Here is a 57,671-nt window from a genome sequence, read left to right as displayed (position 1 = left end):
GTCCAAAGCCGGCGTGAAACACGTGCATGCACATTTTGGCACCAATTCTACAACCGTGGCGATGCTGGCAAGTATGTTGGGCGGGGTACAGTACAGCTTCACAGTGCATGGGCCGGAAGAATTCGATAAGCCTGCAGCCATTCACCTGTCGGAAAAAATAAAACGAGCAAAATTTGTAGTAGCAATTACTTCTTTTTGCCGCAGCCAACTGTTTCGCCAGGTAAACACTGATCAGTGGTCCAAGATTCATATAGTCCATTGTGGTCTGGACAAATTATTTTTACAGCAGGTCGCAGTTAAAAGTCAGCCGGCCGAAAATACTGCTTGCCCAGAAGAAAATGTATTTGTCTGTGTCGGTCGGTTATGTGAGCAAAAAGGGCAGTTACTTTTGATCGAGGCTGTACGCGACGTGTGTCAGTCCGGACATAAAATGAAGTTGATACTGGCCGGCGATGGCCCTATGCGCCTAGAGATTGAACAGAAAATTTCAGAATACGGACTTCAGGACGTTGTAGAAATAACCGGGTGGATTGGTGGCGAAGATGTAAAACGTTACCTGTCTTGTAGTAAAGCCATGGTGCTTCCCAGCTTTGCTGAGGGTTTACCGGTTGTCATTATGGAGGCATTGGCAATGGGCCGACCGGTGATTACCACTTACATTGCCGGTATCCCGGAGCTGGTGGAGGATGGTAAGGAAGGGTGGATGATCCCGGCCGGTTCCCGCACACATCTGGCGGATGCTCTACATAAGGCCATCGAAGCCAGCCCGGAAACCTGCCGCCAGATGGGTCTTTCGGGCCAACAAAAAGTTGCGGTACGCCATGATGCTGAACAGGAATCTCAGCGCCTGGCCCAACACTTTGCGGGGGCACTCGCATGAACATCGCCAGTTGGCTGCCAGACCTTCTTATTGTGATAGTGAGCGTGCTATCCACGCTGCTAGCACTGTGCCTGCTCGGACTCTCATGCCTATTCCTTGCTGAGTGCTATTTCGGACAACGGCAAGCGCGCAAAGAAGAAAGCTCTTACGCATTACAGACAAGCGATGATTTTCTCATCCTGATGCCCGCCCACAATGAAGCAGCAATCATCGAAACCACTTTAAATGATCTAACACCTGTATTGGGTGATCTTTCCCGCGTGGTGGTGGTCGCTGACAACTGTAGTGATGGCACAGCAGAGATGGCCCGCCGTCTTGGCGCCAAGGTTCTGGAGCGAGCCAATGATAACCTGAAAGGCAAGGGTTATGCGCTTGCTTATGGATTAGAGTATATATTTGAGCAGCCGCAGAAAATTGTCATCGTGTTGGATGCGGATTGCTCGGTTGACGGAAATGGTCTCGACCGTCTCGCAGGTGTCGCGCTAGAACAAAACACCCCGGTACAAGCAAATTACGCTTTGGATGCGCCGAGTAAAGAGGGAGTCGGTGTCAGAGTTGCCCTGTTTGCCTGGCGTGTAAAAAATTTCTTACGCCCGATGGGGTTGAAGTATTTTGGGCAGCCCTGTCAGCTAATGGGAACCGGTATGGCGTTTCCAAAGGGTCTGCTGAGGAATGTTCAGATTGCTTCAGGAAATATTGTGGAAGACATCCAGATGGGACTGGACCTGGGGGCTGTCGGTCATCCTCCTCAGTTCGAGCCCACGGTTACCGTACGTAGTTCGTTACCTGGTACCGACAGTGCCGCAGAAACCCAGAGAACCCGTTGGGAACACGGACACTTATCGACCATATTGGAAGGCGTGCCCAAAGCACTGAAACAGGCTGTGCGGAAAAAAAATATACGACTGATGAGTGTGGCGATGGACCTGACCATCCCGCCACTCACTTTTTTTGCCATTTTGTTAATGGTTCAAATTATTTATACCGCTGGTTTGATGCTGTTGGGGAGTCAATTGCCGTTCATTCTGGCTATGGTGACTCTGAGTATATTTTTTGTTGCTATCTGGATATGTTGGGCTGCGGTAGGGCGGATTTATCTTAGGTTAACGGATGTTTGGGAGGTGGCCCGTTTTGTTTTTGGAAAACTATCTATTTACATCAAATTCTTCCAGCGCAAACGGCCTCAGACTTGGGTGCGAACGGAGCGATAGTGTCACTCCAATGAGATAAAACACTTTGCAGTAAATGGATTACTGCAAGAGATCAGGGAAGATTCTCAATGACTACTGGCGAAAGCAGTGTCGTCATCGACGACATGGATGTAAAGGAAGAAGCGGGTGCAGCAACTAATCAGGTTTCTGAAGATGATCATCCCCAGTATCTACCGCAGCCGGCAGATCTCGGTTTTTGTCTGCTGCATGACATGGATCAGAACCAGGTGTTGATGTGGCTACGTCGCCAGTGCTCGGCCGGATCATATGGCTATGTAGTAACGCCAAATATTGACCATGTGCAACGTCTTTACACGCTTTCGCAGCAGAGCTCGTTGGTAAAATTATACCGCGGTGCGGCTCTTTCGCTCTGCGATAGCCGTATATTACAGAAGCTTCTCGCCGTTACTGGTCATAAAGCGCCGGCAGTTGTCACAGGGAGCGGCCTGACCGCGCAGATGTTCGAAAGTTTTCTAACGCCCCGGGATAACATCGTAATTATCGGAGGCAGCGATAGGCTGATTTCTCGCCTGCGAGAAATGTATCCACAGCTCCAGATAGCGCATCGAAATCCAACCATGGGCTTTATCAACAAGCCGGATGAAATTGAGTCGCTGGTAGCTTTTTGTCACGATGCGCGTAGTGATTTTATTTTCTTGGCCGTTGGTTCACCGCAGCAGGAATTACTTGCCGAACGCCTGGGGAATGTTTTAGAGCGCGGAACTGCTCTATGTATAGGCGCATCATTGCATTTTATCGTGGGTGAGGAACAGCGCGCTCCCGCTTGGATGCAAAATTTGAGCTGTGAATGGTTATATCGTTTGCTGGTAAACCCAAGGCGACTGGCAGGTCGGTATTTTTCCAATTTCTGCCATCTTTGGCCACTGGCAAAACGGCTGCGACAAGTGAGCCGTGCTGATCAAGCCGCAGTGTGAATATATCGGCGAGTGGTAAATAGACATGGGAAATACTGTAGCATATCTGGCACTACTAGGTTGGCCGATAGTTAGTCTAGCGCTCTATAGTAAATATACCACACTAACAGCTACTTTCTGGACGATCGTTGGTGGGTATCTCTTATTGCCGGTAAAGGTTGGTATAGATCTACCTTTAATCCCCGCATTGGATAAAGGAACTATACCTTCGCTTTCAGCAATGCTCTGGTGCTTTGTCATCAAGAAAATCTGGGTGCCTCTCGTGCCCAGTACTTGGCGCGAAAAAATCCTATTTTGTGCGATAATCTTTTTGATGGTGATGACTTCAACAACTAATAGCGAACCAGTTTTTAATGGCGAAAAAATGGTGCAAGGTCTCCGCCTATATGACGGTATTGCGTTTGCACTAGACGGCTATTTAAATCTCTTGCCATTTTTAGTTGGTACAGCAATTGTCCGTACAAAGGTTGACTTGTACCAGTTGGTCCGTATGTTGGTTATAGCCGGTCTGCTTTATACGCCGTTGATTTTGCTTGAAATACGTATCAGCCCACAACTGCACACCTGGATATATGGCTTTTTTCCCCACCAGTTTGCCCAAATGATGCGATTCGATGGGTTTAGGCCAGTAGTATTTATTGGACATGGGCTGTTAGTTGCCATACTAATGGTCATCGTCTGTTCCATGGCGGCCTGCCTGGCGCAAATGCGCTTGTCAGTTGCCCGTGTTCCAGCAATGCTGATATTAATTTATCTGCTGGTGGTCTTAGTATTATGCAAATCTGTTGGGGCATGGTTGATTGGGCTGGTGGCAGTGTCAGCTACTCTTCTTTTATCCGCAGGATGCAAACAGAAAGCTGCGATCCTGCTCGTTCTGGCAGTAATCTGCTATCCGCTGATATCCATGCTTGGTTGGTTTCCGACTGAATCTGTATTGGACGCAGCTGCGTTTTTTGGACAAGAGCGTTCAGACTCGCTGGCGTTTCGCTTCCATCATGAAGAGCAATTACTACTACGCGCCAAAGAAAAAATGTGGCTGGGGTGGGGTGGCTGGGGCAGAAGTCGCCTGCACAATTCTGTTTCTGACAGTTATTGGGTGATTGTAATTGGATCGGCTGGAATGCTCGGTTATCTCGCGAAAACGGGCTTGTTTCTATCAGTGCTGATTCGGGCTGGTAGGACAATCAGGTTGAGCTTGGATCGACAGGAACAGCGTATGGTGGCCAGTGTTTCGCTGTTAATTGCGTTAATGATGGTTGACCAGATTCCCAATAGCTCCATGAATCACCTTATCTGGTTTTTATGTGGCGCATTGCATGGAGCAATCTCCTTGCGCCGACGCGATTCGGTAATGCACCAAAGACTAGATGAGAATATGACGAATCCGATCATGCGAACCGCAAAAACACTCGTAGATACCAGATATCCAGTTTCCAATGGAATACCTAAAATAGACGATTCTGTTCAAGCTATCGTCCATCCAATCACGGGTGGCCGCAACAATGCACTTTGGGGTAAATGAGGCTGCATGGGACAGTTTGCTGTGCTTGCGCAGCCCGGGACTGAGCTTGTGTACAGTTTGCTTGCCATACACATGATAGGGGCCACGTGTGTCCCTATTGACCCATCTTTTCCGAATCAGCGAATCAAGTTAATTGTTGATGAGATAAATGCTTCAGCAATTATTTTTTCAGATGAACATAGTGAAATAGCTAACAAATCTCTAAATCTACCCGCAGAAAAGCTGAGCGATTTCAGTAAACTACGCTGATTGGGTAACCCTTTTGCTGAAAGTTTCGAACCGGAATTGGTTAGTATCGAAGACCACTTACATATCTTCTTTACTTCCGGAACTACAGGGCGTGCCAAAGGCGTTGTTTCTACACACCGGAACCTTGCCCGTGGCATGTCATCATCTGCCTTTTGCATGGGCTCGACGCTGGCCAGGGAATCCTTTCTGTAGCAGGCCCATCGTTCAGTATTAGCACCTTCGAGTTGTTGAGCCTGCTTGCATGTGGAGGGCATACAAGAATCGCGCGAAGATCAGAGCTACTGAATATCGAAAAGCTATATGATTTTGCCCGCCAAGTAACCGCCTGGCACTTTGTACCGAAATTTCTTCCGCGATTAGTTGATTATATTGAACAAGAGCTCGATCGCACCAATGATCTGTAACCAGTTTCGTGGACAGTATTTGCTGTTCATGAGAGAGGTCCCGAATGGGCCAAACCAAAAAACGTAGCTACGATCGTTACACATTGGCCTACAAGCTTCACGCCGTTAAGTTGGCCAATCATACTGACTTTAGGTCAAAGACTTACCCACATTTAGTAGACACCTTATATAGCTAGGTTTCGGCCTAACACGGAGGTGTACCATGGCGAAGAAAAGCACTCAGGCGTATACGGAAGAGTTTCGTAGGGACGCGGTCAAGCGGACCGAAAAGCCCAGTGCTACCACTGCCTCAGTAGCTCGAGAGCTGGGTGTGAGTGCTCAGCAGACCAACAACTGGCGGAGACAATTTAACCGCCTGTCAGAGAAGCAGTTCAATAGTGTGGATGGCGTTGACTACTCGAAACAAGATAGTGCTGAAGACCGTTGCCTGAAGAAGGAGCTGCATGAAGCACCTCAGAAGGTCCAGTTTCTAAAAAAGGCAGCTGCGTACTTTGCGAACCAGCAAGAGTAAAGTACGCACTGATACGTGAGCATGTAGGGTTGTACCCGATCTGCTTGATGTGTCGGTGCCTGGAGGTATCAGCTTCAGGCTACTACCGTTGGATCGGCCGAGAGGAGAGTCCTCGGGCGATCCGCAGGAAGCGTGTTACGGCGCGGGTTAAGGATACCTTCGAGAGCTCTAAAGCCCGCTATGGCGCTCCCAAGAGCGCTCCTGAGCTGAAGGAAGCTAGGATACCTTGCTCTACTAACTATATCGCTGGAATCATACATAAAGAGCCTATCCGAGCGAGAAACGGTAAGGGCTTTCGCTACCGTAGGCCTGTCGAGGTTAGAGTCGACGTTGCTGCGAACCTAATGAAGCGATGCTTTCAGGTAGACCGTCCTAATCGTCGCTGGACCAGCGACCTCACCTAAATCTGGGTGGTTGACCGATGGTTGTATCTCGCTGTGGTAATGGATTTGTATTCACGCCGTATTGTCGGCTGGGCGTTGGACGTCCAGATGACGGAGGAACTTACACAGCGGGCATTGAAGTTGGCCCTGCGGCAAAGGAAGTCAAAGCCGGGCTTGATTGCGCATTCAGACCGGGGCGTTCAGAGCCGATCCCAAGCGTATCAGGACCTACTGATGAAAAATGGCTTTCGAGCCGGCATGAGCCGCCAGGCAAACTGCTGGGACAACGCAGCGATGGAGTCTTTTTTCAGTCGCCTTAAGGTGGAGCTCGTGTATGCAAGTAGCTTTGGAAGTATCGATGAGATGAAATCCGAGGTGTTCGGGTACATCGACGTTTTTTACAACAGAGTACGTAGACACTCTCCACCGGACACAAAAGTCCAGTGGAGTATGAGCGCAAATGCGCGTAATTTGAGTGTCTACTTTTTGTGGGTAAGACTAGTTTCTAGTCTGCTCCTAATATGCCTTTTTTACTTAATAAATTGACCAGCTATAAAATTGAATGCGTACCCTGCAAGTGCTCCGGGAATAATAAATAACATATATATGCACTCCCTATAAGGACAGAGCAATTCGGAACGAAATTTCATGTAAAGATGTATGGGTATAATGGCTAACGGATAAATGCCTAGAAAGCCTATGGCTCCGATCAATCCGAATTGGAAAAAAACTACTGGTAATCCGAGAGTTAATAGGGTAGCGCTTACCAGTAATGCAGGAATCATCTTTCTTGGCTTTCCTTCTGCTTGGAAATATATGCCTGCAGATCTATATCGATCAGCAATTAATGAAATGGATAGCAGTGACAAAAAAAGGCCGGCATCGTGATATCGCGCATCATAAAGTATCTTAATAATCATGTTGCCTGTAACTATTAAGAATCCGCTGAGGCCAATAATAAAAAAATCAAGTGGTAATCTAAAGCGGTAGTAAACAGCAAGATAATTATCAGACGCTCTTACCGACTGACTAAAAGATGGAAACATTACTTTATGTAATATGCTGTTAATTGCCCCTCGAATCGACCCAATAATGAAAATTGCAATTGAATAAATACCCAGCTGTTCGGCAGAAATATTTGCTGCCAAAATGACTCGATCACCATTTAGAACCCAAAAACCGAGTATTGAGCTGGCAAATACCCACTTCCCAAAATGGAAAATATCAATGGCGTATTTTTTATTCCAGCGAAATTTATTCATATTTCCGGGGAGAAGGATAAATTCTAGAATTAGCTTAATCACTTCTTGAACTATTGCCCCGACTACCAGCGCCCATATCGTTGGCGATATCAAGGCGCAACTAATCATGGCCAACAAAGCAATCGCTTGGGATGCAATTTCGATAGAAATTTTTTTCCCAAGGTCGAGATTTCGGTCTGCGATCGGTGATTTAGTTGATCGAAAACCACTAATTACAAGATTTAAAGCCAATATTGTAAGAATTATTGGAAGTTGAGGGTGGGCTAAAGCGCTAGTCGGATTGAGAGTATTTCCGAAAAACGATAAAGATAAGGCTAATCCACAAACAATCGCGGCAAGTGAAATGCCTCTAAGAATCTGTAATGTCCAGGCTGTATCCAAAAATAAAGGCTTAGTGCCAAATCGACTTTGAATAATACTTTTCTGGATTCCCATGTCTGAAAACATCTGTACTCCAATAATGAGTACATTTGCAATTGCCATCACGCCGAACATGTCGGGTGCCAATAACCTTGTCATTAATAGGTTGCTGGCTAACCTTAGAATCTGGCCGGCTATATACCCACCAAAAGCCCAGACTGATGCGATGCGTATTTTTTTACCGCTAAAACTGGCCTTTGATGTATTGTTGAGCTCGCTTGTTACTAAGCTCATAACATGGATTGTTCGGAAAGCGTAACTTCAAACATTGCGGCATGATGAAGTTTCCTTACCAATAATTTAATGCGCGCATGGCAGCGTATTGGAAATGTTATATTCATCCGTGAATTAATCCTTCTTAAAGCGCTATTTTATCTCTGTTTAACTTTAGATGTAAATAATGATCAGTCATGACTCTAAGAAGCATAAATTACACTCAAGCGCTTTTACTGTATAACAACACTTGGGTCTTGGTTGAACCAAAATATAAGGGTTTTACAAACCGGTTTTTGAAAATAAAAGGGAGAGCACTTGATGATTTCGCGATCCTCTATCATATCCCTACCATAAATTTGTCTGTACCAAAATCAAGTGCCAGAAAATTTACAGAAGGAATGGCGTACTTCCGGCGATCCTTCGAGCTAAGAAACCTCTATGAAAATCAGTAAACATCTTCTTTTCAAGGGCATGCATCCAATTAAGCTTAAACTGAGCCACTTGATGGGGTTCAATTTTCTAAAACAGTTACTAGAAGAGTTGATTCAACAAAGTTTCCTTGTCGATCGCTAACCCAAAACTGTATTTTGTCTGTTCCTGAAAAACCAAGGTTGGGGCGATATACCAGCGTACCATCTTGATTACTAAATATGACGCCATGGCGAGGTTGTACAAGTCCATCAATTACAAGAATATCCCCATCCGGGTCCGTGTCATTCTTCAACACATCTATAACTACATCAAGCTCAAACCCCGTGTGTGCTTCATCGTCAACAACTTCTGGTGGGGCACTGTTCAAATTCAAGTTACCAACAAAGGTCGCATCGCTCCATGGGGAACCTGTCCTGTTGATAGCATCAACCACATCCGGGCCGAGACGGGTGGTCAGCCCCATTTTGTGAATGCGCCCAGTGGCTCTTTCGCTAAAGTACTGTTCGATAATGGTATAGGCTTCACCGTCGCTCGCTTCGTAGTAGCCCTCTTCTTGAAGGTGGCCAATCATATCCATTGCGGGCGTTCCCAGTTCATCTACCCCAGCAGGCAGGACATTTGAACCGATACTGTCTTGCTTACTACCACTGTAACTAACTCCTGCGCCGTGCAGGGTGGAAGGTGATAAGTATTCGAAGGGCTGGTTGTCATTTAGCTGTATATCGAAGCGCCCTGTAGAAAGCTCAGTACTGCTCAGAAATAGATCAGCCGTATCGCGCCCTACGTAGTCTGTCGTTGCTTCCTGGATATCATTGTCGATAAGTACATATTGGTCTTTGCCTTCCCATTCAGTTTCGGTATGGGTTTTGGTGAGGTGAATTCCTTCCGAAAATCGATGTATCTTACTGTTTCGAATTACCATATCACTGGAATTCTGACCGAGCTCAATACCAAACTGAGAATCTCGAAACGGCTCAGGCGTATTGCCAATAAGATCAAAATTTTCAAATAAATAGTGCGCGGTGTACTCTGCGGCTGCACCTGCCTCTACTTCCCATGCGGTAAAGTTGGACAGTACCGTGTATATATCGTGCTGCTGCATTGGGTTGGCTTTTACAACCCATAATCCGACTTGACAGGCGAACGCTTCGTTACCGTCGAAAGTGCGGATTGGGACGTCGTCCGGAGCTGCCAAAGAGCCATAGCCCAACGCTTCCGGCAGCATGTACTGCTGAGCCGGGAACCTGATCATTCCCTGCCCTCTGTGCAGGTACACAAAACCGTGATTCACGCTAGCGGCGATGTTGTCAAAACTGCGGACCATGCGACTTTGAAACCAGAACCCCTCACCAGTGCGGGCGATATCATAAGTTGCTACGTCGATACCATTTTTGGGGTTAAACTGATGCGTACCCTTTGCTTTCACAGCAATATTACGAATCCAGTCTCCGGTCTCATTTCCAGTCTCTGCCACAAAACCTGCACCAAAGGTATCGAAGCTCGAATTTTCATAAAAATTTGCATGACTGTCGTGGTGAACAAATCCCCAGCCCGGTGATCCTACGACCGAATTACCAATGGCAATTGCAGGATTTCTTGGGTTATTCAGGCCGGTCCTATGGAAATGGAAGGAATAGCGTCCCTGCACGTTACTAGTGGCGGTGACATTGTCCAGGTCATGGACGCTGAAACTGGGTAGTGATTTGTCGGTGCGACCCAATTGATTAAACGCTGCATAACGTACATCGACCTGATCGCTGTGCATAAACATCACATGTCCACGCTGGTGCACCGGTATACCAGCCGCGTTTACCGATTCAAATTGAATATTGCGGGTCAAGTTGACAATGTTGGTGTGAAGATCGTCGCGGGGAGTAAAGTGGTCGTACTCAAGTGGAAATGACAGGGTCACCAAGTTGCCGTTGATCTCTTTGATCGTGCGGAGTTCGTCCTGAGTGCCAAAATACAATTCCTCTCTAGCAACAGGATCCCAGTTCCAACCGGTATAGTAGGTTCCTGCAATCAACAATTCGTCACCGGCGTGCCAATTTTCCGGTGTTTCTGCTAGTACGAGAATCTCATCACCGCGCGCGGGATCCTCTGCTACTTTAAGGTGGCTGGTTTTCTTTGCGCCGTGTATTTCAGTGCCCCCATGGGCAATAAGCCCCCGGCTTAACAGTTGAGGGTCCCACTGTGTATCGATAGGACCACGGTCACTGAAAGCGATGACTACCTTACTTGTGTTCTCAATTGGTGCACTTTCGTTACCAATAATCAGTCGTCCACGTGGGTCAACAAATATGGTATCAGCGAGAAGATAACTTGGTGTGGACGGTGAGAAATTCAACGCGCCATCGATACGTAGGGTTTTCAAATCTGCATCGCTAACGGATGCGTAAGTGACAGTAATTCCTTCGGGTATCACAACGCGTGCATCAGTGCCGGGCACCTGTGCGTTATGCCAGATTGTATTGTCACACCACTCACCGTTACCAGTTGCAACATGGGTGGCGTCTTGGTGTTGAACCAAATTTAGCGCAGCCATATGCTCAGACATCATAGTACCGCTGTGATCTGGCATTTCTCCAGTAGTCATTTCAGGCAGAGGAATACTGGTGTCTGCAGTATTTGCGTGTTGCGTATTGCAGGTAATTTCAAATGGTACCGGATCCGGGCCGGGTTCAGGCTCTGGTGAGGGGGTAGGAGTGGTTTCCGGGGGTGGAGTAGGGTTATCACTATCGCTGCCACCGCCCGCACTACAGGCAATTAAACTAGCGCAGAGTAGGGATAGAAAAAAAAACTTGTGATACATGTAGGTCACTTCGGATTTGCGAATTCAGTGTTGTGTTGCTAGCCGGGAAAACTGACCGGCAGCTATACGACCGGGATTGTTGAGGACAAGATCCCAAGCTGACGATTCGCCGAGAATTTTTTCTGCAGCGCGTCGACCATCGCCCAAAATTGGCGGGCGGCGAACTGGATGGTGCGTGTCGGTCGCCATGACAGTTACCAACTCGGTTTTCAACAACTTCTCCGCGCAGCGCTGCACTGGCTCTCCGAAGGCTCCGGTAACAGAACCAGCAGTAATTTGAAATAGGCACCCCAGCCGCGCCAATGAAAATATCCGATTAAAATCCCGCAGAATACCTTTATTTCGCTCAGGATGGGCAATTAGTGGACGGATGTTGTTTTTTATTAGCCACGTCACAAAATGCTCGGCTTCTGGTGGCACCGTATGGTACGGGAGCTCCAAGAGAAGAACTCGCATGCCCTCCCAGGTCCCAAGAAACGGAATTCTTCTATCGCGAATCATGACGGGAATTTCACCTCCAATTCGCACTTCTGCTGCAAATCCAATTCGTAAAGGAATTCGTGCCACTGACAATGCATCACGCAAATCTAGAAATGCACGCTCAATGGAGGAGTAGTCATTCTGGTAGCGCCCTACATGTATATGGGGCGTCATAACAGCATGGGTTACGCCCTGAGCTACCGACATTTGTGCTAGTGTCAGCGCCTGTTGAAGATCTTTTGCTCCGTCGTCGACTCCAGGTAGCAGGTGGCAGTGGAGGTCGATCATGCAATCTCGAGCGCTTCCTGCTGGCATTTTACGTTTTTACCTTGAACTGAGTTGACAAAGTCATCGTTATCGATTTCCTGACCGTAGCCATATTGTCCGCCGTAATATCCGTAATACTCTTCTGAGCGGGCCGCCTTGGAGTTGATGTCCACCTGGTTCAGAATGACGCCGTCTATCTGGATACCCACTTGCGAGAGGCGATCAATACCTCGTTGAATGACTTTCTTACGTGTAGAGCCTGATTTGACGACATAAAGCGTCGAGTCGGCGATGCGTGAGATCATGAGCGCGTCGCTGACTGCATTGACGGGGGCTGTATCAATAATGATCCGGTCGTAATGCTTGGCGAGCAATTTCACACTGTTTGTAAAGCGCAATGAATTCAACACCTGCTGTGCATCCGGCGGTATCGGTCCTGATGCGATTACATCCAGTCCGCTCGCTTTGTCGCGATAGACACAGTCTTTTTCACTGTGGGTTCCAGCGATTAAATTGGTCAGCCCGGGGCGCCCCTGTGGTAGATCAAACTCTTTACCCACGGAAGGACGACGCAAATCTGCATCTATCAGCAATACCCTTTCTCCTTGAGCAAGGGCAAAGGCAAGACTGATAGAAAGGGTGGTTTTACCCTCGCTTGGCACCGATGAAGTAATTGAGATGATTTTCGCGGGTGCATCCAGATGAGAAAGGACCAGACTAGTCCGGAGTGTTTTTATCGCCTCACTGAATTGATATTGCTTTCGATCAAAGTAAGATCTTGCCTTGATCCTGGTGTTGGATTTTCGGTTTCCAGTTAGCGGGATCAAACCAAACATTTTTTGTCTGAGCAGTAATTCCACATCGTCCGGGTTTCGGATGTTATCTTGTAGTAGCTCAAGTAGAAGTACGCCGAAACAGGCAAACAGTAAGCCCGCCACGGCAGCGGCAGCGGTAACCAGAGCAATTCTATTGTCGAGAGGCTTAATCGGAGCTGCGGCAGGGTCTGCCAGACGTGCACTGTTAGAATCGAAACCTGTGCCCTGAGAAGTCTCGCGTGCACGGGTCAAAAACGTATTGTAAAGCTCGCGATTAATTTCTACCTGACGTTCCAGCTCAGAGTATTCGATTTCCTGTTGAGATATTGCCTGAAACTCACTCTTAACACGATCGACTTCAGTCTCTAATCCGGCGACTCTGGCTTGGGCAGCCTCGTATTGACCGACAATAACCTGCGATACCTCGCCAATTTCAATAAATAGACGGTTATCCAGCCCATCCAGTTCATTATTAGCAGCGATCATAAGTGGGTGTTTAGGGCCGTAGCGCAATTGCAGGTCGGAAATCTGACGCTGAATATTGGCCTGCTGCTGACGAATACCCTGGATTGTTGGGTGGCTTTGAACCTGGGGTAACATCAGCAGTGCTTCAGCGTCACCGTTTTTGCGGCGGACCAGTTGATAATTAGTGGTAACCAGCTGTAGTTCACGCTTGGCTTCAAGCAACTGGGTAGTAACGTCGTTTAGTTCCTGAGTGGCCAGGCCACGTACACCATCGAGGTCCACGAGGTTATTTTCCCGCTGGAAGTCGTGCAGTGCACGTTCGGAAGTTTCAAGGTTCTTACGCAACGTATCGAGGCGCTCGTCCAGCCAGTCCGCTGCTTTTGATGTGACCTCTTTTTTGGTTTCTGTCTGACTTAGCAAATACTCTTGTGCAAGACCGTTGGCAATCTCGGCAGAGAGTGTTGCGGAGTAAGATTCATAGCTAATTTTGATCAGCTGTGTGCCGCGAACTTGTTCGACCACTAAATAATGCGCCATGTAATCAGTGAGGGCGGTATTTGTTGGTATAGAATCGGCCTCAACGGATGGCTCGGTGCTGTTGGCAACGGAGTTGTCATCTTCTTCACTTGCTGGTGTTGTAGCCTCAGCTGCCAGTGGTGCCTCGATAACTTCGCCGGGCATGACATCTTCGCCACCCGTAAACAGTCCAAGCAGAGGGTTTTGGGGTGCGTTGAGTGACTCCCGGGAAAGGTCCAAGCGGCGAATGACGCGCGCGATGAGCTGGCGGGATTTGAGGATCTCCGCCTGAGTCTGCAAGTAATCTCGGTTTTCCGGCCCGTCTTCCACTACCTCACGTATTTCGGTGATATTTGCTCGGCCAGTTTCAAAACTGATTGTTGCGGTAGCGGTATAACGTTTTGGCTGTATAGACATCACTGCTGCGCCGAGCAGGGCAAATACTAGCGTGGTAACCAAGATGGTCGCTTTGTGTAACCACAGCAAGCGCAGGTATTTTTGCAGGTCCAGGTATTCTTCCTGGGGCAGCATGTCGTGGCGCGCATGTTGTGGTGAAGATGGAATATTCATCAGAAAAACCTCTGCTCAACCGTGACGATATCACCCGGTCTGAGTTGGGTGTTGAGATCTACTTTTAGACGCTGTTGTTCGCCATCTGTCTCTCGAGTGATATAAATTTTGTCTTTTGAAGCACGCTCGGTGAATCCCTGGGCCAGCGCAGCCGCTTTTACGATGGTCAGCCCTGGCTGAAAAGCGTATCCGCCGGGCACCTGAACCTCGCCGTCGATAAAAAATGGGCGGTACTGCTCGATAGAAATTTGAACAATGGGGTTGACGAGGTAGTCACCTTTTAGCGCAGTGGTTATTGCTTTTTTCAAGCCTCCGATGGTCATGCCGGTCACCTGTAGCTCGCCAATATACGGGTAGTTGATAACACCGTTATCCCCAATATGGGTATTCACGTTGAGTTCATTTTCACCGTAAACAAGAATTTCAATCTGATCACCGGGGCCCAGCTGATAGTCATAACTGCTAAAGGTTTGCGCTATCAGGCTATTGCTGGAGAGCAATGCTAACAAGAGGGTTGTCAATACATGAAGGCGCAAGTATAGATTTCTCATGAGGCCTGCTAGTAATTTGGTGCTTATTGTGCCGTTGACGAATGTTTTCTGCATATTCATTGATGGAGATGACTTACATGGTCAGGGTCAAGCCGATAAACGACACGTTTTTGTTGAAATTCATGCGGTCAAGCGTGGATTCCTGATTCTGGTGTGTAAAGCCAGCAGAAAAGCTCAGCCCGGGGCGTGCTTGGTAATTTACCGTCAGGCCTGAGGTCTGGTTATGATCCTGCTGTTCGATTCCGTAGTGATCGTTGCGGCGGTCAGCATGGCTGAGGCTGGTGGAAAAACGCCTGCTCCAGGCATGGTTCCAGGTAATACTATTGGTTCTAGCATCGATAAAATCACTAAGTCCACGGGGCTCGTCGGTACTGCGCTGACTGGACAGTGAGATGGTGCTATAGCTCAGGGGCGACCAGGACATATTCAGTTGCCATGTGGGGCCAACAAAGTTCGCCCGCCCGCTGTGGTCAAAATCCTTATGTCGTTCGCCCACTCGCAGACTGAAGTCGGTCTTGGCACTACTCCATTCTATGCCTGCGAGATAGTCGGTCTCTCGATTGTCCAGGCCCCTTGCAGAGTCAGTCGGTCCCTCCGCAACCTGAAAGGCGAAATCGATATTGCTGTAATCCACCTGTGTAATCAGTGTCGTGCGTGCACCGATGCGATAGCCGGCTGAAAAACTACCGAATTCACTGGTACGGTCTCGGCCGGCCTGGTCCAGTAGTATGTCGTAAACACGACTGTCGGTACCCAGGCTCAACTCAAATACCAACGGGTTATTTTCCGGGCGGTACTCGATACCTGTTCTCAAGTCGCGATCGATAAATTCATCGGGTCCATCCAGTTCATTGCCGATGCCTTCGGAAAAGCCTGTGCCTCGATCCTCATGGCCTCGTATCCAGCTACCGTTCATCGATACACTTGTACCGCTGGTGAGTTCAACTCTCGCAGAGGCCTCTGCGCGGTAGTCCACATAATCATCACGTTGGCTGTTGAGGTATTTCCCGGATTCGGAGCTCAACCGCAGTGAATAAAAATCGATTTCGTTGTCTGTAGCGAATTCCAGTGCGGGGCTCACGGTGGTCAACCAGCTTTCGATCGCATCATCGGCTGAGTTGGTCACGTTATCATCGTAACTGACACTGCTGTCCATTGAGGGGGTGAGATCGATGCCCCAGGGAAGTGCAATGGGCGCGGCGACGACTGACGTGGACCCCAAAGCGAAGGACACTCCCACCAGGCTGATATGTTTGTCGAATTTGTTCATCTCTCTTCCCCCAGCGCCACTTTTAATAGGCGTTCTTGGAAACAAAGCCCCGAAATACTGTAAGGAACAGAATGCGCAGATCCAGGAAGATCGACCAGTTTCTGATGTAGTGCAGATCGTATTCGATACGCTTGCTCATCTTGTCCAGTGTGTCGGTCTCACCGCGCCATCCGTTGATCTGTGCCCAGCCCGTGATACCCGGCTTGACCTTGTGGCGCAGCATGTAGCCGTTGATTAACTGCCGATACTCCTCGTTGTGGGCGACCGCGTGCGGTCGAGGCCCGACGATCGACATCCGGCCTTGCAGTACATTGAAGAGCTGCGGCAGCTCATCTAGAGAGGTGCGCCGGATAAAGCCACCGAATGGCGTAATACGAGCATCATTTTTGGTGGCCTGACGCACCTTGGGGCCGTTGTCCTGTGTCACCATCGAGCGGAACTTCCAAACATCGATGGTGCGGCCGTCCAGCCCATAACGACGCTGCTTGAACAGGATTGGCCCGGGTGAGGACAGGCAAACTCCAGCAGCGACAACGAGCATCACGGGCGAGAGAAGTGAGATGATGATGCTTCCCAGCACCAGATCTTCCAGACGCTTTAGCCAGTTATTGAAGCCCTCAATTGGGGTGTCATAAATACTGAGCAGGTTGCTTTGGCCCACCTGGTGCCAGCGCGCGTGTAGCATATTAGCGACAAAGAAGTCGGGCAGAATATGCACCGTGGCGGTCGTATCGGCGAAGCGAGCCAAAATTTCACCGATCAGGTCTTCTTCGCGCATGGGGAGTGCGATATACACCAGGTCGAGTTCACCCGCCCGCGCCGCGGCCACTGCCTGATCTACATTGCCGAGTACTTCCGCCGCAGCGGCGCGTGGGTGCTCGGATGAAAGCTCAGACGCCTCAGCAGCGCGGAAAAAGCCGCGTACGTGAATGCCGAGTTGTGGGTTGGAGGCGAAATCTTGCTGCAGACGCAAGCCGGAATCGGTAACGCCTATAATGACGGCCGGCCGGGTATTTTTGCCGTGGACGCGCAAGTAGAAAAGGATCTGACGAAGGCTAAATCGCCAAAAGTTGAGTAGCAGCAATGTGCTGACAAACCAGGTGCCCATGACCAAGCGTGAGTAGTCTTCGCCCACTTTGGCAAAGTAACCGATCAGCAATAGTACGGAGCATACGGAAGACCACGCAAGGACCGTCTTGCCGCACATCTTCAAGTAGGAGTCCACCCGCCAAGAGCGGTAAAGCTCAAATGACTCAGAAAGGAAGGCAAAGAACACGGAGGCCAACAAACCGGCAATTAGCCAGTCTTTCGTTAGGCTGTGCCCCAGAGCGTAAAGACATACGCCAAGTACACTTAAAATCAGTAAAATATCCAGTAGGCGATAATAGGCTATCAGCCTGCTGCGATGAACACGAATCCATCCTTGGTGCATTTCCCCACTCCCTTGGGTAAGTACGCATCATCCGCTGATGCGTATACTGTAAGACTGCTCATGCAATTGGCGCACCAAACTCCGATTTTCGTTGTTGGCGGCCTATCCCACTCGACAAAGCAAATCCAGCTAAGGTTCGAAGGGGCATACAATACGCAGAACCAAAATAAATTTATGGTTTGGTGACAAGGTTCACCAAAATTTTTAAATCCCCGATTGTTTTCTCAGTGCGCTTGGTCTATATGTCGAAAATTTTATAGCAACGAAAATAATGCGCAACTAAAATTTGGCACCTTCCCTTTCAAGCTCTTCAGGTGAATTAAGGAAAGGCTAATTCCCCGCCGCCTAAGTGCTCCACTATGTTGCCCGTCGTGTATTGCTATCATGTAGTCGCTGATTTTCACCATTCAGTCACGACACGCTTAGCCCCAAGCGCGCTGGAGGAAAATTTCTATTTCGCCCAGAATCAGGTACAAACTGGCTATATTTTCGCGCCAATTTAATCGGCGCTCATCTCATAAAGATCGGGTGTGCCACAGTAGGAAAAACGTAAGGTGTCGAAGAATGCACAAGGAGGTTGACTGTTCGCTTGTCGGCCGCCCTCCCTGATAAAAGCTCGAGAAGCTTGCGGGATCTTCTCTCCGCCTTCATTTTGCGCTCTGCCGAGAAGCTCCAGAAAGCCCGGGGGCTCCGACGTGCTATGGCGGTCACGCAAGGGCCGGCTCTTCGGTTGTTTGAGTGGTTTCTCGCTTGCTGGGCTGCGGCTCAGGGGACCACTCCGCTGGCATCATTGAGAAGTCTGTTAGCGTTGACGTGTCTTTGGAGTCGCGGGCGTCTTCGATACGCTGGTAAAAGTTCTTGCCGGTGTTTTGCGGCACATCGGTATTCACCTCTTTGCCCTTCGCTCCGCCCCGGGGGCGTTCGATATATTCCGGAAAGGACATCTCAGCGGCGTCTTGCTTAGCATATCCCTTGCCGAACAGCTGCTTGAGCGTGCCGAAACCATCGTCGTTGACCAGCTGCCTACCACGCAGATTGGTGCCTAGGCTCATGGCGTGGTCAACGAAGTTTTCGAGGCTGGGTGTATCAAATGCGATATGCTGGACGCTGTGGCGATTGACGAAGGCCGATACCTGGCTGGTTTTGGCGCGGTCTATGCCTTCGACTAGTACCATGCCAAAATTTTTGAAGTCGATACACCAAAGCTTCATACTGCTGTTGGAATCTTCCGGGCGAACGTCATCGATGCGCTTTGTCAGGGTGCCACCTTCCCCTTCAATGTGATACCAGCCTCACTTCTCTATCATGCCTTCCGCAACGGCGTACGTAATGTGATCTACGCGATTTATCTTAGACATTCCTTGTCACCTAGTTTTGCGTTTCGTGCAATTCGTATCATATTTTTCGCGACACGGTCAACAAAGTTGGCGCTCGCTTCTTTATTTGGCGCAGTATTCTTCGTAATGGCCCAGCTGCAATAGAGTCTCGGCGATTTTTGTGTGTGCGCCTTTGCCAAAACGTATGCTCTTTATTATTTCACGGTCGTTTAAATATGTTTTCCGAGGATCTAAGCGCTGAAAACACCCAGGTGAACCTCCGCTTTTCTACTTATTTGATCCCAAAAATGTGACTGGAGTCGGCTCCTTGAATTTTCGGCAGCTACTGGAACCTGTGTTTTTGTGTACCTGAGATACACCGAATAGGCTTACTGCGACTACGACTTCTCGGAAATTTCCGGGAATGCCATCAGAAAAAAAATAATGAATATGAAGACAATTTAAGGACTTAAAGGAATATAAGGAATATAGAGGTTTGAGGTATGAGGTACGCAATCGGGATGTCGCACAGGGAATTACTTTCAGAAAAACGTACAGAGCGCATCCGAACATTTTCACTGATTTTTCTTCTTTTGGCCTGTTTGATTTTGTTGAGCGGTTGCCCTAGCGGGAGGGACAGTGGCTCAGGTCGCCAGCCGCCCTTGAAAGATCCCGCCCCTCCACACGAGCTCGTCCCGGAAGTGCCTCCAGAACCGGCACACCAACCGGAACCAAAAGTGTTTCCAGATCCGGAACCCGAACCGGAACCAAAAGTGTCTCTAGAGCCAGAGCCGGAGTCAAAGCCAGAGCCCTCGGATAGTACTGCCTGCCTAGCTCCTGGCGAGAGTATTGACCCTGAGGGTAGTTATCCACTGCCGGCCTTGGAAGAGGGGCCTATGCCGAACCACCGCGGATCACTGATGGAAGAGCACATGGCGTCGCTGGCGCTGGTGGAATATACACAGGCCACCCACGTTGCAGTGGACGACGGAGATTGGTGTAATCCAGAGATATGGCATAACAAGTCAGTGCCCGGTATCGGTGCAAGAGTAGTTGTGCGCGAGGGGGTAAAGGTTACCTATAACTTGGATGTGGATGCGAAGCTGCATACTGTGAGGGTTGACGGCACCCTGCGTTTCGCCACCGATCGCACAACACAAATGGTGTTCGATACATTTTACCTCGCTGGTGGCGGCACATTGGAAATTGGTAGCCGCGCAGAGCCGTTACCGCACCAATTCAGTGCTCGAATGATTATCGCCGCCAATGGAAATATCGATACATCCTGGGATCCTTTACTATTGAGCCGCGGCATCATCGCTCACGGTAACACGCGTATACACGGTGCAATAAAAACACCGCATATGAAGGTGCAGAGTGATCCCCGCAGTGGCGATGAATTTTTACTGATGGAGGCAGAGCCGGATAACTGGCGAGTGGGTGACCGCCTGATAGTTGCTGGTAGCCGATATTCTGGCTGGAAGTGGGATCCCAACATATCGGACGCTGCTTATCATGGCAGCCAGGATGAGGTAAGGACTATCTTGCAGATAGTGGGTAATCGCATCACACTCGACGCCCCCCTCGAGCTGGATCATCTCTCCCCGCGCGCGGATCTAAAAATTTCGGTGGCAAATATGACTCGTAATGTCACTGTCGCCAGCGAAAACGGCGCACAGCTTCCAGCTCACCAGCGGGGCCACGTAATGTTTATGCACAGCCAGCAGGTAGACGTGCGCTATGCCGCTTTCGATGAGCTGGGTCGCACAGACAAATCGGTGGTCAGCTTTGATGTAGGGGAGCTGGACCCGGTGTTACCGGACAGTAATGTGCGGGGTCGCTATAGCTTTCATTTTCACCGAACCGGTACTAGCGACCAACGCAACCCCGCCATCGCTATTGGTAATGCGGTATTCCGCTCGCCGGGCTGGGGCTATGTGCATCATGACAGTCACGCTTCACTAATAGCTAATGTCAGCTTCGATACTTTTGGCGCGGGGTTTGTAGCGGAAACCGGGAATGAAACTGGCGAATGGCGAAATAATATAGCGATTCGAGCGGAGGGCAACCGGTCGATAAACCCGAAAAACGGTTCTGACGTCCAGGCCTTCGACATCGCTCGCAGCGGTTCCGGTTTCTGGTTTCAGGGGCGTATGGTGCGCACTTTCGATAACGTCGCTGCCAGTGTGAACCACGGCTTTGTTTACTTCCACCGCGGCACCGGCATGCTGAAAATCCCTCCAGAGCGTTTTATGTTGCCTGAAGCACTTGGTCTCGGGCAAGACGCTACCGCTGACGATGTTCCCATTCGCGACTTCGATGGTAATGAGGCATTCGCTTCTACTGTCGGTCTGGTGGTGGTTAAAGCCAACACGTTGCAGCAGCACGATGTGTACACCGTGCTCAGCAACTTTACCGCTTGGGAGGTGCGCGTCGGTGCACTGATTGAATATACCGCCCACTACCTGATACGAAACTTCGATCTGATTGGTAGCACCCCGGAGTCCTACCGCAGCCCACTCCACGGTATTGAACTGGGGGTGAACACTTCAGATATGGTCGTGCGAAATGCTCTTATTCAGGGTTTTCCTGAGGGGGTGATTCTCAGTAAAGAGCACACCAGTAACGAACCCACAGGCAAGGATCAGCTGGTCGTAATTGGGGGAAAGTATATCGAGGTCGAAACCGAGTTGGTGGACTTTGACCCGGAAATGGATTTGATTCTGACTGATGACGCGCTGGAGCCCGGCCGTTTTAACCTTTCTTTAGAGGAACCTTTCGAGTACTTGAGCCCCTCTACCCTCGCTTTCGCCGGCGTTGACTACCAGGGTAAAAAAATCGACAGCGTTGGCGAGGCTCCACTCCCCTCAGGTGTCGATACCCTTGGTACCCCGGTGTTCGATATGATCGCCATTCTCGAAAAGGACGGCTACTTCAGTGCCGCCAATGGCGACTCCTATGCTGTCGTGGAGCAGTATTTCAGCGACCGAGCCACCGGTGAAATCCACAAATATGGCCTGAAAACCCGCCTTGGCCCCGATGTAGAAGTCGCTATGCAGAATAGTGGTGGACCCTGGGGAGGTGCCGTATACGGCGGCCCAATCAACCTGGACAGCCAGCCGCCTGCGGCCGCAGATGACACCTTCACCACTCAGGCGGGCCAGCCCATCACCTTCGATCTGCTGGCCAACGATACCGACCCGGATGGAGACCCCCTGGCCATCGATGGCCTGTTACAGCCCCGCAATGGCCAGGTCCATATCAATAGTGATGGCACCATCACATACGTTCCCGCCCTGTTCACCAGCGGTGATGACGCCTTCTATTACTGGGCAGCGGATGGGCAGGGCAACTTTTCCAAGGCCCGTGTCCGGATAACTGTGACAAGTTCATAAGCGATTTCTTCGCAAAATGTGCGCGGGCACCGGTATCTGGTGCCGCGCACTACACTTCAGCCGATACCGCCTCTTGACATTAGTTACACGCGTAACTAAATTCGTTGCACCTGAAACCACCCTGGACCTCCGCCGCCACAAGCCGCGTCGATGGTCGCGATAACGAATCCTATATAAGGAGGATCACATGGCCGATTTATTTGAGAACCCGATGGGCCTGGACGGCTTTGAATTCGTGGAATTCACCGCGCCGGAAAAGGGCATTCTGGAAACCGTGTTCGAGGCCATGGGCTTCACCAAGGTGGCGCGTCACCGTACAAAAGACGTGGAGCTGTGGCGTCAGGGTGACATCAATTTCATCACAAACTATGAGAAGGGCAGCCACGCCGACTACTACGCTCGCGAGCACGGTCCGTCCGCATGCGGCCTCGCATTTCGTGTGAAAGATGCCACTTTTGCCTATAACGAAGCGCTCAAGAAGGGCGCACAGCCGGTAGAAGTGGAAACCGGCCCGATGGAACTGCGCCTGCCGGCGATCAAGGGTATTGGCGGTGCTACCCTGTACCTGATCGACCGCTATAAAGAAGGCGAGAGCATCTACGATATCGACTTCCACTGGCTGGAAGGCGTGGACAAGCATCCGGAAGGCTGTGGCTTCCACACCCTGGACCATCTGACTCACAACGTGTATCGCGGTCGTATGGACTACTGGGCCAAGTATTACGAAGACCTGTTCAACTTCCGTGAGATCCGCTATTTCGATATCAAGGGCGAGTACACCGGTCTGCTGTCCAAGGCCATGACTGCGCCAGACGGCAAGATCCGTATCCCGCTGAACGAAGAGGCAGCCGGTGGCGGCGGCCAGATCGAAGAGTTCCTGATGAAGTACAACGGCGAAGGCATCCAGCACATTGCGTTCGCGTGTGACGATCTAGTGGCCTGTTGGGACCGTCTGAAGAAGCAGGGTATGGAATTCATGACCCCGCCTCCGGAAACCTATTACGAAATGCTGGAAGAGCGTCTCCCCGGCCACGGCGAGCCCACCGATGAGCTGAAAAAGCGCGGTCTGCTGCTGGACGGCACCACTGAAGGTGGCCAGCCGCGCCTGCTGCTTCAGATCTTCTCTGCCAACATGCTGGGCCCGGTATTCTTCGAGTTCATCCAGCGCAAGGAAGACGAAGGTTTTGGTGAGGGCAATTTCAAGGCGCTGTTCGAATCCATCGAGCGCGACCAGCTGAAGCGCGGTGTGATCGGCAAAAAAGGTGAGGAAGACGCTGCCTGACCGGCGTCATCTTTCAATAAAGCCTGAATAAAAGCCTGGAGGCCTACATGGCTATTCAAAGAATCCACCACGTGGCCTACCGCTGCCGCGATGCCAAGGAAACCGTGGAGTTTTACCGCGATCTTCTGGGCATGGAATTCCAGCTCGCCATTGCCGAAGACAAGGTGCCCTCTACGGGGGCACCTGACCCGTACATGCACGTTTTCCTCGACGCGGGGCAGGGCAATGTACTGGCGTTCTTCGAGCTGCCAAATTCCCCGGACATGGGCCGCGATGAAAATACTCCCCAGTGGGTGCAGCATATCGCGATGGAAGTGGAAAGTATGGACGAGCTGCTCGCAATGAAGCAGAAGCTCGAAAACGCTGGCATTGATGTGTTAGGTCCCACCGACCACACCATCTTCAAGTCCATCTATTTCTTCGACCCGAACGGACACCGTATCGAACTCGCCGCCAATACCGCCAAGCCCGGTATGCACAAAGAGTTGAAGCGTGTCGCCGAAGACATGCTGGAAGAGTGGTCCCGCACCAAGAAAGCCCCACGCCACGCGGCCTGGATGCACGGTGAGGAAGAGTTCAAGGCACTCGATCCGTAACAACAAATCAATTGAGAGGAAGGCACAGTGAAGTTAGCCAGCCTGAAATCCGGCCGCGATGGCCAGCTTGTAGTAGTCAGCGACGATCTGAACCGCATGGCATCCGCAGCCGAAATAGCCCCGACCCTGCAAAGCGCACTGGACGACTGGGCGGAGAAGTCCGCACAACTTGAAGCGCTGCAGGCAAAACTCAATAGTGGCGAAATTGAGGGTGAAGCCTTCGACCAGGGCAAGTGCCACTCGCCGCTACCGCGTGCCTACCACTGGGCCGATGGCAGCGCCTACGTGAATCATGTGGAGCTGGTGCGCAAGGCGCGCAACGCGGAAATGCCGGAAAGCTTCTGGACTGACCCACTGATGTATCAGGGCGGTTCCGATACCTTCCTGGCCCCGCGCGAGCCGGTAAAAATGCCACAGTCCGAAGGCTTTGGTATCGACTTTGAGGCGGAAATTGCGGTTATTACCGATGATGTCCCCATGGGTGTTTCTCCCGAGGATGCCTTGCAGCACATCAAATTGGTGATGCTGGTAAACGACGTTTCCCTGCGCGGCCTGATTCCCAACGAACTGGGTAAAGGGTTCGGTTTCTACCAGTCCAAACCTTCCAGCGCTTTCTCTCCCGTGTGCGTCACCCCGGCGCAACTGGGCGACAGCTGGAAAGAGGGCAAGCTGCACCTGCCGCTGGTGTCTGAACTGAACGGTGAAAAATTTGGCGAGCCAAATGCGGGTGTGGACATGACCTTCCACTTTGGCCAGCTGATCGCCCACGCTGCCAAAACTCGCCCACTCGGCGCGGGTACCATTATCGGTTCCGGCACCGTATCGAACAAACTCGACGGTGGCCCCGGCAAACCGGTGAAAGAGGGTGGCGTTGGCTACAGCTGTATTGCTGAAATTCGCATGATTGAAACTATTCAGGAAGGCAAACCCAGCACTTCCTTTATGCAGTTCGGCGACAAGATTGCGATTGAGATGTTGGATCAAAAAGGCCAGTCCATCTTCGGGCGCATCGAGCAAACGGTGGAGCAGAGCTGACACCACCATATTGTTCGCAGATAAAAAGGCCACCGATCGGTGGCCTTTTTTATTGGTGGTAATTTTTAGAGTCGGCGCATGGATAGCAGCGGCATGCTTCGCCGTACTTTTGTCAGCTTTTCTGCGCTGAGCGTGGCTATAATCACCGCTTCACCCTCGTCCGCCTCGGCAAGTACCTCTCCCCAGGGATCGATAATCGCCGAGTGACCCCAGGTGCGTCTTTTTGCAGAGTGTTCACCACCCTGGTTTGCCGCTATCACAAAGCATCCATTCTCGATCGCACGCGCGCGTAACAGCGTCATCCAGTGCGCCTTTCCTGTGGTGTGGGTAAATGCCGCAGGCACGGTAAGTATTTCTGCCCCATTTCCTGCTAGCTGACGATAGAGCTCGGGAAAGCGCAGGTCAAAACAGATGCTCAGTCCGACTTGCCCCCAGGGCGTCGCAACAACTTCCGTCTGTTCACCCGGCTCGATACTGGCGGATTCCCGATAGCGACCGGCGGTATCGTCGACGTCCACATCGAAAAGGTGAATCTTGTCGTAGCGTGCCCGCAGCATACCCCGGTCATCGTATACAAGGCTGGCAGAGCGAGTGCGCTGGTTGCTAACGGGGGTGCCATCCCCTCTTTCAAGTAGGGGCACGGCACCGGCAATTAGCCAGATGCCGAACTCCGCTGCCCAGCTGTGCAGCGCGCACTGAATGGGGTACTGGGAGGATGGGGGGGCAACCGCATCGGCGAAGGGCTCAGCGGCAGAAACACTGCCGCCATCGGCGAGATGCGCAAAATTTTCCGGGAGGAGTACCAGCTTCGCACCACCTGTGGCTGCTTCGCGTACAAGTTCATATGCTTGGGCAAGATTTTCATCCACACGCTCGCCGCTTACCATCTGTACCGCGGCCACACATACATCCTTCATTGTTTGCTTCCCCGTTTACGCTGACGACTGTGCTTGAACAGACGATTATCGGTATCCTGGAGATCGCTAACAAGTGACCGCTAAACCCGAATCGAATAATAGTGCGTAGATTAAAAATACTTGAGCGCAAAAAAGCCACCGCAACAGGTGGCTTTGTTGATGCTCAAATTCAACTGAAGTTACTTTTGCTTGCCAGTTCCAAGCTGGTACACAAACTTGAACCAGAAGTAATCTCCTTCCGTGGTGTTTTTGGTGTCCAGTTGCGGCAGCCAGCGAAATTCCATCACGATATTGTCTTTTCCCATCGGCAGCATGTAGCCAACTGTTGGACCGATACCGGCGGATTTTGTGCGAAATGCGCCAACGACAGGCCTTTGATTGCGGTCATCGCCAATCTGGTTAAGCAGAAATGCATTGACTCCCACGGTGACAAAACCGTCCCCCGCTTTCATCATCTGCTGCAAGCTACCATCGAAATGTAAAAGTCGCCCGCTGCGGTAGTCGGTATCCGAATTCTCCTCATTCATCATGAGACCGGTGAACAGTGTGGCGTTAAATCCGGTCTCCATATTGGCATACGAGATACCCACGGTAGGGTCGACCGCCCAGTAATTCAGTCCCGGATTGGCGAGACGTCCGAGCTTGTAGTCGCCCGTTGGTGCATGCACAGGTAGAAGTGCGTTGTATTGCCAGTTTCCGTCCACCCAGGCCATCATTAGCGGCATGAGTGTGGTGTCGCCGAGACCGGATGCGGAATCGTTCCGTCGAAAGGAGCCCAGGCTGCTATCGAGCCGGGCGGTTACATCCACGTCTACCCAGGAACCATAGAGCCCGGCCGTATACTTTGCTCCGAGCACTGTGTTTTCAAATGTGTAGAGCGCACCGGGTACAAAAGCGTTGATGTCGACGTCAATACCAGCGGTAATCAGACCAGCAACCTCTACCGAGACGTCGGTGCTCAACTCACCGCTGTAACTCATTAGCATCGGCTCGAATACCCAGCCAGTCTGTACTGGTGCGCGGTCAATCAGTGTCGCCACGGTGCCGGGCACGTAGTAACCGATGCCGCCTTCTGTGGCCTTCGCTGACACTGAACCTAGCGTTGTCAAAATTATCGCGGCAAAGGCCACTGGCAATCGTATGCCCGCGACCTGAGAAAAATTACCTAAGAACACGACGTTAGCTCCTTCCAGGATCTTCTTAACTTCCTGTATTTCGTGTTTCAGTGTAGATGCCAGATCCATCACTGCTCGTCCCAGTCGCTGCGGCGAGGTAACGTGCGACAGCAGCAGTGGTCTGATTCGGATGGTGCTGGCAATCCCGGCACCTAACCTCGTGACCCTGCCGTCATCTCACCTTCGATACTACCCTTCCCCGACGTATTTACGGCACCAGGAAAACTTATGGACCTGCAGCTGGCTGACAAGCTTGTATTTATCAGTGGTTCTACCAAGGGCATAGGAAGGGCCATAGCGGAAACGTTGTTGCAGGAGGGCGCAAGAGTGATCGTAAATGGACGCTCCGGAACCGCTGATGCGACAAGCGACATGTCGGGACCGGGGGAGGTTATCCCCATTGACGGTGACCTGTCACGGGCGGAAGATGCCGCTCGCCTCTGTAGTGAGATCGACAAGATTGGCCCTCTCCATGTGCTGGTCAATAACATGGGAATTTTCAACCCGGCGGCCTTTGATGAGATTGCGGATGAAGAGTGGCAGCGTTTTTTTGATATCAACGTGCTGAGTACCGTACGCCTGTGTCGCCACTTCTTTCCGCGGATGCGTGAACAGGAGTTCGGCCGCATTATCAACATCGCCAGCGAGGCAGGTATGCGAGGGCTGGAAAGCATGGTGCATTACTCCATGACCAAAGGCGCACAGATTGTTATCGGTCGCGGTCTTGCCAACCTGACCAAGGGCTGTGGCCGCAATGTCACGGTGAATTCGGTGTTACCCGGTCCGACCCTCACAGAAGGGGTAAGCCAGTGGCTGAAAGAGAGCGCTGAGGCTCAGGGAAAGTCCGAATCGGAGTTCGTGGCCGAGTTCTTCAAAGAAACCGAGCCCGATTCATTGCTGCAGCGCTTTATCCGCCCCGAAGAAATAGCGTCCGTCGTCGCGTTTATTGCATCGCCGTTGAGTGCGGCCATCAATGGCGCCAGCATCAAGGCGGAAGGTGGCCTGATCAAGAGCATTGTTTGAACAAGCACCTATAGCCTAATTACTATTTGAGAGCGCCGCGCCTAAGCTTCGGTGCTGAAGATCCTGTGTCGTGATATTGTACCGGTGACGTCAGATCATCCAGAGTACCCCGGTATGTGCTTTTTTCTCCCGCATGTAATGCGACATTCCCATCGGCTGGTTCTTTCAGCTTTGTTCATCCTGCTCGCCGTCTCGCCCTACAGCCAGGCTGAGACTACCGGTGCGCAACTGCAGAAGGTCATCGATGACCACTGGGAGTACTACCTGCGGGAAAACCCTACCGATGCGAGTCGAATGGCGGATAAGCGCTACAACGATCGCCTACCCGGTGTATCGGAAAAAGACCGCGCCCGCCGGTTGGCGGCAGAGAAAGCGTTTGTCCTTCGTCTACAGGAGATTGACCGGAATTCATTAACGCCCGACGAGCGGGTTAACCGGGACCTGCTGCTGTGGGTACTGAATAACTCCATAGAATCTAATGAGCTGTATCTGGATCGCATTCCGGTCAACACCTTTTACAGTTTCTGGAACACGGCGCTGAGCGCGAGTCGCGGTTTGAATATGCCGCAGGTTTCTGACTATCAGGATTACATCAAGCGGCTCGAGGATATTGGCCGCTATTTCGATGAAAACATCGCAAATATGCGTGCTGGTATCGATGATGGATTTGTTTTGCCAAAAATCGTTGTGGAGGGGATCGCACCAACCGTACGCGCTCAGGTCCATGACGACGCAGAGAAAAGCAGTCTGTATGAGCCTTTTGAGAAATTCCCCGAGAGCTTTTCTTCGGCCGAGAAACAAGAGATAGAAACTGCAGGTAAAAAAGCCATACAGGAGCATGCAATTCCCGCCTTTGATCGGGTGGCCAGCTTTCTGGAAGGGGAGTATATGCAGGCTGCCAGCGACTCCCTCGCTGCAGAAGATCTCCCGGGAGGCGGCGACTATTATCGCCACGCCATCCGCACCTACATGACCATGGATATGGACCCGGCTGAAATCCACAAGACAGGCCTCGCGGAAGTAAAACGAATCCGCAGTGAGATGAACGCGCTGGTCAAGAAGGTCAACGAAGAAACCGACTTCAATGGTGACTTTGAAGCGTTTACCAAGTTCCTGCGTACCGACCCCCGGTTTTATGCAAAGACACCGCGGGAGCTGCTGAAGGAGGCTTCGTATATCGCCAAGCGTATCGACTATCGCCTGCCGGAATTCTTCGGCACGCTGCCGCGGCTGCCCTATGGGGTGGTGCCAGTGCCGGATGAAATTGCTCCCAACTACACCACCGCCTCCTACAACCCGGCGGCCATTGGTGGTAATCGCGGTGGCGCCTACTGGCTGAATACCCATGCGCTGGATCAGCGCCCCATGTATGAACTGGTGGCGCTAACCCTGCACGAGGCAGCACCGGGCCACCACCTGCAAGGGGCCCTTTCCCTGGAGCTGGAAAATGTGCCCAAGTTCCGCCGGAACCTGTATCTGAGCGCCTACGGTGAAGGTTGGGCGCTGTATACGGAACGTCTCGGTGTGGAAATGGGTGTTTATGAAGATGACTACCAGCAGTTTGGTCGTCTTAGCTATGAAATGTGGCGCGCCGCCCGCCTGGTGATCGATACCGGAATCCACTCACAGGGCTGGACGCGGCAGCAGGCACTGGACTATCTGTCGGACAATACATCACTGTCCGAAGCGAATGTGCGCGCGGAAGTAGACCGCTATATCTCCTGGCCCGGACAAGCGCTGTCTTACAAAATGGGTGAGATAAAAATCCGTGCACTGCGCGCGAAAGCCGAGCAGGCGCTGGGCAACCAGTTCGATCTGCGTGCTTTCCACGACGCGGTACTGGCCAATGGAGCCTTGCCGATGGATATGCTGGAAGTGCAGATGGATGAGTTTATTGCCGCGTCAAAATAGCGAACTGTCCAGCGGAAACATTCCACTGCTCAGCGAGATTGCGCGCTCAGTGCGCGCCCCAAAGCGAGAAAATATCGGGAAAAGGCCCCGTTGATTCGCTGCCTGTGTTCACCGCGGGGGTAGAGTCCCAGCTTTGCCTCTTCGGTCACCTTGGTGCCGGAGACCAGAAAATTATTCGAAATTGCCGAGTCCTGTACAAAAGCTTCGAAAGCGCGCGCACACATTTCTGCTGGGTCTGCGTAGTAGATGCAGCCATTGGCCTTGTCCGCCGCTTTCGAAGCCCGGAACATCTCGCTGGGGTTTTCACCGCTGTCGTCCAGCATCACAGTGCGAAAACAGGCAAATAGCAGATCGTTGATCGGGTGGGGAACCGGAGTGGCATCCCGCAGCCAGGCTTCCGATGCAAACATATTGCCGGGCGCGTCGCTGAAGGCCTTGTCGGCCAGATAGTGGTCCAGGGCGTGAAACCACTCGTGGGCGATGGCGCCCGGGCCGGCGTTCTTGGCCAGGGCGAAGGTGCGGGTGCCTGGCTCGTAGTGGGCGGAGATACCCGGGCGGCCACCACTGCCGTATTGAAACGCGAGCGTACCGCGCAGGGATACCAGTAATTCGCGGCCCTGAAGTATGGTCATCAGGTCCACCAGAGCATCGTAAAACAGCCCTGCGGCGCGCGCCTTTTCCGCTTCCGTCACCCAGCGTCCAATTTTGATGCCGCGAAAGTCAAATCGCTTGCGCACATCGACAAAGCTGACGTCTTCCCGCAGATTCTGTGCTGTGCGCTGGTGTGGGCTGCGACGATAGAATTTTCGGTCTAATACCATGGCCTTTGCTAAGGGGTTTCCCAAAACTGATCTAACTCGGCACTGAGTATGTTGCCATTGCTGCAGATCCGCGGTTCCCAGTGTTGCGGATAAAGGCTTCGATAAAACGGTTCGGTAAAGCGATAGTCGGCCAGAATCACGACGCCACGGTCGGTTTCGCTGCGGATGACCCTTCCGGCAGTCTGCAGCACGCGGGTGAGGCCCGGGTAGCGGTAGGCGATATCAAAGCCGTTCTCACCGCGCGCTTCACAATCGCTGCGCAGCAGTTCCTGCTCCTCATTCACCTGCGGCAGGCCGGTACCCACCACAATGGTGCCCACCAGTTGTTCGCCCACGTAATCGATACCTTCACCAAAGATGCCGCCCATGATCGCAAAGCCGAGGGTGCGCTGGCCCTCCCTGAACCGTTCCAGGAATTGACTGCGCTGCTGATCCGAACTGCCGGCTTCCTGTTGTACCAGCGCAATATCCGGAAAGTGCTCGGCAAAGTGCACTGCCACCTGCTGTAAAAAGCGGTAGGAAGGAAAAAATACCAGATAATTGCCCGGTCGGCTGTGAATGGTGCGGGCAATCAACTCTACCAGGGCGCCCGTGGCTGCCTGGCGTGCGCGGTAGCGGGTATCTATATAAGAACACAGGAACAGCCCCAGCTGATCACTGCGAAATGGCGATGATAGTTGCAGGTAAGGGGATTCCGGCTGCCACCCCAATTGCCGGTACACATAGTGTGGTGGGCGCAGGGTGGCGGAAAAGGCGATCACGCTGTGGAAAAGGCCATAGGCCTGCTGCAAGTAAACCGCTGCATTCAGACACAACAGCTCCAGTTCCTGCTCCTGCCAACGGCTGTCCGGGTTGCCGGAGCGCTGTGCTCGGGTAATGCAGCGATGGTGTTCGCCTGCCAGCTGTTCGATGGTCTGGTAGCGGAACAGGTTTTTTAGCCAGTCGCCGATCGCCTCCGGTGGTGACTGTGAGGCTTCCCATAACTGGTTGGCGGCGGTCAGTACTTTCTGGACCGCAGTGCCAACCGCCAGGGGGGGCGTATCCCCGGGGCGGTTTATCCAAAGCTCGGCCCCTGTAGAAATAGGGCCGGCGGGACGATCGCCTTCCGTTCGCGTGTCTCGCTGCACATTGGCCCATTTATCCAGTGCCCGCACCAGTGACTGGATTGCTCGCCGCAAGCCCGGGTGGGAGTCTTTGCATTCGGCTGCCGCACGGCGACTGTCGCTGCGACTGAGTTTGGCGCTGAACATACCACGCGCGCGGTCGCCCAGGTTGTGTGCCTCGTCGATCAGAAGTGCACGCTGTCGGCGTGTATCCACCAGGCTTTGCATTTGCACCAGTGGATCGAACACGTAATTGAAGTCACATACCACAAGGTCCGCCCAGGGCAGCATCTGCAGTGACAGCGCAAACGGGCACAACTGCAGGCGATCCGCTTCCTGCGCGACAACCTCGGAAGTCAGTTGTGCTTGTGCGAACAGGTTCTGGCGGGCCTCGGGCAGGCGATCAAAAAAGCCGCGGGTGCGCGGGCAGATGCCTTCGTCATCGCGGCTGCAAAGTCCCAGGCTACAGGCACAGGTTTTGTCACGCGCCTGCAGTTCCAGCACCGATAATTTCAATCCCTGGTCATGCAGGCGCCTGGCAGTTTCGCGTACCACCTGCCGACCGGAGTTTTTTGCGGTGAGATAGACCAGCTGTTCGAGCTCGGTTTCCCCCAGCGCCTTCACCGCCGGGAACAGGGTGCTGACGGTTTTGCCGATTCCGGTAGGCGCCTCGACTACCAGTTCACCGCCATCGCGCAGGCAGCGGTAGGCCGCCACCGCCAACTCCCGCTGTCCGCTGCGATAATGACTGAACGGAAACTCCAGCGCCTGTGCCGATGCACGCACCGCCCGCTGATGCGCCTGCCAGCGCTGATGCCACGCCACATATTGCGCAAGAGCTCCGCGCGCGAAAGTTTCCAGTTCGCGCCAGTGGAATTCCTGTAATTCCGGGTAGGTTTTGTTTTCCTTGAGGTTATGCCACAGCATCTGCAGCGCGAGGGTATCGTCGCATTTATAGTTATTTTGCAGGCCATAGCAGAAGCCATAAATTTTTAGCTGTGCCCAGTGCAGCGCGCGCGTTGAGTCTGGCAGTGCTTGTGGGGGCACATAAGTGGTCTTGATTTCATCCAGCTGCACCGGGCGGTGGAGGTCGGCCTGAGGGTGCAGGATATCCACGCGACCGCTGAGGGCAACGGCCTGCCCATCCTGTTCGAGCTCTAGCTGGAGTCGATACTCAATCTCGCTGCCAGGGGGGCTTTTTTTCTGCAGTTTCTGGTGTGCGCGGATGCCTTCCAGTGCGGATGGCCCAGCGTTGGTATCTGCTACCAGATCACCCGTGCGACAGGCGAAGTCCACCAGCTCGCCTACCGAGAGCTGTAGAACCGCATCGGCTGCCACTTGTATGTTCAAGGCTGAAACTCCACGTGCAACACGCGATGGGGGATTTCGTGTTGTGCGAAATAAGCGAGCCAGCGCTGCTGATTCTGCTGCAGGCGATCGCCGGGGCCTTTCACTTCTACCAGTTCGTAGCCGCTGTGCTCCGGGAACAGGATCAGGTCCGGCAAACCGCTGCGATGACTGGCGATATCTCGCAGCTGGCGCCGGAATAGTGCCCGCCAGTGATCGGCGGGGACGCGTTCCAGCACCAGGTTCAGTAGCGGCTCAGACAGGGCTTCCCAGACGACCAGTGGATTGGCGATACCACGTTTATCGTGAAAGTGTCGCCACACCCACTCGCTCAGCTTTCCTCGCTCAAATTCCGCCATCCGTCGCTCGAACGCTGTGCGCCGCTGTGGATAAAAATCGGCAGTGCGGAAATCGCTCGGTGCGATCTGAAAGGGATTGAAGAAGGCACCCGGGATCGGTGCAAACACGATGTCCCATACAGCCAGGCCCAGCACCCCGTTAAACAGAGTGTTCTCCACGTAATAACACTGGTTACCGGACGAGGCTGGCGCAAGGTGGCTGGCTGCGAGTAATTCCACCCGCTCCTGAGCGGGGGGCAGCGCGACCGTTTCGGTGGGCGGCCGGTGTCGGGTTGGCGCCGGCCAATCCGCAGTGAAACCGGTTTTTTTCGCGCTGCGATACCCAAAGCTCTCGGCAAATTCTCTTTCCGCCTCACTGTGCGGATTGGCGAGAATCTCCGAGCACAGTGCCAGGCCGGTCTCGGTATCACCGAGGTTGACGGCGATACGCGCTCGCCGCTCGCGCGCCGGCGGGCGGGTGCACTGGCGATACAGGTATTCGGCATCGCTCAGGGCATCGAGCCGCTCCAGTTGCCGCGCCAGGGTCAGGCGCAAGCGATCCAGCCGCCGCTCCAGGGTACTGTCGCCATCGATGCCCACCGGCAGTTGTGCGGCCAGTGTGTTGATGGCATCGGTATCGGCCGCCAGTGCGGACTCGGATTCCCGCAGACATTGGTAGTAGCGCAAGTACTGCTCGATCTGTGTGCGTGTCTGAAACGGCAGCTGTTCCCGCTCCAGCGGGTAGCGCTCGTAGCGGAAGAGACCCAGGTCGCGCAGCACATAGTCGGTCAGGTCCTGGTTCAGGTTGCCGAAAAACAACAGCTTGAAGGTGTCAAAGTGTTCCGCAGCCTGCACCGCCAGTAGCGGCTCGGCGGTCAGCGCCTGTTGAATCTCCGTACAATCCTGCTCCAGTAGCGCCAGTTCCAGGGCCGGACGTTTCAGATTTTTTGGCAGTGCTTCGACAGAGCAGTTGAAGAGTTCACTTTTGGTGAACAGGGGCAGGATTTCCTGCAGTGGCAGAGTCGGGTTGCGCAGCAAGAGCCCGCTCTCTGACAGCTCTTCAGCGGCTGCTGACAGGTCGCCGATCTCGGTGTAGGCGAGCTTGTTCTGCCGGAACAGGGCGCCGACGGATGAGCACACACCCTTGCGGGACAGCAGGCGCACGTAGAGTCGCTGGCCATCGGGCTGCAATTGTAGAAACTGCTGGTAAAACCGCTGCTCTCCCGCCGGCAGCAACTCGGCATAGCGCGACACCACAAAATCCACCAGTGAGCGGAAATTGTTGAGGTAATAATCGGGCGCCAGTTCGACAGGTTCGGCCATAGCAGAAGCAGGGTACTGTAGAGGACAAGAAGCGGAGGTTTCGCAGTGCTGTATGGTTATACAGCATGCGAGGTAGTGGAACAAACCTGGGAGCGACCGATGGGCCATATGCAGTCTGCTGGCGAAAATGGTCGTTGCCCGTTAGTCTGCCGGCAGACTTGAAAAGACAGGATTGAGCATGGCAGCAACCGCACCCGTAACCGCCACAGGAACAAGGACGGTATGGCGCACCGACAAAGCGGGCGCTATCAGCAACCTGAAGTTGCAGGATGAACCTGTACAGTCACTGGCCAGTGACCGGATTCGGGTTGCGGTAAAAGCCGTCGGCCTGAACTTCGCCGACATCTTCGCGCTGACCGGCCTCTACTCCGCAACACCGAGTGGCAGTTTCATTCCCGGGCTGGAGTTTGCCGGTGTGGTTAGCGAGGTGGGAGGCTGCGCACAAACGGAATTGCAGGTGGGTGATCGGGTATACGGTTGTACCCGTTTCGGTGGTTACGCCACCGTTGTCGATGTACCACCGCAGCATTGCCGAAAAATTCCCGCGCACTGGAGCTTTGCCGAGGGCGCCGCCTTTCCCGCACAGAGTTTGACCGCTTACTACGCATTGACGCATCTCGGCGCGGTCAAGCCGGGTCAGGTGGTGTTAATCCAGAGTGCCGCCGGCGGCGTCGGGATACAGGCCATGCGTATGGTTGCGCAAATGGGCGCAACGCCGATCGGCACAGTCAGCTCCGAGAGCAAGCGCGCATTTCTTGCAGAGCAGGGATTCTCGGAGGTGATCGTCCGCGGCCAGAATTTTGCCGAACAATTGCGCGAGCAGTTAAGCGGGCGACCGCTACACATTGTGCTCGATGGTATCGGCGGCAAGATCCAGCGGCAGTCCTTCGGCGAGCTTGCACCCACCGGCCGCCTGATCGTCTTCGGCGCCGCCGAGTTCACACCGGGCGACAAGCCTAACTGGTTAAAGGCTGCCTGGTTGTATCTGCGACGCCCCCGCTATGACGTGATGGACATGATCAGTAGCAACAAGTCTGTGCTGGCCTTTAACCTGATCTGGCTTTGGCAGGAGCAGGCGCTATTCGAGGAATTACTGGAGGGATGTGCTTCGCTGGAATTACCTGCACCGGTCGTAGGGCGGGAATTTGCGTTCGACGAGGCACACAGCGCGATCGAATTGCTGCGTAGCGGGACATCGGTCGGCAAAGTTGTACTCAATACGGATGAGGCAGAGGGCTCTGCCTGATCAAGCGGGGAGCCACTTAAATACGGTATGGAACCACGCCCTGAATATTGCCGCCCGGTGCGTAGTTACAGGTAACGATGGTTTTATAGCGGCCTTTTTCACAGCGATATACCCCGCAGCCAACGGCGCGCGATACTTTCTTGCCGCTTTCGATCGTATCAATGGTATTCCAGATCAGCTGGCTGTAATGACCGGTCTTCATCACCTTGAACGGCTGGTAGCGATAGTCCCTTGCTTCCGCAGCCCATGCGCTAACAGCTCGTTTGAGAGCCTCGGCATCGGTTAGGGGTTGGCTGGCGAAGTATAGATTTTCGCCCACCCATGGATGGGCCGGGTTGCCGCCGTTGGCAATAAAGTGTTCACGCCGCTGTTTGTTATGTCCGCGCCGCGCCTTGCATTGGGTCACTGACCAGTTTAACGCGGTGCGCGCAAGTGCCTGGTCGTGGACCAGCATCGCCACCGGTGGGTTCGGCTTCGGGCTATTGGGAAGATACCCGGCATTCAGGTCTCTGCGCACCTGATTGTGCAGTTCGAGTGCCAGGCAGTGGTTCGGCTCGCCGCACTCTCGCCCATCGGCAGATGTCACTGGCGCAATTACAAGGCTAAATAGGCTCACAACTGTGTACAAGGCAAGCTTGGTCTGATGCATGGAGTCCCTCTGTTAGCGTGGCCATTCGCTGGATGCTATGAATAGCTTGTATGCGCTTCACTGTGACGTAATTTTGACCGCTGTGCGGACGCCGGCGACTTTGTTGGGCTCCTGTGGGATATCCAGTAGATATTCACAGGCCTATCCCGGGAAACTGTGGGGAATCTGACTGTGGATAAATGTGTGCACAGGGGTGTGCTTGTTCACAGGGTCTTTAGATATCCTGCGCCGCCGAGCTGCTGAGCCTGCCGATTGATGGTGTATGCCCGCCCCTGAACATAATCAGAGGGGTATTTTGCCGACATGCGCTTGGGGCTGGGCAATACTGCCGCCAGAAGCCCCGACTGCCAGCGGTTTAAATGCTGCGCTGATTTACCGAAGTGACTGCGCGCCGCAGCTTCTGCACCGTAAATTCCCTCGCCAAATTCCGCGATGTTCAGATAGACCTCGAGAATTCGCTCCTTAGACCACAAGGTTTCCATCAATAGTGTAAACCAGGCCTCCAATCCTTTACGCACATAACTGCGTCCGTTCCAAAGGAACAGATTTTTTGCCGTCTGCTGGGTGATGGTGCTCGCGCCGCGGGTGCGTTTGCGGTTTTCGCTCAATGCTTTCTGAAGTGCAGAAAAGTCGAAGCCAATATGACTGGGAAATTTCTGGTCCTCTGAGGCGATAACCGCAATCTGCAGGTTGGTTGAGATCTGGTCCAAGGAGCGCCAACGATGCTGGGCCTTGCGCTCGCTTTGCCATTCCCAGTGCTGGATCACCATGGACGAAGGCGGATTGATCCAGCGCAGAGACAGAACAAGCAGCGCGGTGAACACGGCAAAGGCGGCGCCTAGCAGGAATCCTGTTTTCACAATGCGCTTGATGTGGCGGGTCATGGGGACTTTCATGGCATGGACGGTGTATCCGTGATCTCAGACGTTAGCCGATACTGGAGGTTCCGCTCGGGGGAAGCGGGAGCGAATACTAGTAATCTGTAATCCCGCTGTCGTGCGAAGGGTTCAACATTTCCGGCATTGTCTTTTGTTTACACCGGTCAGCACAGGATTGACGGAGTAGTCGCGCCTTCTCGGAATTTCTGGCGCCTAACCGAACAGCGGTGACCGATAGAGACCACAAAGCGCGGCGTGAGGTGTTATAGAGAGACACTTGATCTACAAAAATAGTCAGTCGCGCATGGATGCTCAATTGTGTTCTAAAAACCGAGCATCGATCGACAAAGAAAAGGAATGGATTCATGACAGAGAGCAATACGATTTCCGCCAATCAATGCCCGGTAGTGCACGGCAGTCTGACTGAGTGTGGCGAGACGGTGATGGCGTGGTGGCCCAAGGCGCTGAATCTCGACATCTTGCACCAGCATGACCGCAAACCGAATCCTCTAGCCCCGGACTTTGACTATCGGGAAGCCGTGAAATCCCTGGATTTCGACGCACTCAAGAAAGACCTGCACGCCCTGATGACCGACAGTCAGGAGTGGTGGCCGGCGGACTGGGGCCACTACGGTGGTCTGATGATTCGCATGACCTGGCACGCCGCCGGCTCCTACCGCATTGCCGATGGCCGCGGCGGCGCAGGCACCGGAAACCTGCGTTTTGCGCCACTGAACTCTTGGCCTGATAACGGCAACCTGGACAAGGCGCGCCGCTTGCTGTGGCCAATCAAAAAGAAATACGGCAACAAGCTGAGCTGGGCAGACCTGATTGCCTATGCAGGCACCATCGCCTATGAATCCATGGGGCTTAAGACCTTCGGATTCGGCTTCGGGCGCGAGGATATCTGGCACCCGGAAATCGATACTTATTGGGGTTCGGAAAAAGAGTGGCTGGCGCCCACCGGCAGTGAGGGCAGTCGCTACTCCGGCGAGCGCGATCTGGAAAATCCATTAGCCGCGGTGATGATGGGCCTGATTTATGTGAACCCGGAGGGTGTGGATGGCAACCCGGATCCTTTAAAGACCGCCCACGACGTGCGTGTGACCTTCGCGCGCATGGCCATGGATGACGAGGAGACCGTGGCGCTGACCGCCGGAGGCCACACCGTGGGTAAAACACACGGCAACGGCGATGCCGCGCTGCTCGGTCCCGAGCCAGAAGCCGGTGAACTAGAAGACCAGGGGTTCGGCTGGCTAAACAAGACCAAGCGCGGTATCGGCCGCGATGCCGTAACCAGTGGGCTGGAAGGTGCCTGGACTACCCATCCGACCCAGTGGGACAACGGTTATTTCGAGATGCTGCTCAATCACGAGTGGGAGCCGAAAAAAAGCCCGGCGGGCGCCTGGCAGTGGGAGCCGGTAGACATCAAGGAAGAAGACAAACCGGTCGACGTGGAAGACCCCTCCATCCGCACTACCCCGATCATGACCGATGCCGATATGGCGATGAAGATGGATCCGGAATATCGCAAGATTTCCGAGAAGTTCTACAAAGACCCGGCCGCCCTGGCCGACGCCTTCGCCCGCGCCTGGTTCAAACTCACCCATCGCGATATGGGGCCAAGAGCGCGTTACATCGGCCCGGATGTACCCAAGGAAGACCTGATCTGGCAGGACCCGGTGCCCAAGGGTAGCACCGATTACGATGTGGATGCCGTCAAAGCCAAGATCGCTGCCGCTGGTCTTGGTATCGGTGAAATGGTGGCCACGGCCTGGGACAGTGCGCGCACCTTCCGCGGTTCGGATAAGCGCGGAGGTGCCAATGGTGCACGTATCCGCTTGGCGCCGCAGAAAGACTGGGCAGGCAATGAACCGGAGCGCCTTGCAAAGGTGTTGTCTGTCCTAGAACCCATCGCCAGCGAAAGTGGTGCCAGTATTGCGGATGTGATCGTGCTGGCCGGTAACCTGGGGGTGGAACAGGCGGCCAAGGCCGCGGGCTTTGATATCACCGTGCCTTTCGCGCCGGGCCGCGGGGATGCCTCCGATGAAATGACCGATGTGGAAGCCTTCGACGTACTGGAGCCGCTGCACGACGGTTACCGTAACTGGCTCAAGAAAAATTACACGGTACAACCGGAGGAGATGCTGCTTGATCGCACCCAGCTGATGGGGCTGACCGCCCCAGAAATGACTGTTCTGGTTGGCGGTATGCGCGTGCTCGGTACCAATCACGGCGGCAGCAAACACGGGGTTTTTACGGATCGAGAGGGCGAACTGAGCAACGACTTCTTCGTCAATCTTACCGATATGGGCAATACCTGGAATCCCGCCGGCATAAACCTCTATGAAATTCGCGACCGTAAAAATGATCGGGTGAAGTGGACCGCAACACGTGTGGACCTGGTTTTCGGTTCCAACTCCATCCTTCGCGCTTATGCAGAGGTATATGCGCAGGACGACAGCAAGGAAAAATTTGTGCAGGATTTTGTCGCTGCCTGGGCCAAGGTGATGAATGCCGACCGGTTCGACCTGGCCTGATAGCAATAGAGCAACATCCGGCTCGAAGTTTAAGGTCTGGGTTTAAGAAGGTAATCGTCTTTCCGATGGAAGATTTCTCCAGGGCTTCATCACTGGTAAAGTTTGACGAAGCCTGTCGCGAGGCGGGTCTTGACGCGCGAGTGATGCTGGAGAAAGCCGGCCTTCCCGCTGATATCCTGTCGCTTCCGGAGAGTATGATCTCCTACCAGCGTATGGCGCTACTGTTGGATGACTGTGCAAAGGAATCTGGCAGACCACTTTTTGGGCTGGAGCTTGGGCTGCGTGCAGGCACGGCGGTCTTTGGCCAGCTGCTTTATCTGGTAAAGAACGCCAACACTGTAGGCGAGTCACTCACTGAACTCGCTCGCTACTATCACCTGCACTCAAGTAGCGGTGCAGTGAAGATGGAAGTGCACAACAAGCTCGCCATCCTCGAATACATGCCAGTACTGCGCGAAGGTATTCCCTCTCGGCAGGCAATCGAACATGGGGCTGCGGTGGGGCGCCAACTGCTGAAAATGTTGCTTGGTAACAACTGGAACCCCACAGACTTGTACCTCCAGACCGCGGCCGGGGCTCCTGCGCGTAGCTATCAGCGCCTAATCAATGCAGCTCCCAACTTTAACAGCGACCGGAATGCGTGGACTTTCGATGCCGCGTTGCTGGACTCCCCGTTAAGTGATGCGGACCCCGCACTGCATGCCCTGATGCAAGCGCACATCGACAAACTCGATGAGCTTGCCCCCAAAGAGTTGCCCGCATTCGTCAGCCAGCTGCTGCGCACTATGCTGCCGAACGGGCAGATCTCCCTTAACTATGTCGCCGACTACATGATGCTCGGAACCCGCTCCTTGCAGCGCATGCTGATGGAAGAGGGCACCAGTTTTCAGGCGATACTGAACGAAACTCGCCAGGCCGAAGCCACGCGCTATCTGAAAGAATCTGACATCAGCCTGACCCAGCTTGCGGGCCTGCTTGGTTACGTCGACCTTGCGACATTCTCCAAAGCGTTCCGGCGCTGGTTTGGCGTTAGCCCCCGTCAATGGCGTCAGGCGAATGGAAACGCTCGTGCCTCCAGAACAGTCACACGCGAGCGTTGTCGTCCTTCCTGGCTGCGCTGACGTTCCGCAAAACGCATAATCGCCCAAGTCCGCAAGAACCGATGCTTTTGGCATAGATTGACAAGTATCTTGCGTAAATTGACAAGTTTCTCTTGAGTGGTTCCGAGCACAATATCGGGCCTCTAAATCGTGCCGGCGTCACTCGAGTGGCTAAGGCGGCACAAACTAGTCTTTTGCCAGTCAGTACATAGAGCTGGTAGTGCACAAAAAGAGAACGCCATGAACTACAAAGCCATCCAACTAGCCAAGCGCCCAAGCGGCGAGATCACGCCGGATATCTTCGAAATAGTCGAACTGGAAACTCCAGCGTTGGAAGACGGCCAGTTCCTGGTCAAGCAGACCTATATGTCCCTCGACCCGGCCATGCGTACCTGGCTAAATCCCCGGGAAGACAGCTATCTACCGCCGGTTCAGATCGGTGAGGTGATGCGCTCCTACGGGGTGGGTGAGGTGGTGGATTCCTGCAACGCCAACTATCCGGTAGGTGCGCAGGTGATAGGCGTTACCGGCTGGGCGGAATACGTGCTTGGCAACGAGGAAATGCAGGTGGTGGATGCTTCCATCGACCCGGAAACACTGTTGTCCGTGTTCTACGTCACCGGCTTGACTGCCTACGTAGGCGTGATCAGCATCGGCCAACCGAAGGCGGGAGAGACGATTGTTATCAGCGGCGCCGCGGGCTCTGTTGGTTCACTGGCAGGCCAGATCGCAAAAGCTGAAGGCCTTCGCGTTGTGGGCACCGCGGGTAGTGACGAAAAATGTCGCTGGCTGGAAGAGGAGCTCGGCTTCGACAAGGCGATCAACTACAAAACCCACGATCTCGCCGAGCAACTGGACGATGCCTGCCCGAACGGAATTGACCTGTTTTTTGAAAACACCGGCGGCCCGATTCAACAGTTGGCATACTCGCGTATGAACCGCTTCGGGCGTATCGTCGTGTGTGGGATGATTGCGGAGTATAACTTCGAGCAACCGGTACCCGGCCCGAATTGGATGGATATCAACCTGAAAGGCCTGCGCATTGAGGGGTTCGTATTGCCCGATCATATGGACAAGGCCCAGGAAGCGAGCGAGGCTCTCGCCAACTACGTACAGAGCGGCCAGATTCGTTTCCGTACCCATGTGCTCGAAGGTCTGCCGAGTGCGATTGACGGCATTAACCTGCTGTTTAACGGTGGCAACCAGGGAAAACTGATTGTCGAACTCTGAAACGCAAGTACATTGAAGTGATGTATTGCGGAGCCCTGCCAATTGGCGGGGCTTTTTTATTGGGGGTGTAAAATAAAAACTCCTGCGGATACTAGCAATAACTGCTCTAAGCTGCGGTGGGGGCTGGGTGTTTTTTAGTGCCGCCAGCGTAGCCGATAATTCCCCAGGTTTTCTTGATTTGACCGAAAAACAGTCGGGGCCATTTTGGCCTGCTATGACGTCATGAAAAGATGGATATATAGGGTGATGTCGAGCGTTTCGAAGCCTTTTTCAGTACGTATTTCTAAACTTCAGTAATGGACGGGGATAGCCAATTCCCAGTGGCGATCCAGATATTCATTCGACAAGGCTGTGAAAAGGAGAAAAAAAGTGCGCACGAGTAAAATCCACTGCGACTGCAATGCCGTACAAATCAGTATGTCTGGCGATCCGAAAGTGCACGCATTCTGCCACTGCGAGGATTGCCGCGAACTTTTACAGGTTCCCTATCATTCGATCATCGCCTGGGAACCGGATAAAGTTGAGATTACCAAGGGGAAGGAAAATGTAGTGGAGTATCAGCATCCCAGCAAAAGAATGAAGCGGGTATTCTGCAAGCATTGTGGTGATGTGCTTTACAACACCAACGCCATGGGATGGAAACTTGTATCTCAGCTGATGTTTCAAAAGTGCAACCCCGGCAAATTGCCCACCGCATTCCAGTCAAATGCGCACTTCTTTTACGACCGACGTATTGTTGAAATAGAGGATACGTTGCCCAAACGATAGCTGAGAAGCTGTACTCGCTACAGATCCCCAATTGTCATACACTCGATAAACACGGTTGATTTGCTTGCCAATAATTAGTAACGCGCGTTTCAAACGAATCTCAAGGGGGTTCTATGTTTCGAAGTACTACTTTGGCTTTACTCTTTCTGCTTGTCTCTGCGCCAGTTCTGGCTGATGAAAAGGAGATCGCCGGGAGTGACAATGGTGATGTTGAAATTCCTGCCAGCGTAAATATTTATTCCCACTTCTTCCGCGATGCCCTGAAGGGGGCGGATGTGGTTGCCTATCACAGTCTTGAGCCGGGCCAAAAAGCGGTGAAAGGCTCTCCCGATATCACCTACGACTGGGCCTACGTCACCTGGCGTTTTGCGACGGAAGAGAATCGCGATCTGTTTGCCGCTGATCCGGAGAAGTACATACCGGCATACGGCGGGCATTGTGCTTACGCCATGTCTAGAGGATTCGAGGCACCTCCGCGCCCCGATAGCTGGACGATCATCGATAGCAAGCTTTACCTGAATAACAATCAGAAGTCGTTTGAGATTTGGGAGAGGGATACAGAAGGCAACATCGATAAGGCGAATCAGAATTGGGTAGAGATTAATTCTGGAGATTGAGGTGGGGAGGTCTTGGATTCGAGGGGCATTTGAGCTTGGTTGCCCGAGAGGATTAGCTCCCTGCGGTCACTGCTCTCCGGCGTTTTGCGCCTCCGGGTCGAACCTGGGAGTTGGGCGAAGCTCTCGGGCTTGGACGGTATAAAAAAAGGCCACCCGATGGGTGGCCTTTTCTTTTATATGGCCCGCCCGAGAGGATTCGAACCTCTGACCTTCGCCTCCGGAGAGTAAAATATCTCAGGAAGTTTTTTGGGTATTAGATATATAAATCAATAGGTTACGAGACGGATGGGCCTGCAGCTAGCTTGGGGAAATCCGAATAGAACCAAATAAGACCGAGCTTTTGCGCACAAAAAGTTCGCAAATCGACGTCGGAAATTGACAGTTGCTCCAGTGTTAATAGTGGCTGGAACCTGTCCGGTTAAGACAACCTGACCTGCCGATAGCGTGGTGACGATAAGCGTTGCTACAAAGACGCCCTATATGGTCGCGAATACCTATCTGACAGCACACGATGACCGAATTGTTCCGCGTAAACGTGGAAGAGGGTGAGGCTCATCGATGTAGAATAGGCTGGGAAAGCCTGCGGAGGGGGTGGTGTAGTGGCAAAGTTGCTGGCCGTTGTTGGTGTAGACAAATCGAAACGTGTCCACTGTCGCGCGGAGGGCTGTATGCGCACGGTGTACAAGCGCATCCATGTGGTCCGCGAGGACGATGGGCGGATCGTGGTTATGGGTTCTACCTGCTTTGGAGAGCAATATTCCGAGCGCAAGTTGGGGGACCCGATCTATGCCACCGGCGATTCGCGGCCGTTGACGGATGAGGAGCGCCGACTTCTCGATGAAAACACCGAAGGACTGATCGCTCTGTACGAAGATGAGGCCGAGGCCGCACGGGCAAAGCTGCTCGCGGAAAGGGCCGCGGCTGAAGCCGCAGAAGCGGCCGATCGGGCCAGGCGCAACTACACCTACCAACCGAAGTCCCCTGTGCAGTCGTCCGGGATTCCTTTAGGTCAGGGGCGCACCGTCAAATGCCATTTCTGTGGACACCCCATGGAAACGGAACTGATGCGTGCGCCGGCGAGGGGCTATCGATGTCCTGCCTGCATCGCAAACCGGGTCACGACACCGCTCGCAGTGCGCAACCGGATGACGAACCGGCACCGGCGCTGATGGCACGCTTACCGGCGACCGCGCTATGCGGCCGCAGGTGTTGCTCGCTTAAAACAGGCCATGTTGCGCCGCCCTTTGCCCGATGCTGGCCAGCGAGATATTCGGTTCTGCTTGCAGTTTCTCCACGTCCTGGGCGCGGTTGCCATCGGCGAGCAGTCGTGGTGCCACCGCCGTCAGGAGTTCCTCCATTGGCATGCCTTCGGGGCCAGGAAATCGTGGTTGTAGCAAACCGAGTAGCTGAGGCCCGCCGCTTCGAGCTGTTCACGGAGTGCCGGCGCATGCCAGCAGGGAATGCGGATCAACAGGCGCCCTGTAAGCAGCAGCGGCGAATATAGGCCCACATTTCGCTGTCCTAGCGGCCTACCAGATACGGGGTCTTCTAAAACCCGCCACCGCTTCCATTTGGGTTTCAGCTGGTTCAATCATCAATCTCAGGTAGTTGGGGTGATTTTGCCTTAAGCGCGATCTCGCAATTACTGCGGCGTTCATCCTGGAGAAGCTTAATTCCTTGCCAAGATATGAGCAGTAGTAGGATTGTGCCAAGGATGTGTAATGCGTGCACGATACGAAATCCCCTACTCCCATTCGGCTCAAGACTTCGATCACACTACGTCGACCGCTGCTGTAACGCAGTTATTCTTATGGCTTACGTTTAATTGCAGGCACTCGGTAATCCATCCATGTTTCGTTATGCCTGTCTGAGAAAGTTCACCTCGGAATATCGTTGGCGAATTTTAGGTCATGGCTGAACTCTCAAGAATAGCATTTTTCATTTAGATAAAAGTCGATCGCATACAGACCCATAAGGCCTTCACGCTCGACAACCCTGATCGGTGTCAGGCCATTAAACGCATGATTTGATTGTGACATCCAGCTATACGCTAACTCGATGTTTCGGGGAAAAAGTCGCCTGAGTGTTTTATGGATCATTAGCAGGACACGTGTTCGCTCGAGTAATTCCCCGTCATTCTCTAACGGCTTCCCACTGCGAAATGATGCCAACACTTCTGAGTGCTCCGCAGTCAGACCCAGCAAGACCATTTGATCGGAACTGCTTAAACCCCAGTGGTCAAACAGTCGGACAATTAGTTTGCGGATACGCACACGCTCATCGGGTGATTGAGTAATGGTCCTTGATTCTTGAGTCACATAGGGCTCCCTTAATGAAGAAGGCAATTTCAATTATAGGCGCGTGTGATGTTCAGTCCGGAAACGCGCCATGCCCCGACGCTCTCGGTGTCCATGGAACGTGGACCTCCGAGCAATTTCGGCTTGTGGATTAGGGCGCCAATTACGATATGAGCGCTTAGATGACCGCGAATGCTGCTCAGGTCATATATTTTGTTGGGCCCAAAGAGCAGCACTCGCCTGCATATCTCTCTCTCCTAACTCCTCTGCAAACTGACAAATTTTGTCACATGAGGGGTGCTCAGGGCACACGCTGTATACGAGCGCCCCCTGTACACCGGGTCCTCGGAACCCATCAAAAATTTGCCGCCCATGAAAATGGCATCTGACGGACGAGGCAGCAGCCGAAGCCAATCAGTCATGCCAACTAATAGGGGGCAACATGAATACCACCTCGGAACTTGAATCGATTCTCGCCAATAAAGACCTACTGCGCCCATATGCCGCGTTCATTCATGCGCCACCGTGTCTACAGGCTCTTATTGGTGTCAGCGAGACATTTCTCGCTATGACCGCGCTGCCAGGATTCGATGGGTTCCCTACGGATGCGCAGCAATATATTCCAGTCGCAAGAGAGATCGTCAGCAGGTGCATCGAGATTGCCAAGTTCCTCCCGAGGTTGGCAGCGGACCGGCAGAATCCAGCTGTGAGAGTTTTACATGGAATCATCGGTGACTATCCGATCTATGCACTGCTGTATTTCCGATGTTCGGCAAATTGGGAAGGCTTCCTCAGGCTACAGCAAGCGATCCTGGCTGCTAAACATACTCCATTGGGTCCTGAAGTAACGTTAAAACATAGCGATTTTCAGTCTTTTGGGCTGGCAGTCCGGCAGATTTCGGAGGTATCCCTCGGGCGGTCATGGCTGGAATCATTAGACCAATCAGAGCTCTGCTCTTTGCAGTGTGTAAAGGACAAGCTCAGAGCGTTTCCTAATTGGATCGACGATCAGCGAAATGAGCATTCATTGGAACTTACGAAAAAAGAAAAGCGGCTTATTAATCAAGTTAAGAATGCTCACCTGTTACTCAACGCCGTGACTGGAGACAAAATTATAAGAAAAAATTTGATTGCAAAACGGAGTGCAGGTATTCGAGAAGCACTTGGAACTCGTGGTCGAAGTGATGTCAACCCCCACGATTTTATGGAAATTCGGGTTCTTGGGGATGCAGATGATCCTCAGGAATATCCAGAAGTTTGGGCGCTTTGTAGACGTCCGGACAACGAAAATACAAAGCGAGAGCTCGAATATCTTGGCGTTGAATCTGATGAGGCGACGGATCGACTCGAATTCATCTTCCTAAGTTGTCGAGTGGCTTCGGGTATGGCGGAAGCGGTGCAGGCGAAATTCGCGGCTAGGGGAGCAGCCAAGAAAATCGAAATGCAAAACCAGTTTCTTCCAATGAGCACACAGTGTCTCAATGACGAAGATCTGAAAAACCTTACTGGAATAATGAGCAATTTGAGTGAAGCAAAGGAACAACCGGACCTCGGGCTCGTTTTGAGAGTGATGCTCGCTACGAGTAGTTCAGCAACTCGAGCGCAAAAAATGAGAGTACTGCAGTCCAACGGTGACATTCCTGCAGCGGGCACAATAGCATATGACCTGACGACGTCCGAATGGTTGGTTCCAGTACATGACCTCGAATTCAAAACAGTGACATCTGAGGCTTGCAATGGCGTCAGTCGACTCACCAGCGATACGCATTTACGCCTCCCAGACCTGTTCCACTTTGGGCAAAGGCTGCTTTACAGCTTCCGGAACTCGGTTCCAGATTATCCGTTTATTGAAATTAATTGGATAGAAGAAAAACTTCGAAATAAAGTCGAAAATAAAGAAAAAAGCCTCACATTAGCAAGAATTGAACGAGCAATAATTTTTCGTGTTGCCAGTCAAGTTGAGCCGACACAAGCCACTTTTATGCTTGATAAATACCTTCCACCAAGTTCGGCAAGAAGGTACTACACCGCGATCTCCGTATCCAAATATAGGGATGTGTATGCCAAGGCTTGTGCAGAGATCGCAAGTATCACAAGCGGTAAAAAAATTACCGCCTCATGGGAATCGCATAGTAGAGAAATTTATATTGGTGCGCGATATTGCCCGTTCACAGACCATATTCGTGATGTAGTGGGTTCAATGAAATCTGCGCTTAAATCTGCAAAGGCTTGTGTTCAGAGAGGAAAAACCGCATGGATAAAGTTCCATAATCTATACACGATCTATGCAATTTATACTCAGGGTTTTGTGACCGCAATACGTTCAATAGTTGAGCCATTCGTAAACAGCGGCCAAATGTCACAGTCGTTAGGGATCGCCATCTTTCGCGACAAAGGGTGTGATGATGAATTCCATACTCGCACTGTACCCTTGCATTCTCTAACCGTAGATATTGCGCGGGAGTATGAACGTCATAGGAGTTTAATTCTAAATCGCCTTGAGGACGCAGGACGTATTAAGAAAAATCGTACATCTGAAAATGATTTACCATCGATATTTCTAATTAATCAAGACGGTGTTTGGGTCGAAGCGAGGCCGAGTGCCATTGTAAAGCACTTGAATCAGTTCACCCCGCTCCCTCTAAATTCCAATCGCAAGTATGTTCGCACAAGACTCTTGGAAATGGGGGTATCCCCCCATGCTGTCGATACATTAATGGGTCACGCCAATAGAGGGGAAGCTTTCTGGGAACACAGTTCAACTTCGTGTTTTTATGATCTCAAAAAGGAAATACTGGCTGGTCTAGATGAGATCGTGATTGAACTGGGACTCTGTGTCGTGAGGGGAATCATTCGATGAGCGCCAAAGTTCTAGACCCGCGAATGTATCGAGCCATTCAAGCCATTAGGCCGGACCTACTGTGTAACCCAATTCCGGATGGAACCAAAATACATTCCTCTGACCTTCACGCATTAGCATACGGTTTAATGGCAACTGTGGAAGCGGGAGAGGTTGACCGGCTATTTACGCAGTTTTATGAGTATTTGGAATCATTAGGTGCGAAATGTTTATTTCTTACTGAAAAGGTTCGGGTAGCCGCTATTCGTCGATCTAGATCAATACTGAATGTTGATGTTATCGATATTTCTAATCGTATTGAAGTGCTCGATTCGAGCTTTTACGCTTCTTTGGTCGATGACGAAAAGAGCATTGAGTGGAGTTGCGGGCGGATTTTGTACTCGTTGATTCGATTTGGTGGGCTGCTTAGAAGTGATCTTCTGGCGGGCGTTATTCAGATGCTAAAAGCACCACCCAAGATGATTGGTGATCATATATGGTTCGAAATTTTTACTGATAAGGATTCTGATCCATATATCTGGTCTCCAGATCCATTGAGCAGAGTACTCTTGTACAAATGGTATAAAGAAGGCGCTCACAACGTATTCGCGAACTCTGTGCAATCTACGACAAAAAAATGGTTCCCCTTTATTCGACGATTTTTCATTAAGCAGGAGCTAGTCTGGCGCAAGAGGGGGTTAACACAAACTAAACTTTTGGTAGGGCAACGAGCATATCTTGCTGTAAATGCTCCGGCAGTAATCGCGCATTGTGCATTTGGATTGCACAAAATCCATACGTTAAAATCAAGCTGTTATCTGCGTATGTTGACAAAAAAAGTCCCTCCGCTGCCGGATGATAAAGATTCTGACTTGAAGCAAAGTAAACCGAATGAAAAACTACCAAATTTGCGGGCGCCAATAGGAAAATCTGGTCTAGGCAAGAAGAATCAGGAGTTCCTGAAAGAGGTTGGAAAGGTACTGCGGGGTAATGGACAGCGAGGGGCTAAAGCTAGGGAAATTCATGAGCTTATCGAAGAATATCGTGATAGCTGCTCGGATTTGACGCGTTATCTAAGCCATTGGGTTGCTGCCCGCCTCATTGCTAAAAACCGATGGGGGAACAGGTACAGTGGGTCAACTGCTTACACGGCGCTCAGAAAAATCGCTCGACGTTTACTGATGGCATTTGGGGCTGAAAGTCCATTCGATATGTCTCTGGAAGCAGTTGCTGAGAGGTACTTCGAAGTGATCGATATGAGTGATACCCAATCTCTGCGTCAATCTGTTACCAAATTTCTCCGCCAGTTTCACGAATACCTGGAAGACGATTGGGGCATTTCTTCGCTCGGGGATGAAGCTCCGTGGGTTGGGCTAACTGCTAGCAACGCGGTAGTGGATGCGAAGATAGTACTCCCTCACGAATATGCAGCCGCCATTGACTATTATAAGCATTGTTCTGAAACATCGAAAAACCAAGAAAAACTATTGTACGAGGCGCGCAGACTGGTGCTCACCCTTGGATTTCGTACGGGATTAAGGCGTAGAGAAATTCATCTCCTGAGAATCCGTGATGTCACAACTAAGGGCAGGCAGGAAATAGTTATTCGGTCATATCTGGATCGAAACCTTAAATCCCGCGCTGCCATTCGCAGAATCCCAATTGATGTTCTACTCAACGAGAATGAGCTGTCACTTATGAATAAGTGGCTGGAATTCAGACGGTCCCATCGGGCGCCTTCTGACGATTACTTGTTTGCTATTCCGGATTCTGGAGGTCCATATCTGCAGGATAGGGTGATATTTAATCATATTCATTGGGTGCTCCGGCATTTCACCGGCGACGAGACCACTCGCTTCCACAATCTCAGACATTCTTGCGCGACGCTTTCATTTTGGTCATGGATGCGTCCTCGCTATAAGCAAAATGGAACGACACACTGTGACCTGCATCACCTGCCAGTGGAGCAGACATCGGCTCAGCGCAGGAGAGTCCTGGATGTGGAGGTTGGTCATGAGCCTTCCAGAAAAACACTCTATGCGCTGGCATCGATGATTGGTCACTCGGGGCCAGCCATGACACTCGAACACTATATTCATTGTATTGACTGGATGCTCGAATGCGAGATGGATAGATTAACTCCAGTTCTCACGAAGAAAGCTCTTGCGAATCTCGCTGGAGTTAGTGTCCGACAAATTGAGAATCTCTCAAAAGGTGGTCAACTAACGGCAAAAGTTATATCGAAAAGGATAGCAAGAAAATATCAATCGATAGCTCGCCATCCCGACGTGAGCACCTGGAATAAACCATCAGAAGTATTTCCGAAAAGAAATGGTTATTGCTTGCCACCTGAAAGCCTGTTCTCCTTAGGCATATGGACTGCTGTACAAAAGTTTTTCATTCATGGAGCGACTATCAAGGCGCTGGTTGTAGAGTTTGGTATTGAAGAGAACGTAATCGAGGCAGCGATTGATCGTGCTAGATAAATTTCTCTGATGAGTTTTTCGGGTGCCGGACATAATACATATCGACATCGTCCTAAGAGCTGGCAGTGCACGGAATTGTCGATCCCAGTGCATCGGTCACCTAGGATGGAAAGAGATAAGGAACTGGTGTTCCATATGCTAAGGACCTATGACGCTCTGCCTGAATATCGGAAGAAGTTCGTCCTATGGTGCGTCCGATATTTTATCGAACATGGAGAGGCAAAAAAATCAGGAATAAAATTTAAACGGAAAGGCGATCTCAAGCGGTTTCTGAGAATTTTTGAAACGCTTAAGTTGCATTTCAGGGATAGAGATGGAGTGCTAAAGTTAGGATTTAGGCTAACGCTCTTCTCAAATGTACCGAATGAAGAATCTGAGCGGGTGGATGATTGGGGTTTCTGGTTGAACGGAATAACAGTAGATCGCGACCAGCTACGAAATTTCAGATGTGATCATGATGCCGGTGCACATGGATTCGTCCGCGTTGATTTTCTCGCAGCGACGCCAAAAAATATGAAGGACGAGACTAGCCCTCCTAAGCAACAGGCCTGTTGGGGTTTCAAAGTTGGCCTTTATGCTCTTGCTTACGCTTATGATTTTTATGCCATGAGTGAAGAAAATATTGTCTCAGACGAAACTCAACTCGCGATACCTGTCTCGCAAGGGCAAACGGTCGATGATGTGCAAGAAACTGGCAGCAATCCTCAAGTTGACAGGGTCGGACTAACTGAGATTTTGGATGCATAATCCTCTTCATAATGGTCCGATAAAGGGTTGTGTACGGTGAGGGGGTTATATTTTCTGGTTGTTGCCATCTGACACGGCAGCTAGGGCAATGGCGTTGGTAAGTTCTAATAGCGTCAGCTCACCCGTACATCTCAGTGTATCAATCCAGATCTGATTGCGGGCCACATGCAGTTGATCGCCGACGTGACCATGAATCACCGCCTGGATATTGCGCACGGCTTGTATAGGGCGTTGGGCAGCTTTTGATGCAGCATGAAGGCTGAAATCCCACAGCATTGTGGACCATTCTTTGTCCGACAGCAGTCCTTGAGTCACCCATGCCCAGTCCTCTGGAGCCCGAGCATGGATCACTCCAATGCGTTGTTCTCCTCTGCGCACTGTCGCCGCCAGAGTGAAGTGTTCGCGGATAATCCGTCCCAGTCGCTGCCGGTCGGTGTCAGGTAAGCTCTGTGTCCATTCCCCTCCATAGACGGGCTTGCAATACTCCTCACCTAGTGCAGGGGTTTCGAGGCACTTAAGGTACATCCACTCATGATTTCCCAATACAGAATGAACATTTTCATTGGCTGCGATGAATTCAAGCATACCAACAGAATCCGGACCGCGGTCGATAACATCTCCGGTAAGGATCAGCAAGTCTTTGTCCAGATCTACACCCGTTACGCACAAGGAATGCTTTAACACCTGTAGTTGTCCGTGAATGTCTCCACAAAACCAAACCCGTTGCTCCGGAGGGGCGAAGATCGAACGGTGGTGTGAAATACCAAGCATTTCAGACATTATCAGTTGAATCGGGTTACGGAGTTGGCAAGCGATCGACCAGAATGCCGAACAAGGCCGTTTCGAGCTCCTGTAGTTCCGCCTCGAGCTCTTGATTTAGCAGGGTAGCACCGTCGATGCGGGTGGAGACCCAGTAGGTGATAGCCTTGAGGTTAGATTCTTCTTTCCCTGAACCAACTACCAGAACCAACTGGCTACCTTCATGGCTTACCTGCAGCCGATTGGCCAAATATTCAGCGATCAAGAAGTGCCGCCGCCGGGTAAGCTTGGCAGCCTTGAGTCTCTGTATCAAAGTATGAGTATCATTCATCGTCTGCGTCATCCGTGGTTGATATGGAAAGATTGATACGACTTGCCAATAGACGCTCAAAAGCAGAGCCATCCTGGCGGGTCAGGTTGGGTACGTAGCGGGAGTACACCCGGAACAGCATCTCGGTAGAGGTATGCCCCATCTGCCGGGCGATCCACTCGGGATTTTCGCCACTGGCGAGCCACAGCGTGGCGGCGGTGTGCCGGCACTGGTAGGGCCGCCGCTCCCGCAAGTCGAGTTGCTTGAGCAGGGGATACCAGACCCGCTTGGTGACGTTGTTGTGATCCAGCGGACGCCCCTGCCGGTTGCAAAAAACGTAGTCACCTTGTCCCGTGAGTGGCTGTTGGCGCTTGAGTGCGTCAAATACGGGTTGGGACATATCCAGTTCTCTCTGACTACCGTCGGTCTTGGTGTACTCCATCTGGCCGCGAACAATGGTTTCGCGCACGAGAATCTGCCGTCGGCTGAAGTCGACATAGCGCCAGCGCAACCCATCGATTTCTCCTGTACGAAGGCCGGTGAAGAAGCGAACGGTGAAGTAGTCACGGAAGTCCGGGCGGATGTTCGCCAGGATCGAGTTGATTTCGTCGAGGTTGAACGGATCAATATCCGACTTTTGGACCTTGAGAGGTTTAATACCGCGATAAGGATTGGTGAACTGAAAGCGCTCTGAAGCCTCTGTGAGTATCGCCCCCAGCACTTTCATGTGGCGGTTGATATGCGACGGAGACAAATTGCCCCCCGTGCGAGTGCGTATTGCGGCTAATTCAGTCCGGAACTGCAACAGATCCGATTTTTCGATTGCATCCACTGCCAGTGAGCCAAATCGATCCAGCAGACGTTTATCGAGAATCGTGCGGATAGTGATCCGATATGATTCTCGCCAGCCAATCTGATTTTCGGTGTACCAGGTTTCGGCGAACTCTCTGAAAAGTGGGGCGATAGCTCCGTGCCGGCGGAGGGTCGCGGTTTGACTGCGCAGCTTCTCCAGCATGCGACTATTGGGAAAGTAGCTCGCATAGTCGAATGTGCCTACCAGAATTTCCGCTTCAATCCGCTCCATAAGCTTTCGCAACTTGGTGCGGTTGGCAGCAGTATCGGGGAGGGTTGTCTGTTCCCGGCAGCGCAGGTTCCGATAGCGGAAGTCCAGAAACAGAGTGCCCGTCTCTTTACGGGTACGGACATTACCCACGGATGAAGCCACCATTAGCCAATGGGATTGTCAGTGCATCCTTGGACCGCTGGCCCATATCCTTCTCGATCGCTTCCCAGATATACAGGATCTTGCGTCCACCGAAGGGCCTAATGTAGTGCACTCCTTCCAGTAGCACCTTGTCCTTCAGGTGGTCCCGGATCGTGCGAATGTCATATTTGATTCTCCCGGCAAGTTCTGCGGTTGTCAGGTAGGTCTGTGACATCCCTTTCGTCTCCTATAGAATGAAAAGCACTCCAACGCATTAATTTTGATCTCCTGCAGATCATATTAAGCTGCAAATGATCTTTTGCAAGTCTTTTTGTGCTTCTGCGGGACAATTTGGCCTATAGAAGATGATTAAGTGTCACTTGTCGCGCCTGATGGGCGAGAAAAAGCTGAAGATTGCTGATGTTGCCCGGGATACCGGGATAAACCGGGGGACGATCACACGCCTCTACCATGAGACTGCCGTGCGCGTGGAATTTGAGGTGCTAGACCAGCTATGCCGGTTTTTGGGATGTAAGACGGGAGAATTAATTGAATACGTTCCAGATGATCAGGAGCGTGGATAGCAGGCCTGGACGTTTGCGTATTGCGAAGGTGAACTGAAAGTCAGGAAAGCGATACGTAGGTCCGCGAGCTTGTCAGACTCGATGCCATTTCAGGGCGCTGTAGCTAGTGTTGAGGATTACCTTATTGCTGCGGCTAGGCTTCAAGCAGTGTGTACGACCAAATTAAAACTTAGTAGTACACTGAGCTAACATGGCAGCTTAATTACCTTACGTTAATAGTCTGTCTACAGGGCTCAGTACACCCTTACCTCCGCGATTGACTACATGGGTGTAAATTTCTGTTGTCGAAATATCAGAATGTCCCAACAATTCCTGAATTGTTCGAAGGTCGTAGCCAACTTCAAGCAGATGTGTCGCAAAACTATGGCGGAACGCGTGTGCTCTTGCTGGTTTATTGATGCCTGCGGTCTTTACCGCATGCCGAATCTGCTTTCCCAGCGCCGACGGGTGTAGATGATGACGACGGATCACCCCACTGCGGGGGCATGGTCCAACTCGCGACGCAGGGAACAAGAATTGCCACGCGGTAGTTCGTGCAGCACTCGGATATTTGCGCTCTAGCGCATCTGGCATATAAACATCTCCATAACCACAGGCGATATCCTGTGCATGGATGAGCTCCACATATTGAATCTGAGTTTTCAAATTTTCAATTAGGCCATGTGGCAGTATTGTGGTTCTGTCCTTATTGCCTTTTCCCCCACGCACGAACACATTGTTACTGCCAAAGTCGATGTCCTTTACTCTCAATGATAAGAGTTCCGCACATCTGAGCCCAGATCCGTACATAAGCTGCACTTGAAGACGGTAGGATCCCTTGAGTACAGAAACGATGGCTGTAATTTCCTCCCGGCTGTAAACCACCGGGAGACGGCGATATTGTCGTGCTGGAGTAAAACCGATATTGGAGGTGTCGACGCCCAAGAATCGCTTATAAAGATAAACGAGTGCGTTAAGTGCAATTCGCTGAGTATTCACAGAACAGTGACAATTGACGGACAGGTGGTTAAGAAATGATTCGACCTCAGCGATACCGATTTCACGCGGGTGCCGTAATTTATGAAAGTGGATGAAACGCTTTATCCAATGAACGTAGGTCTGCTCAGTTCGATAAGCCAATCCTGCTTCTCGCATGTGACGACGAAGAGTGGGGGTAAATTTGTCCGAATTTTCGGGTAAGGCATGGCGAATGTCATCCATGACGACGCTCCTAAGTGGATATTCATACAGTATTAGTATGAATGAAGATGTGCGTCAAGGTGGGAATTAATAGGCCATGGCCTACATCCGCCAGATTTAGTCTGTAAGTTATTGATTTAATTTAAGGTAAAATATGAACAAGAGCCAATGGATGAATGAGGCGACTTGAGCGAATGGCTCACTATCTACCGTTGCTATTTAGTTGAAAATCTATAAGCTCTTGTTAATCAAGGAATTTTATAAGAAGCAACTATTGAAGAGTCCTGTAAATAGTTGCCAGGGTGATAGTGAGCCACTGGCTCATTAATAAACTGTTATATTTCCTGATATGTCGAAACTAGGTTCAGTAACCGAAAATTTTGGCCAGCATTTAGCAAGTGGAATTTGTGACCTTACTCGCTCGTTGTATCCTGCATGCAAGAAAAAGGAGTTCCACTCGAAGATTGAAATTGATTTACTGCACTTAAGGTTGCCTTTGAGTTTGGCTGGATTTCCAAGTGTCGCGTTAGCGTTAGTTGATGCTAGAGATAAGTTCGAATCAATTTTGGAGTCGCAGACGAAATTACACATTAATGATGTGCTTTCATTGGATATAGTCATTGATTTTATGTTTGGCTCAGAGTTAGTTGAAAAGCGAAAGAGGGAGATGGGTTGGGCAAGCGTGTATTATGATGTCGATCCGCTATTTCAAGCCCAGGTTCACCTGGTAATGAAAAATGGGTTCGAGGGGTCTTTTAGAAGCCAAGGCTTGGGCCAGACCAATGAAATATAACAATCACAGGCAGTGATGCTACAGCCCTTCGGGCTTCCGCGGGACGTCTTACCTTGTGCGCCTTTTGCACGGGTCGCTACGCTCCCATGTTCGTGCAAAAGCCACACAAGGTAAACCGCCCCTGCTGTGGGCGTTAGGCAGAGGACTTGCCCACGTTTGGTAGACACCCTGTATAGTTAGGTTTCGGCCTAACACGGAGGTGTACCATGGCGAAGAAAAGAACTCAGGCGTATACGGAGGATTTTCGTAGAGAGGCAGTA

At 52.0% G+C, this 57,671-nt stretch carries 48 protein-coding genes (1 of these 48 running past the window's edge); 26 read left to right on the top strand and 22 right to left on the bottom strand.

Translation table 11 applies throughout. The features are described 5' to 3' along the window. The 8 genes from LC059_RS07585 to LC059_RS18100 all read left to right on the top strand — a co-directional run. On the top strand, nt 1-880 hold the 3' portion of the coding sequence (locus LC059_RS07585; RefSeq protein WP_226703243.1) for a glycosyltransferase. 350 nt of this gene lie to the left of the window's left edge; only the last 880 of its 1,230 coding nucleotides appear in the window; its start codon lies off the left edge, out of view; its stop codon occupies nt 878-880. Then, nucleotides 877-2,091, top strand: a complete 1,215-nt coding sequence (locus LC059_RS07580) for a glycosyltransferase family 2 protein (RefSeq protein ID WP_226703242.1) — start codon at nt 877-879, stop codon at nt 2,089-2,091. The genes LC059_RS07585 and LC059_RS07580 overlap by 4 nt, the downstream gene beginning before the upstream one ends. A 68-nt stretch (nt 2,092-2,159) precedes the next feature. After that, nucleotides 2,160-3,026, top strand: coding sequence for a WecB/TagA/CpsF family glycosyltransferase (locus tag LC059_RS07575; RefSeq protein WP_226703241.1), 867 nt, complete (start codon nt 2,160-2,162; stop codon nt 3,024-3,026). A 25-nt stretch (nt 3,027-3,051) separates the two neighbouring features. Further along, nucleotides 3,052-4,548 (top strand): hypothetical protein, encoded by a 1,497-nt coding sequence (locus LC059_RS07570; RefSeq protein ID WP_226703240.1) that lies wholly within the window; start codon nt 3,052-3,054, stop codon nt 4,546-4,548. A gap of 6 nt (nt 4,549-4,554) precedes the next feature. Beyond that, nucleotides 4,555-4,797, top strand: a complete 243-nt coding sequence (locus LC059_RS18110; RefSeq protein ID WP_413231548.1) for an AMP-binding protein — start codon at nt 4,555-4,557, stop codon at nt 4,795-4,797. Then, nucleotides 4,798-4,989, top strand: a complete 192-nt coding sequence (locus tag LC059_RS18105; protein WP_413231547.1) for an AMP-binding protein — start codon at nt 4,798-4,800, stop codon at nt 4,987-4,989. Between the two features lie 414 nt (nt 4,990-5,403). Continuing rightward, on the top strand, nt 5,404-5,712 hold the full coding sequence (locus LC059_RS07560; protein WP_226703239.1) for a transposase: 309 nt from the start codon (nt 5,404-5,406) through the stop codon (nt 5,710-5,712). Nucleotides 5,713-6,122: 410 nt separating this feature from the next. Next, complete coding sequence (locus LC059_RS18100) at nt 6,123-6,641, top strand: IS3 family transposase (protein WP_226703238.1); 519 nt, start codon at nt 6,123-6,125, stop codon at nt 6,639-6,641. Here the strand turns inward: LC059_RS18100 and LC059_RS07550 are convergent. The 8 genes from LC059_RS07550 to LC059_RS07515 all read right to left on the bottom strand — a co-directional run bounded on the left by LC059_RS07550 (nt 6,626) and on the right by LC059_RS07515 (nt 18,814). Next, a complete protein-coding gene (locus LC059_RS07550) occupies nt 6,626-8,011 on the bottom strand; it encodes an oligosaccharide flippase family protein (RefSeq protein ID WP_226703237.1) in 1,386 nt (461 codons plus the stop codon). The genes LC059_RS18100 and LC059_RS07550 overlap by 16 nt on opposite strands. A gap of 493 nt (nt 8,012-8,504) precedes the next feature. Then, on the bottom strand, nt 8,505-11,237 hold the full coding sequence (locus LC059_RS07545) for a G8 domain-containing protein (protein ID WP_226703236.1): 2,733 nt from the start codon (nt 11,235-11,237) through the stop codon (nt 8,505-8,507). 24 nt (nt 11,238-11,261) lie between these two features. Next, nucleotides 11,262-12,005 carry a tyrosine-protein phosphatase gene (locus LC059_RS07540; protein WP_226703235.1) on the bottom strand — a complete coding sequence of 248 codons (744 nt, stop codon included), beginning with the start codon at nt 12,003-12,005 and terminating at the stop codon, nt 11,262-11,264. Then, the gene (locus LC059_RS07535) at nt 12,002-14,350 is read right to left on the bottom strand and encodes a GumC family protein (RefSeq protein WP_226703234.1); all 2,349 of its coding nucleotides are present in this window, start codon (nt 14,348-14,350) and stop codon (nt 12,002-12,004) included. Before LC059_RS07535 ends, LC059_RS07540 begins: the two co-directional genes overlap by 4 nt. Then, nucleotides 14,350-14,901: a polysaccharide biosynthesis/export family protein gene (locus LC059_RS07530; protein ID WP_226703233.1), complete on the bottom strand. Its 552-nt coding sequence runs from the start codon at nt 14,899-14,901 to the stop codon at nt 14,350-14,352. Before LC059_RS07530 ends, LC059_RS07535 begins: the two co-directional genes overlap by 1 nt. A 73-nt stretch (nt 14,902-14,974) precedes the next feature. After that, complete coding sequence (locus tag LC059_RS07525; protein ID WP_226703232.1) at nt 14,975-16,171, bottom strand: outer membrane beta-barrel protein; 1,197 nt, start codon at nt 16,169-16,171, stop codon at nt 14,975-14,977. Nucleotides 16,172-16,193: 22 nt separating this feature from the next. Then, nucleotides 16,194-17,603 carry an undecaprenyl-phosphate glucose phosphotransferase gene (locus LC059_RS07520; RefSeq protein WP_226703231.1) on the bottom strand — a complete coding sequence of 470 codons (1,410 nt, stop codon included), beginning with the start codon at nt 17,601-17,603 and terminating at the stop codon, nt 16,194-16,196. A 707-nt stretch (nt 17,604-18,310) separates the two neighbouring features. Continuing rightward, entirely contained in the window at nt 18,311-18,814 is a 504-nt protein-coding gene (locus LC059_RS07515) for a hypothetical protein (RefSeq protein ID WP_226703230.1), read from the bottom strand. 1,001 nt (nt 18,815-19,815) lie between these two features. Between LC059_RS07515 and LC059_RS07510 the strand changes: the two genes are divergently transcribed. The 4 genes from LC059_RS07510 to LC059_RS07495 all read left to right on the top strand — a co-directional run bounded on the left by LC059_RS07510 (nt 19,816) and on the right by LC059_RS07495 (nt 25,227). Next, nucleotides 19,816-22,314: an Ig-like domain-containing protein gene (locus tag LC059_RS07510; RefSeq protein ID WP_226703229.1), complete on the top strand. Its 2,499-nt coding sequence runs from the start codon at nt 19,816-19,818 to the stop codon at nt 22,312-22,314. 187 nt (nt 22,315-22,501) lie between these two features. Further along, a complete protein-coding gene (gene hppD, locus LC059_RS07505; RefSeq protein WP_226703228.1) occupies nt 22,502-23,596 on the top strand; it encodes a 4-hydroxyphenylpyruvate dioxygenase in 1,095 nt (364 codons plus the stop codon). A gap of 47 nt (nt 23,597-23,643) precedes the next feature. Continuing rightward, nucleotides 23,644-24,192 carry a VOC family protein gene (locus LC059_RS07500; RefSeq protein ID WP_226703227.1) on the top strand — a complete coding sequence of 183 codons (549 nt, stop codon included), beginning with the start codon at nt 23,644-23,646 and terminating at the stop codon, nt 24,190-24,192. 27 nt (nt 24,193-24,219) lie between these two features. Continuing rightward, on the top strand, nt 24,220-25,227 hold the full coding sequence (locus LC059_RS07495; protein WP_226703226.1) for a fumarylacetoacetate hydrolase family protein: 1,008 nt from the start codon (nt 24,220-24,222) through the stop codon (nt 25,225-25,227). Between the two features lie 65 nt (nt 25,228-25,292). On the opposite strand, the gene LC059_RS07490 is transcribed toward LC059_RS07495, so the two are convergent. Continuing rightward, complete coding sequence (locus LC059_RS07490; RefSeq protein WP_226703225.1) at nt 25,293-26,144, bottom strand: carbon-nitrogen hydrolase family protein; 852 nt, start codon at nt 26,142-26,144, stop codon at nt 25,293-25,295. 179 nt (nt 26,145-26,323) lie between these two features. Further along, nucleotides 26,324-27,388, bottom strand: coding sequence for a transporter (locus LC059_RS07485; RefSeq protein ID WP_226703224.1), 1,065 nt, complete (start codon nt 27,386-27,388; stop codon nt 26,324-26,326). A 159-nt stretch (nt 27,389-27,547) separates the two neighbouring features. Between LC059_RS07485 and LC059_RS07480 the strand changes: the two genes are divergently transcribed. Beyond that, the gene (locus LC059_RS07480; protein ID WP_226703223.1) at nt 27,548-28,342 is read left to right on the top strand and encodes an SDR family NAD(P)-dependent oxidoreductase; all 795 of its coding nucleotides are present in this window, start codon (nt 27,548-27,550) and stop codon (nt 28,340-28,342) included. A 171-nt stretch (nt 28,343-28,513) separates the two neighbouring features. Next, the gene (locus tag LC059_RS07475; protein ID WP_226703222.1) at nt 28,514-30,253 is read left to right on the top strand and encodes a DUF885 domain-containing protein; all 1,740 of its coding nucleotides are present in this window, start codon (nt 28,514-28,516) and stop codon (nt 30,251-30,253) included. Between the two features lie 29 nt (nt 30,254-30,282). Here LC059_RS07475 and LC059_RS07470 read toward each other — a convergent pair whose 3' ends face one another. From LC059_RS07470 to LC059_RS07460, 3 genes are read right to left on the bottom strand one after another with little or no spacing between them, the layout of a single operon-like run. After that, a complete protein-coding gene (locus LC059_RS07470; protein ID WP_226703221.1) occupies nt 30,283-31,074 on the bottom strand; it encodes a CLCA_X family protein in 792 nt (263 codons plus the stop codon). A gap of 8 nt (nt 31,075-31,082) precedes the next feature. Then, nucleotides 31,083-33,527: an ATP-dependent DNA helicase gene (locus LC059_RS07465; protein ID WP_226703220.1), complete on the bottom strand. Its 2,445-nt coding sequence runs from the start codon at nt 33,525-33,527 to the stop codon at nt 31,083-31,085. Beyond that, complete coding sequence (locus LC059_RS07460; protein ID WP_226703219.1) at nt 33,524-35,185, bottom strand: VRR-NUC domain-containing protein; 1,662 nt, start codon at nt 35,183-35,185, stop codon at nt 33,524-33,526. The genes LC059_RS07465 and LC059_RS07460 overlap by 4 nt, the downstream gene beginning before the upstream one ends. Nucleotides 35,186-35,363: 178 nt before the next feature. Here LC059_RS07460 and LC059_RS07455 point away from each other — a divergent pair, with 178 nt between their 5' ends. Next, on the top strand, nt 35,364-36,431 hold the full coding sequence (locus LC059_RS07455) for a zinc-binding dehydrogenase (protein ID WP_226703218.1): 1,068 nt from the start codon (nt 35,364-35,366) through the stop codon (nt 36,429-36,431). A 16-nt stretch (nt 36,432-36,447) separates the two neighbouring features. On the opposite strand, the gene LC059_RS07450 is transcribed toward LC059_RS07455, so the two are convergent. Beyond that, nucleotides 36,448-37,080 (bottom strand): CAP domain-containing protein, encoded by a 633-nt coding sequence (locus LC059_RS07450; RefSeq protein WP_226703217.1) that lies wholly within the window; start codon nt 37,078-37,080, stop codon nt 36,448-36,450. A gap of 203 nt (nt 37,081-37,283) precedes the next feature. Continuing rightward, nucleotides 37,284-37,964, bottom strand: a complete 681-nt coding sequence (mtgA, locus tag LC059_RS07445) for a monofunctional biosynthetic peptidoglycan transglycosylase (protein WP_226703216.1) — start codon at nt 37,962-37,964, stop codon at nt 37,284-37,286. 359 nt (nt 37,965-38,323) lie between these two features. On the opposite strand from mtgA, the gene katG reads away from it, so the two are divergent. From katG to LC059_RS07415, 6 genes are all read left to right on the top strand, one after another. Beyond that, nucleotides 38,324-40,498 carry a catalase/peroxidase HPI gene (katG, locus tag LC059_RS07440; RefSeq protein WP_226703215.1) on the top strand — a complete coding sequence of 725 codons (2,175 nt, stop codon included), beginning with the start codon at nt 38,324-38,326 and terminating at the stop codon, nt 40,496-40,498. Between the two features lie 65 nt (nt 40,499-40,563). Beyond that, entirely contained in the window at nt 40,564-41,619 is a 1,056-nt protein-coding gene (locus tag LC059_RS07435; RefSeq protein ID WP_226703214.1) for an AraC family transcriptional regulator, read from the top strand. Between the two features lie 219 nt (nt 41,620-41,838). After that, entirely contained in the window at nt 41,839-42,828 is a 990-nt protein-coding gene (locus LC059_RS07430) for an NADP-dependent oxidoreductase (protein WP_226703213.1), read from the top strand. 369 nt (nt 42,829-43,197) lie between these two features. After that, complete coding sequence (locus tag LC059_RS07425) at nt 43,198-43,596, top strand: GFA family protein (protein WP_226703212.1); 399 nt, start codon at nt 43,198-43,200, stop codon at nt 43,594-43,596. 113 nt (nt 43,597-43,709) lie between these two features. Then, on the top strand, nt 43,710-44,213 hold the full coding sequence (locus tag LC059_RS07420; RefSeq protein WP_226703211.1) for a YHS domain-containing (seleno)protein: 504 nt from the start codon (nt 43,710-43,712) through the stop codon (nt 44,211-44,213). 599 nt (nt 44,214-44,812) lie between these two features. Continuing rightward, nucleotides 44,813-45,382 (top strand): hypothetical protein, encoded by a 570-nt coding sequence (locus tag LC059_RS07415; RefSeq protein ID WP_226703210.1) that lies wholly within the window; start codon nt 44,813-44,815, stop codon nt 45,380-45,382. Nucleotides 45,383-45,430: 48 nt separating this feature from the next. Here the strand turns inward: LC059_RS07415 and LC059_RS07410 are convergent, their stop codons facing one another. Together LC059_RS07410 and LC059_RS18095 are read right to left on the bottom strand one after the other, a co-directional pair. Then, nucleotides 45,431-45,571, bottom strand: a complete 141-nt coding sequence (locus tag LC059_RS07410) for a hypothetical protein (RefSeq protein ID WP_226703209.1) — start codon at nt 45,569-45,571, stop codon at nt 45,431-45,433. 564 nt (nt 45,572-46,135) lie between these two features. After that, nucleotides 46,136-46,312 carry an antitoxin Xre/MbcA/ParS toxin-binding domain-containing protein gene (locus LC059_RS18095; protein ID WP_226704106.1) on the bottom strand — a complete coding sequence of 59 codons (177 nt, stop codon included), beginning with the start codon at nt 46,310-46,312 and terminating at the stop codon, nt 46,136-46,138. A gap of 640 nt (nt 46,313-46,952) precedes the next feature. On the opposite strand from LC059_RS18095, the gene LC059_RS07400 reads away from it, so the two are divergent. The 3 genes from LC059_RS07400 (at nt 46,953) to LC059_RS07390 (ending at nt 52,582) form a co-directional block, all read left to right on the top strand. Then, nucleotides 46,953-49,370, top strand: a complete 2,418-nt coding sequence (locus LC059_RS07400) for a hypothetical protein (protein WP_226703208.1) — start codon at nt 46,953-46,955, stop codon at nt 49,368-49,370. Continuing rightward, nucleotides 49,367-51,835, top strand: coding sequence for a site-specific integrase (locus tag LC059_RS07395; protein WP_226703207.1), 2,469 nt, complete (start codon nt 49,367-49,369; stop codon nt 51,833-51,835). Before LC059_RS07400 ends, LC059_RS07395 begins: the two co-directional genes overlap by 4 nt. 105 nt (nt 51,836-51,940) lie before the next feature. Next, a complete protein-coding gene (locus tag LC059_RS07390; protein ID WP_226703206.1) occupies nt 51,941-52,582 on the top strand; it encodes a hypothetical protein in 642 nt (213 codons plus the stop codon). Between the two features lie 45 nt (nt 52,583-52,627). Here LC059_RS07390 and LC059_RS07385 read toward each other — a convergent pair whose 3' ends face one another. From LC059_RS07385 to LC059_RS07370, 4 genes are read right to left on the bottom strand one after another with little or no spacing between them, the layout of a single operon-like run. Further along, entirely contained in the window at nt 52,628-53,362 is a 735-nt protein-coding gene (locus LC059_RS07385) for a metallophosphoesterase (protein ID WP_226703205.1), read from the bottom strand. 16 nt (nt 53,363-53,378) lie between these two features. Further along, the gene (locus LC059_RS07380; RefSeq protein ID WP_226703204.1) at nt 53,379-53,672 is read right to left on the bottom strand and encodes a hypothetical protein; all 294 of its coding nucleotides are present in this window, start codon (nt 53,670-53,672) and stop codon (nt 53,379-53,381) included. Then, nucleotides 53,665-54,864 carry an Arm DNA-binding domain-containing protein gene (locus LC059_RS07375; protein WP_226703203.1) on the bottom strand — a complete coding sequence of 400 codons (1,200 nt, stop codon included), beginning with the start codon at nt 54,862-54,864 and terminating at the stop codon, nt 53,665-53,667. The genes LC059_RS07380 and LC059_RS07375 overlap by 8 nt, the downstream gene beginning before the upstream one ends. Further along, nucleotides 54,857-55,090 carry a hypothetical protein gene (locus LC059_RS07370; RefSeq protein ID WP_226703202.1) on the bottom strand — a complete coding sequence of 78 codons (234 nt, stop codon included), beginning with the start codon at nt 55,088-55,090 and terminating at the stop codon, nt 54,857-54,859. The genes LC059_RS07375 and LC059_RS07370 overlap by 8 nt, the downstream gene beginning before the upstream one ends. 130 nt (nt 55,091-55,220) lie before the next feature. Here LC059_RS07370 and LC059_RS07365 point away from each other — a divergent pair, with 130 nt between their 5' ends. Continuing rightward, a complete protein-coding gene (locus LC059_RS07365; RefSeq protein WP_226703201.1) occupies nt 55,221-55,439 on the top strand; it encodes a helix-turn-helix domain-containing protein in 219 nt (72 codons plus the stop codon). A gap of 207 nt (nt 55,440-55,646) precedes the next feature. On the opposite strand, the gene LC059_RS07360 is transcribed toward LC059_RS07365, so the two are convergent. Next, entirely contained in the window at nt 55,647-56,639 is a 993-nt protein-coding gene (locus tag LC059_RS07360; RefSeq protein ID WP_226703200.1) for an integron integrase, read from the bottom strand. 328 nt (nt 56,640-56,967) lie between these two features. On the opposite strand from LC059_RS07360, the gene LC059_RS07355 reads away from it, so the two are divergent. Then, nucleotides 56,968-57,411, top strand: coding sequence for a hypothetical protein (locus LC059_RS07355; RefSeq protein WP_226703199.1), 444 nt, complete (start codon nt 56,968-56,970; stop codon nt 57,409-57,411). Nucleotides 57,412-57,671 lie beyond the last annotated feature (260 nt).

Origin of the sequence: Microbulbifer elongatus (assembly GCF_020524885.1) — a bacterium.
Lineage (GTDB): Bacteria > Pseudomonadota > Gammaproteobacteria > Pseudomonadales > Cellvibrionaceae > Microbulbifer > Microbulbifer elongatus_A.
This window is presented reverse-complemented; position numbering and strand designations above follow the sequence as displayed.

Coding starts and splice junctions, on each gene's coding strand:
- LC059_RS07365 (WP_226703201.1), top strand. CDS start 55,221: ATGATTAAGTGTCACTTGTCGCGCCTGATGGGCGAGAAAAAGCTGAAG.
- LC059_RS07560 (WP_226703239.1), top strand. CDS start 5,404: ATGGCGAAGAAAAGCACTCAGGCGTATACGGAAGAGTTTCGTAGGGAC.
- hppD (WP_226703228.1), top strand. CDS start 22,502: ATGGCCGATTTATTTGAGAACCCGATGGGCCTGGACGGCTTTGAATTC.
- LC059_RS07380 (WP_226703204.1), bottom strand. CDS start 53,672: ATGAATGATACTCATACTTTGATACAGAGACTCAAGGCTGCCAAGCTT.
- LC059_RS07535 (WP_226703234.1), bottom strand. CDS start 14,350: ATGAATATTCCATCTTCACCACAACATGCGCGCCACGACATGCTGCCC.
- LC059_RS07485 (WP_226703224.1), bottom strand. CDS start 27,388: ATGGATCTGGCATCTACACTGAAACACGAAATACAGGAAGTTAAGAAG.
- LC059_RS07460 (WP_226703219.1), bottom strand. CDS start 35,185: ATGGCCGAACCTGTCGAACTGGCGCCCGATTATTACCTCAACAATTTC.
- LC059_RS07450 (WP_226703217.1), bottom strand. CDS start 37,080: ATGCATCAGACCAAGCTTGCCTTGTACACAGTTGTGAGCCTATTTAGC.
- LC059_RS07575 (WP_226703241.1), top strand. CDS start 2,160: ATGACTACTGGCGAAAGCAGTGTCGTCATCGACGACATGGATGTAAAG.
- LC059_RS07520 (WP_226703231.1), bottom strand. CDS start 17,603: ATGCACCAAGGATGGATTCGTGTTCATCGCAGCAGGCTGATAGCCTAT.
- LC059_RS07400 (WP_226703208.1), top strand. CDS start 46,953: ATGAATACCACCTCGGAACTTGAATCGATTCTCGCCAATAAAGACCTA.
- LC059_RS07410 (WP_226703209.1), bottom strand. CDS start 45,571: ATGGAGGAACTCCTGACGGCGGTGGCACCACGACTGCTCGCCGATGGC.
- LC059_RS07570 (WP_226703240.1), top strand. CDS start 3,052: ATGGGAAATACTGTAGCATATCTGGCACTACTAGGTTGGCCGATAGTT.
- LC059_RS07390 (WP_226703206.1), top strand. CDS start 51,941: ATGGAAAGAGATAAGGAACTGGTGTTCCATATGCTAAGGACCTATGAC.
- LC059_RS07580 (WP_226703242.1), top strand. CDS start 877: ATGAACATCGCCAGTTGGCTGCCAGACCTTCTTATTGTGATAGTGAGC.
- LC059_RS18110 (WP_413231548.1), top strand. CDS start 4,555: ATGGGACAGTTTGCTGTGCTTGCGCAGCCCGGGACTGAGCTTGTGTAC.
- LC059_RS07525 (WP_226703232.1), bottom strand. CDS start 16,171: ATGAACAAATTCGACAAACATATCAGCCTGGTGGGAGTGTCCTTCGCT.
- LC059_RS07385 (WP_226703205.1), bottom strand. CDS start 53,362: ATGTCTGAAATGCTTGGTATTTCACACCACCGTTCGATCTTCGCCCCT.
- LC059_RS07515 (WP_226703230.1), bottom strand. CDS start 18,814: ATGAAGCTTTGGTGTATCGACTTCAAAAATTTTGGCATGGTACTAGTC.
- LC059_RS07435 (WP_226703214.1), top strand. CDS start 40,564: ATGGAAGATTTCTCCAGGGCTTCATCACTGGTAAAGTTTGACGAAGCC.
- LC059_RS07395 (WP_226703207.1), top strand. CDS start 49,367: ATGAGCGCCAAAGTTCTAGACCCGCGAATGTATCGAGCCATTCAAGCC.
- LC059_RS07370 (WP_226703202.1), bottom strand. CDS start 55,090: ATGTCACAGACCTACCTGACAACCGCAGAACTTGCCGGGAGAATCAAA.
- LC059_RS07500 (WP_226703227.1), top strand. CDS start 23,644: ATGGCTATTCAAAGAATCCACCACGTGGCCTACCGCTGCCGCGATGCC.
- LC059_RS07455 (WP_226703218.1), top strand. CDS start 35,364: ATGGCAGCAACCGCACCCGTAACCGCCACAGGAACAAGGACGGTATGG.
- LC059_RS07545 (WP_226703236.1), bottom strand. CDS start 11,237: ATGTATCACAAGTTTTTTTTTCTATCCCTACTCTGCGCTAGTTTAATT.
- katG (WP_226703215.1), top strand. CDS start 38,324: ATGACAGAGAGCAATACGATTTCCGCCAATCAATGCCCGGTAGTGCAC.
- LC059_RS07480 (WP_226703223.1), top strand. CDS start 27,548: ATGGACCTGCAGCTGGCTGACAAGCTTGTATTTATCAGTGGTTCTACC.
- LC059_RS07510 (WP_226703229.1), top strand. CDS start 19,816: ATGCCGAACCACCGCGGATCACTGATGGAAGAGCACATGGCGTCGCTG.
- LC059_RS07420 (WP_226703211.1), top strand. CDS start 43,710: ATGTTTCGAAGTACTACTTTGGCTTTACTCTTTCTGCTTGTCTCTGCG.
- LC059_RS07430 (WP_226703213.1), top strand. CDS start 41,839: ATGAACTACAAAGCCATCCAACTAGCCAAGCGCCCAAGCGGCGAGATC.
- mtgA (WP_226703216.1), bottom strand. CDS start 37,964: ATGACCCGCCACATCAAGCGCATTGTGAAAACAGGATTCCTGCTAGGC.
- LC059_RS18095 (WP_226704106.1), bottom strand. CDS start 46,312: ATGATCCATAAAACACTCAGGCGACTTTTTCCCCGAAACATCGAGTTA.
- LC059_RS07470 (WP_226703221.1), bottom strand. CDS start 31,074: ATGGTATTAGACCGAAAATTCTATCGTCGCAGCCCACACCAGCGCACA.
- LC059_RS07355 (WP_226703199.1), top strand. CDS start 56,968: ATGTCGAAACTAGGTTCAGTAACCGAAAATTTTGGCCAGCATTTAGCA.
- LC059_RS07360 (WP_226703200.1), bottom strand. CDS start 56,639: ATGGATGACATTCGCCATGCCTTACCCGAAAATTCGGACAAATTTACC.
- LC059_RS07540 (WP_226703235.1), bottom strand. CDS start 12,005: ATGATCGACCTCCACTGCCACCTGCTACCTGGAGTCGACGACGGAGCA.
- LC059_RS07490 (WP_226703225.1), bottom strand. CDS start 26,144: ATGAAGGATGTATGTGTGGCCGCGGTACAGATGGTAAGCGGCGAGCGT.
- LC059_RS07550 (WP_226703237.1), bottom strand. CDS start 8,011: ATGAGCTTAGTAACAAGCGAGCTCAACAATACATCAAAGGCCAGTTTT.
- LC059_RS07530 (WP_226703233.1), bottom strand. CDS start 14,901: ATGAGAAATCTATACTTGCGCCTTCATGTATTGACAACCCTCTTGTTA.